Source organism: Paenibacillus sp. FSL H3-0286, assembly GCF_045040705.1.
GTDB lineage: Bacteria > Bacillota > Bacilli > Paenibacillales > Paenibacillaceae > Paenibacillus_AQ > Paenibacillus_AQ odorifer.
This window is the reverse complement of sequence record NZ_CP150285.1, coordinates 692059-749729: the sequence shown is the minus strand read 5'-3', so window position 1 is coordinate 749729 and position 57671 is coordinate 692059. Positions and strand designations below refer to the sequence as shown.

Below are 57671 nucleotides of genomic sequence, written 5' to 3'. Positions count from 1 at the left end.
GTTTAACAATCCCCTACACATGATGTCAACTCAAACACGAACATTGGTAAAATCACCATAATAAACGTTCGCTTTTGGGCGGATTTGAATTCTCAATAACCTTATATTTTGTGAAGAAAGACTTCTTTCCGTACACTCCTAACTCTAATGCTCTATGATGTTTAAGCTCCAGAATACGACCTGTACTTCCTTAAATTGAAAAAAAGGAACGCTATCAGCGTCCCTTTGAACTCTATATTATTTTACAACCAGCACTGGAATACGAGCGCTTTGTACTACATTATGGCTGACACTGCCCAGAACAAATTCACGTATACCGCCAAGCCCGCGGCTGCCGATAACTATGATGTCTATAGCATTTTCCTTAGCATATTTCAAAATCACTTCCGCAGGAGATCCTTGTAAAAGCTCAACCTCAGCATTCAGGCCTTCAGCCTCAAGACGTCCCTTCACTTCTTCTGTAGTCTGCACCGCCAAATCATAATATTCTTTATTTACTGAAGCTGGTAGTGGTGCAAGAGCTTCTCCGATAAAAAATCTTGGGAATTCAAATGCGTGTACGACATGCAATATAGAACCTGGTGTGACTTTAGCGAGTTCAATTGCGCGCTCCAATGCTTGATTAGAAGCCTTTGAACCGTCATAGGCTAGCAAAATTTTAGAGAATAACATGTACGCCACCTCTTTTTCTAGTTTGTAATCCTAAAGACTATTATCTTAAAAAATAGCTGTACAAAAAGATATTCAGCAGCAGCAGAAGCGGAATTCCGATCCTGAAGGATGTATGACGCGTCTTGTGGCGCTTACGGTACATGGCAATCAGCACACCTAGTGCACCGCCCATGGCTGCCAGCAGAAAAAGTGTTTTCTCAGGTACACGTTCCCGCCTTTTGCGGGCTTTGTTCTTGTCCTCGGACATCACTACATACCCGATAATATTAATTACCACAAACCACAACATTACAACCTTGACCATTCTCCCGGGCTCCTCCTCCTTGCTTCCTATCTCTATTATATTCCCCTTTTGCACAAAAAACCAATCATCCTTACACGCTCTGCCAAGTCTGTTAAGTTTCTTTTAGCTGCTTCTGCTTCGTATCCTTCATCCATACCCAGGATAAAATTGTAGCCAACACCGCCGCAATTCCACCTAACCAGAATCCTCCGGTCAAGCCATATACAGAGCTCATCCAACCTGCTACGAATGGCCCTGCTGACATCCCTATCGCATAAACGGCCTGATAGAAACCCATAGCTGTAGCCCGTTTAAAAGGATCTATTTCTGATACGGATTTACTCAACAGCAGCGGAAAAATAAGTCCCTGCATAAAACCATTCCCCACCTGAGTCAGACAAAGCGCCGCTAACGTCGGCATAGAAGGAATGAGCAGCGTAAACAGTGCGCTTCCCGCAAAGCCTAGCATAAGCTTCCCTCTATCACCCAGCAGCCCTCCAAACAGACGTGAGCCGTAGAGCGTAGCGATGGCATGCGGAATCATAAAAGCGAGTGTTAGCCAGCCCAAGCTTTCTTTGCTTGCTCCGATATTCAGCGCCTGGTTCGGAGTATATCCGAACATCGTTATAAATAGCACACAGTGTGCCAGCACAGACAACAGTGATACTCTTACCAGCAAAGGTTCCTTTACGACACCAGCCAGCTCCTTGATCTGTATGGCATTTTGCCGTTTTTCCTGCTTTTGTTCCGGTAACCGAAGCGCAAGTATTAGTGCCGCAATAGCTACAATTCCCCCAATCAGGAAGGGGGCATTCCATCCCCAATGCTCTACCATATAGCCGCTGATCATCATGCTGGTCAATTGGGCGATTACTGTAGTGAATTGCAGCATGCCCATCGCTTTTCCAGCTTCCTCTTTTGGAAAATATCCTGCGAACATTACAGAGTACACAACCCATGCCGATGCTGCTATCCCGGATACCGCACGTGCTGCCAACGCCCAACCCGGCTGTGCTCCCCACATAAAAAGAAAACAGCTGACTCCACTCGCAATTAATCCCAGATAGATAAACGGCCGCCGCCTATTTAAATAATCTGAACCGATGCCAATGGGTATACGGAATAGGATCTGCATTAACCCATATATCCCAAGCACCATGCCCACCATAAAATACGATGCTCCCAAATGCTCAACATATGGTGAAAGCACCGGCACATAAATATAAGAAGAGAACCAAAACATAAATACAATAACCAAAAAGAAAAACCTGCTGCTTCCTTGCCCCTGTGGGCGATCTGCCGCTTTCAACGGATTCGCCTGCTGCTCAGCTGCCACCTAATCACCTGCTCCACTCATTTGCTTACCATTCTAATTCAAAGCCTATCCGTAGACCACATAAACTTACTAGGATAGAAAAAAGACTGCTGAGCACACTCAGCAGCCTTCATTATTCTAATCATTCGTTTTAATTGAAGCTAACCATCCGATGATTCCTACTACTTATCCTTCTTTTGTCCTTCAAGCGCTGCTTTCAGCAGTTCCCCAAGGTTAGAACCAATGCTTTCCTGCTTGCTGTATTGCTGCACCAGCTTTTGCTGTTCACGTTTATTAACATGCTTGTGATCCTTATTTAAGGTCTCTGTGATTCCACAGCCTAGACATTGTACGAACATGCCTGCTTTACCCTCTTTAAGCTCCATTTTCTTATGGCACTGTGGGCAGCGGCGATTCGATAGTCTTTTCTCACCTGCACGGGTGTAACCACAGTTATCTGCAGGACACACCAGCAGCTTCCCTCGTTTGCTCTTCTTCTCGAGTAGTCTTGTACCGCATTCCGGACAATGACTGTTAGAGACATTATGCGGCTTATATTCTGCTCCGCTAGTTTTCACACCTGTTACCAATTCCTGTGCCATACCGCGGATACCTTGTAAAAAGAGCTCCGGTTTGCCTTGACCACGCGCTATTTTCTCCAGCTCAGCTTCCCAACGTGCGGTTAGATCCGGGGTTCGTAGCTGAGTGGATACCAGCTCGATTAACTGCTTACCTTTTCCTGTCGGATGCAGGAGATTACCTTGCCGCTCAATTGTATCGGAGCTTACCAGCTTCTCAATAATATCCGCGCGTGTAGCCGGGGTTCCGAGGCCGTGCTTCTCCATTTGCGTCAACAGCGAAGCTTCATTATAACGCTTCGGTGGCTGTGTTCGGCCAGCACGCACCATACAGCGGCCAATCGTGACAGTAGCCCCTTCGCGCAGCTCAGGCAGCTTTACACTGCCCGCTGCCGGCTCGTCCGCAGATTCCTCCTCGTCATCACTACTCATATCCCCGCCGTATACTTCGCGCCAGCCGGCATCTTTTACTGTCGTCCCTTTGACATGGAAGCTTTCGCCTTCCACATTGACGGTTACAGCTACCGCATCATAACGAGCTGGCGGATAGAACAAGCTTATAAAACGCCGCACAATCAGATCATACAACTTACGTTCCTCAGTACTCAGACCATTTAACAATACGGTCTGTTCTGTAGGAATAATAGCGTGGTGATCACTGACTTTACTATCATCCACGATTCGCTTCGTAATCGGCAGCTGCTTGCGCAGCAATGGACGTGCTAACGCTGCATATGGACCGACCGCAACACTATCCAGTCTTTCCTTGAGTGTGCCCGTCATATCTGAAGTTAAGTAACGACTGTCCGTACGCGGGTATGTGACAAGTTTATGCTGCTCATATAACCGCTGCAGCACACTGGAGGTCTGCTTCGCGGAGAAGCCGAACTTCCGGTTCGCATCACGCTGCAGTTCAGTCAGATCATAAGCCAGTGGATGAGGTTCACTTTTCTCACTCTTCTGTACCTTAATAATACGGCCGCTGCGTCCTGTAAGCTTATCCTTTAAGCTGGCTGTCTTATCCTTTTCGAATATTCGACCATCACCGTTACTGGCCCGCCATGCCGCTTGGAAATCCCCAAAATCAGCAGTCAGCGTCTCAAAATCGACGGAACGGAAACCCGTAATCTCCTGTTCACGATCCATGATCATCCCTAATGTCGGCGTTTGTACCCGTCCTGCTGAGAGCGGCGAACCGAACTTACAGGTCAAAGCTCTTGTGACATTCAGTCCAATCATCCAATCCGCCTCTGCGCGGCAACGTGCAGATTCATACAACCGATCAAATTCCCGGCCCGGACGGAGTTTTGCAAATCCCTCTTTAATTGCCTTATCAGTCTGCGAGGATATCCATAACCGCCGGAATGGCTTTTTCCACCCTGCCATATTCATAATCCAACGAGCCAGCAGCTCCCCTTCACGGGCAGCATCTGTAGCAACAATAAGCTCCTCAATGTCCTGACGCTTCATTAGGTGCTGGACAGCTTTATATTGCTGGTTGGTCTCCCGCAGCACCTTCAGCTTGGTCTTCTCTGGCAAAATCGGCAGATCCTCCAAGGCCCAAGTTGCAAACTTTTTATTATAATCCTCTGGCTCTGCCAGGCCGACCAAATGACCCAGCGCCCAGGTAACCACATATTTTGGACCTTCAATATAACTCTTCTGTTTATTATTGCATCCCATGACCCGTGCAATCTCGCGTGCAACAGACGGCTTTTCCGCCAATACTAGTGTCTTCATAATGCTCCCCTTTCCACATCAAATTTCATTATAGCATTAAATGAATGTTAGCAAATATCGTCAGGCTTTACCGTATGCCTCTGTTATACACTAGATCATATCTGATACCCGAAAGGAGTCATAGTCAATGAATGAACAAGAAAGCTATAATATATTATCTATAGGATCGGTTAGAGGTACAGCACATAATTTGCGGCTTGAAATCAACCCGGAATTCAGACCAGCGCTTAAAGGTTTATCTCAGTTTAGTCATTGCCAAGTGCTTTGGTGGCTGCATGAGTTTGCAGAGGATCATTTCCGGCAGACTACACAGATTCAGCCTCCTTATGATGCGACCTTAACTGGAGTATTCGCTTCCCGTTCCCCTATTCGCCCTAATCCGATTGGGCTAAGTGTAGCAGCAATCCTGTCTGTCGATGTAGACTCTGGAATAGTAGAGGTGGCCGGGCTTGATGCCTATCCGGGCACACCGGTTCTCGACATCAAAGCCTATTTTCCTAGTGCAGATCGCGTAATGGAAGTGACTGTTCCCGATTGGGCTGCTGTTTGGGGCGACTGGACAGCAAATCATTGAAGTAATCGTGCTAGACACCATTTCTATTAACTGTTATGGGAGGACATCTCTTGAACAATCGCCAACTAATCATTCAAGCCTTAGATCTCATTGAGGATCGCTTAACCACGTTTCTTCCTGTAGCTGTCCTCTCCAAAGAAATGGGATACTCCCTTTATCATTTCACCCGTCTATTTCAAGCAGTCACTGGGATAGCACCCGGCGACTATATAGCCAGACGCAAAATCACTGAAGCAGCCTTAGACATTCATCGAATGCCAGAACGTTCACTCCAGGACATCTCATTAGACTATAACTTTAGTAACTATGAGACCTTTACCCGTGCTTTCAAAAGAATGCTGCACACGACTCCCTCTCTTGTTCGAAAAAGACTTACTGAAACGAAACTCCCTTTGCTCCCTAGACTATATGAACAGGATCTACTTCAAGTCCTTTCTGATAGTGATCTCTCCCCCCAGCTCGTTGATTTCGGAGAAATTATACTTCAAGGACCCGTAGTTAAAGTAGACCTAGATTTCTCCGTCATTTCTGATACTTGGCCTTTGCTTTTCAATAAGGTAGCCACTATATCGGATAGAATACAGCCTGAAAAATATTATCAGCTTGGCTTCTGGCCAGATGACTATGAGAGTAATGGGTTTTCGATCATGTGTGCCTGCGAGCTTAGTCCTATAAAAGCAGACCACAATCAGACTTTCCCCCTTCAGATCTTACCACCCATACGTTATCTGAAATTCATCCATAAAGGCCGCTCTTGTGATATCCCTTCTACCTATAAATATATCTACGGAATCTGGCTGCCGAAAACAGAATACAGGATGTCCATTCCATTTGAATTGGAATATTATGGTGAATTGTACCTTGGACCAGATAACGAAAACTCGGTGAGTGAAATCTACATTCCATTAGAATTTTTACAAGAAGAGACTACGTTGTCGTCTTTTATAGATGACAACCGTTACTCTTAGAAATATAAAGATATTATAGTTTTGCAGCTTATAAATTCTCATTTTTTAACAAAAAGCCCGTATCTGCTATGCAGACACGGGCTTTTTTTGCTTATGGGATTAATAGTTACTTTTGCTCCACCTGAATCGTTTGTTCAAGCTCCGGATAATAATGTTTAACTGGTTTTCCTTCTTCATCCCTTAATGCTTTATGATTTTCATCAATGGAGTAAGTAAACGGCTTAACTGTAATTGTCTTTGGTGTTTGCGCGAACGGTATGAAATCTTTGTCTACCAAAGGATAGACTATAGCTGGCAAGTTAAATGAACCACCCGATGAGAACGCATTACCTAGTTCATCAACGATTTCATAGAACATTTCAGAGGTTGTGTATCCATCCTTTTCTTTCACAGTTGGCGCTTTACCTTCTTCGCTGAGCTGTAATCTGCTTGTGGCTGGAGTTAATTCCAGCTTGGTAATCGTATAACTGAATTCTTCTGCCTCTTTTGTTTGGTTCAGATCAAGCTTGATAATTCCTTCCGTTACTTTTTTCACCGGCACCTTGATTACAAAAGGCTCTGCAATTTGTGTAACCGGCACACTGATGCTTAATTCAAATTCATCCCCCAAAGCCTCTATATTATTTAGATTTCTGTAATCGTATAAAATAGCATTCTTTTTTCCCTCAACATCACCAAAAGATGACATTTGGCTCTCCAGTTTTTTCCCATTCGGCAATTTCACTTCTGCTGAACCCAACAACCCTTTTTCGGACTGGTTCATTGTCACTTTCGCATGTTGTTCTGTTAGCGATGGATCGAACTCAATCGGTTCAATAATCATCTCAGCCATCATCTTATCATTATCAATGCCTTCCCGTTCAATCGCAAAAGCCAACCGCGAGCCGTCATAATAGGCATCGGTAACCTTTAAGGTCACTCCATCATGGGTAACGCTTTGGTTAGGGGCAGTAGATAATCCTTTTTCCTCAGCAGCATTTAGACCTTTATCGTCAATCCCCTTAAAAATACTTCCTACAACAGGAATCTGCTTCAATGTTTCAGCCATGACCGGGGATACAAATCCGCTACCGATTATCCCCGCACCCAACACTGCTGCTGCCGAGGCAGCCACCAATGATTTTTTCAGAAACTTATTTCCATTCTTTCTTGACGCTCGTTTTTCCATTCCCTCGTCTCCTATTCGCTTCATAATTGAATCGCTGAAACTGTCTACCGGCATTTCATGATTTTGGAATGTTTGACGAATGTGCTCCATCTTCTGACTTTCAGTTCGATCTTGCCATTTCTCCATGAGGGCTGCCTCCTTCATTCATTCTTTGCCGGACTAACTTTTTGCGTAGACGTTCAAATTTCTTGCGTAAAGTAGCTGAATTACAATCCATAATCTGACCCATTTCTTCAAAGCTGTACTGCTCAACCACCTTAAGAATCAGGAGATTGCTCTCTTCGGCTGTCAGGTCATCCATAAATAACTTCTGCAATGGCTCCTCATCGTTAGGATTATAATAGGCTTTGGGCTGCTGCTCTTTATATAGCGACAACAGACGGTTTCTTCGCTTGCGTTTGCGAACCTGATCCAGACAATGATGATAGGCCACTTTATACAGCCATGCACTAAAAGAGACTCGTTTCTCATAACGTTTGAGTTCCTGATACACTTTTACAAATATATCTTGCACAGCATCCTCTGCTTCTTCATGACTTCTCAAAATATAATAGCAATACGTATAAATCTTTCTTTCATAGGCTTGTATTATAGTTCTATAGGCTTCGCGGTTACCCGCAAGAACCTGATCGATAGCCTCTTCAATTATTGTTTGATTCACTTGGACCCCGGGGCTGCGACGTTCCAAAGAATCACCTCCTTGTTATTGACTACAACTATATAACGAATGTGATCCCTTTAATTGTGACAGGCTCGAAATAAATTTTCCAAATATGTTATAAACATCATCCGTTTTCAATAAAAAAAGCGATTGCCCCGATTGATGTTCGGAGAAATCGCTTCTATAATAATATTCCATATTTATAAATTACTTACTTATTCGTACTAATGGACACCTTTTAACGCTATACATGCTTCAAAATACACAGTATCACTATTCTGACCGCGTACAAATATACCATCATCCGTTACAGCTGAACGTAAAATAGTCAGTTCATCCCCAACCTTAGCTTCTTGTAGATAAGTAATCCGGAAGCGTGTGAACTCTGCATTATCCCATTCCGCTAAAGTGAGCGCATCACAACATAAATCCCCGTATCGGGCATTATTCAAATGTCCGTTGCTGTCAAGCCCACTATATCTTACCTGATACCGATAAGCTTCTTCCATAGTAATATCAGAAGGGATCGTTACCTTAACAGGCATATCGCCTACTGAATCGCCATTATAGTGCTTAACCTGAACTGGAAGGGCATTCGGTCTAAGTATCTTTCTCTTCTCAATATCTACTAAAGCCCATATGGATCGTGCTGTGGCGATTTCTATATGATCTCCATCGAAAATACGATAATCCCGTTGCCACAGTGCCCCTTTAGTGCCTTTACTCCAGGTATGTACGCTAAGCACATCATTCGGGCGGGGAATACGCTTAAAATCAAGATCTAACGTGATCATCATCCAGCCCATTCCTGCATTCAGAATTTCTTCCACACTTATCCCCAAATTACCCACTGCGAAGTCTGCCGCACATTGCATGATATCCAGAATAAAGGATAACTTACCCTGCGAACGATAATCCGTGTCGCTCGCATGTACAGAAAAATCTTCTATCCACACAAGATTGCTACTGTTGTCCATTGTTTATCCTCCTGCCATGCAAAATATCCTTGCATTTACTTGAAGTATCCACATATACCACTGCTCTATCCACATAAATTGGGGACTACTTTCATTTTTGAATATATTTTATTATTTCATCCACATGTTAGTAACTTTTATAATTTCGTTAATTCCCCATAACTTATCCACATTTTTAAAATTAAGTGGTAAAGGGAACAAAAAAGCCATTGTTGATAAATCAACAATGGCTTCGTGTGCTTGGCAACGTCCTACTCTCCCAGGACCCTTCGGTCCAAGTACCATCGGCGCTGGAGGACTTAACGGTCGTGTTCGGGATGGGTACGTGTGGAACCCCTCCGCTATCGCCACCAAACATGCGTCTGTGAAACAGACGCTGCCGCGTGAAATTCGGTTCATCACCAGAAGTGACAATGAATTTCTAAGCGTATTTCAGGCTTGATGCCTGAAAACTGAATCCGAAACGAATCTGCATTCTACGTATAGGATAAGCCCTCGACCGATTAGTATTGGTCAGCTCCATGCATTGCTGCACTTCCACCTCCAACCTATCTACCTCGTCGTCTTCAAGGGGTCTTACTAATTGGGAAATCTCATCTTGAGGGGGGCTTCACGCTTAGATGCTTTCAGCGCTTATCCCGTCCGTACGTAGCTACCCAGCCATGCTCCTGGCGGAACAACTGGTGCACCAGCGGTACGTCCATCCCGGTCCTCTCGTACTAAGGACAGCTCCTCTCAAATTTCCTGCGCCCACGACAGATAGGGACCGAACTGTCTCACGACGTTCTGAACCCAGCTCGCGTACCGCTTTAATGGGCGAACAGCCCAACCCTTGGGACCTACTTCAGCCCCAGGATGCGATGAGCCGACATCGAGGTGCCAAACCTCCCCGTCGATGTGGACTCTTGGGGGAGATAAGCCTGTTATCCCCAGGGTAGCTTTTATCCGTTGAGCGATGGCCCTTCCATGCGGTACCACCGGATCACTAAGTCCGACTTTCGTCCCTGCTCGACTTGTAGGTCTCGCAGTCAAGCTCCCTTATGCCTTTGCACTCTGCGAATGATTTCCAACCATTCTGAGGGAACCTTGGAACGCCTCCGTTACTCTTTAGGAGGCGACCGCCCCAGTCAAACTGCCCGCCTGACACGGTCCCCGTACCCGGTAAGGGCACTAGGTTAGAACCTAGATACGATCAGGGTGGTATCCCAACGGCGCCTCCACCGAAGCTTGCGCTCCGATTTCTACGGCTCCCACCTATCCTGTACAGATCGTACCCAAATTCAATATCAAGCTGCAGTAAAGCTCCATGGGGTCTTTCCGTCTTGTCGCGGGTAACCTGCATCTTCACAGGTATTAAAATTTCACCGGATCTCTCGTTGAGACAGCGCCCAAGTCGTTACGCCATTCGTGCGGGTCAGAATTTACCTGACAAGGAATTTCGCTACCTTAGGACCGTTATAGTTACGGCCGCCGTTTACTGGGGCTTCGGTTCATAGCTTCGGGTTACCCCTAACCACTCCCCTTAACCTTCCAGCACCGGGCAGGCGTCAGCCCGTATACTTCGCCTTGCGGCTTCGCACAGACCTGTGTTTTTGCTAAACAGTCGCTTGGGCCTTTTCACTGCGGCCCCCTCGTGCTATTCACACTACCGGGGCACCCCTTCTCCCGAAGTTACGGGGTCATTTTGCCGAGTTCCTTAACGAGAGTTCTTCCGCGCGCCTTAGAATTCTCTTCTCGCCTACCTGTGTCGGTTTGCGGTACGGGCACCTTCTCCTGGCTAGAGGCTTTTCTTGGCAGTGTGAGATCATGACCTTCGCTACTACAATTTTCGCTCCCCATCACAGCCCAGCCTTAACGATGTGCGGATTTGCCTACACATCAGCCTCACTGCTTAGACGGACATCCATCAGTCCGCGTCACTACCCTCCTGCGTCACCCCATCGCTCATAGCGGATTACGGTGGTACAGTAATTTCAAACTGTTGTCCTTCGACTACGCCTTTCGGCCTCGCCTTAGGTCCCGACTTACCCTGAGCGGACGAGCCTTCCTCAGGAAACCTTGGGCTTTCGGCGGATCAGATTCTCACTGATCTTTTCGTTACTCATACCGGCATTCTCACTTGTGTAGTGTCCAGCGCTCTTTTCAGTACACCTTCAACCCCTACACAACGCTCCCCTACCCCAGATACATACGTATCTAGCCATAGCTTCGGTGGTGTGTTTAGCCCCGTTACATTTTCGGCGCAGAGTCACTCGACCAGTGAGCTATTACGCACTCTTTCAATGGTGGCTGCTTCTAAGCCAACATCCTGGTTGTCTGTGCAACTCCACATCCTTTCCCACTTAACACACACTTGGGGACCTTAGCTGATGGTCTGGGCTGTTTCCCTTTTGACAATGGATCTTAGCACTCACTGTCTGACTCCCGGCAATAAGTATATGGCATTCGGAGTTTGACTGAGCTTGGTAATCCTTGCGGACCCCGCACCCAATCAGTGCTCTACCTCCACTACTCTTATACCGAGGCTAGCCCTAAAGCTATTTCGGGGAGAACCAGCTATCTCCGAGTTCGATTGGAATTTCTCCGCTACCCCCACCTCATCCCCGCACTTTTCAACGTACGTGGGTTCGGGCCTCCAGTGCGTGTTACCGCACCTTCACCCTGGACAGGGGTAGATCACACGGTTTCGGGTCTACGTCCACATACTAATTCGCCCTATTCAGACTCGCTTTCGCTGCGGCTCCACCTTCTCGGCTTAACCTTGCATGTTAAACGTAACTCGCCGGTTCATTCTACAAAAGGCACGCCATCACCCATTAATAGGGCTCTGACTTTTTGTAAGCACACGGTTTCAGGTTCTATTTCACTCCCCTTCCGGGGTGCTTTTCACCTTTCCCTCACGGTACTGTTTCACTATCGGTCGCCAGGTAGTATTTAGCCTTAGCAGATGGTCCTGCTGGATTCATACGGGGTTTCACGTGCCCCGCACTACTCGGGATCCGTCTCGGAGAGAATACAGTTTAGGTTACAGGGCTTTTACCTCTATCGCGGGCCTTTCCAGACCTCTTCACCTACCATATTCCTTTGTAACTCCATGTGAGACGTCCCACAACCCCTAAGAGCAAGCTCTTAGGTTTAGGCTGTTCCGCGTTCGCTCGCCGCTACTGACGGAATCACTATTGTTTTCTCTTCCTCAGGGTACTTAGATGTTTCAGTTCCCCTGGTCTGCCTCTACATTTCCTATGTATTCAGAAATGAGTAACTGCGAATTACCACAGCTGGGTTTCCCCATTCGGACACCCCCGGATCAAAGCTTGCTTACAGCTCCCCGAGGCAGTTTCGTTGTTCGCCACGTCCTTCGTCGGCTCCTGGCGCCTAGGCATCCTCCGTGTGCTCTTATTAGCTTAACCTTGATTCTTCCGCAGGAAAATATCATACGATGACATTCTCTTTGGAATCATCTCACTAATAACATTTACTTGTTTGCACAAGTTGCTAAAAGATGTTCTAAAACGCAAATTCGTTTCGGTATCCAGTTTTCAAGGATCAAGTCTTACTTGAGAGCTTAAACTCTCAAAACTGAGCAACGAGTGAGTAACAGGCCTAAACCTGAGTTTTGGAAGCTTAGCTTCCGATTTGAATGTTCTCATTGCAGAGAACGATTCTCCATAGAAAGGAGGTGATCCAGCCGCACCTTCCGATACGGCTACCTTGTTACGACTTCACCCCAATCATCTACCCCACCTTCGGCGGCTGGCTCCCTTGCGGGTTACCCCACCGACTTCGGGTGTTGTAAACTCTCGTGGTGTGACGGGCGGTGTGTACAAGACCCGGGAACGTATTCACCGCGGCATGCTGATCCGCGATTACTAGCAATTCCGACTTCATGCAGGCGAGTTGCAGCCTGCAATCCGAACTGAGACCGGCTTTGATGGGATTGGCTCCACCTCGCGGCTTCGCTTCCCGTTGTACCGGCCATTGTAGTACGTGTGTAGCCCAGGTCATAAGGGGCATGATGATTTGACGTCATCCCCACCTTCCTCCGGTTTGTCACCGGCAGTCACTCTAGAGTGCCCAGCATTACCTGCTGGCAACTAAAGTTAAGGGTTGCGCTCGTTGCGGGACTTAACCCAACATCTCACGACACGAGCTGACGACAACCATGCACCACCTGTCTCCTCTGTCCCGAAGGCCGCTGCTATCTCTAGCAGATTCAGAGGGATGTCAAGACCTGGTAAGGTTCTTCGCGTTGCTTCGAATTAAACCACATACTCCACTGCTTGTGCGGGTCCCCGTCAATTCCTTTGAGTTTCAGTCTTGCGACCGTACTCCCCAGGCGGAGTGCTTACTGTGTTAACTTCGGCACCAAGGGTATCGAAACCCCTAACACCTAGCACTCATCGTTTACGGCGTGGACTACCAGGGTATCTAATCCTGTTTGCTCCCCACGCTTTCGCGCCTCAGCGTCAGTTACAGCCCAGAAAGTCGCCTTCGCCACTGGTGTTCCTCCACATATCTACGCATTTCACCGCTACACGTGGAATTCCACTTTCCTCTTCTGTACTCAAGCCACCCAGTTTCCAGTGCGACCTCAGGTTGAGCCCAAGGTTTAAACACCAGACTTAAATAGCCGCCTGCGCGCGCTTTACGCCCAATAATTCCGGACAACGCTTGCCCCCTACGTATTACCGCGGCTGCTGGCACGTAGTTAGCCGGGGCTTTCTTCTCAGGTACCGTCACTCCGGTAGCAGTTACTCTACCGGACGTTCTTCCCTGGCAACAGAGCTTTACGATCCGAAAACCTTCATCACTCACGCGGCGTTGCTCCGTCAGGCTTTCGCCCATTGCGGAAGATTCCCTACTGCTGCCTCCCGTAGGAGTCTGGGCCGTGTCTCAGTCCCAGTGTGGCCGTTCACCCTCTCAGGTCGGCTACGCATCGTCGCCTTGGTGGGCCGTTACCCCACCAACTAGCTAATGCGCCGCAGGCCCATCCCTCAGTGACAGATTGCTCCGTCTTTCATTCTTCTCTCAGGAGAAAAAAGAAATTATCCGGTATTAGCTACCGTTTCCGGTAGTTATCCCAGTCTGAAGGGCAGGTTGCCTACGTGTTACTCACCCGTCCGCCGCTAAGTCACTTTGAAAGCAAGCTTTCAAAGTGACTCCGCTCGACTTGCATGTATTAGGCACGCCGCCAGCGTTCGTCCTGAGCCAGGATCAAACTCTCCAATTAGTATTGAAAAGAGCGATATGCTCATTTTGAAACATCTGACGAGAAAATTAATTCTCTAATTTTGGATTTCACTTGCGTGATTTCCTACTCACTCGTTGTTCAGTTTTCAAAGATCAAGTTCTCGTTGGCGCCGTTTAATGTCTCAGCAGCAACTCTTATAATATATCATGTTGTTTTCAGAAATGCAAGCTTTATTTTTCGAAGCTTTTTATCAGCCTCGTCTATATCGCCTGTACGCTGTCTAACAACGCTTACCTATAATACCCCAACTATTAATAGAAAAGCAACCCCTAATATAAAAATAAACAACTGGCTTAATAATTAAGCCAGTTGTTTATTTAATAGAGTTATGTTTCTAGGGACGAACTTAATAGTATTTTGCCGCAGTATATTTGCTTGAGGCTTTAATTAAATCGGTTTTCTTATCACTCTTTGCAAGTCCTGCATCCACTGTAGTATCAATGGTAACCCACTTCCCATTAAGCAACACTTCGTTCCATGCATGATATTGCGTAACGTAGCTTGTATTCCCCATTACCAACTTAGCAGGAACATCTACACTCCGCAGCATTGCGGCAAAAAGAGAAGCGTAATCATAGCAAATCCCTTTTTTAGTAGTCAATGTCTTATCGATGCTTGGAATATAATCAGTAGTTACACTATTAGCAAGAGAGTAATCATATTGTACATTCGCAACTACATAGTTATAGATCGCTTTAACTTTCTCTTCGTCTGTTGTTTTGCCTTGTACTAATTGTTTAGCTTTGACAATCGCTTTATCAGAAGAACTCCATTTCACATTCTGTACGGAGCCCAAATATACGGAATTCGAGTCACTCATGGTTACGTCTACTACTTCGGAATATAATGCTTTGTATTTATTGCCGGTTGTGTTCTCCAGAACAGAAACCTTATACGTCCCATTTCCTTGTTGCAAAGGGAAGTCCTCAGCTTGTCCAGAAGCATACAAGTTATATGTATAGCTGCTGTTATCTTTGGTGATCATGAGTTTGATTCTTTTATCTTTCGGAATATCATAGTTAATACCAATAACACCTTGAGCCACTTTGGATGTAATCAACCAGCTGGCATCTGCACTTGCAGCTTGAGCTGTACTTACCGGAACTGAAGTCATTAGGACGAACAACGCCACCAGCATAAAATAAACCTTTTTCACGGATAAAACTCCTTTCGGTAGCTGGCTGCCATCCTTTCGGGAAGGCCCTTTAGCTTTGCGTCCCTACCTTTCGATAGGTTTGCCGTTATCGTATAAGCTCTATCTGTTCTAGCTTTACTAGATATAATTGATAGAATCCATTTGAAACAAACAAAAAAAGCCTCTTCATTCGGTAGCTGGCTGCCATCCTTTCGGGAAAAGGCCCTTTAGCTTTGCGTCCCTACCTTTCGGAAGGTTTGCCGTTATCGTGTTTAGCTTTCATAGTATAATACTATCATATTTATAGTTGTGAACAAGACCTAATTTACTAGATTACCCATTATTTTATAAATATCTCCCGGTATTTGTGTTTTCTTGTCATTCACTATTCTCCTTTTGTTAATTTGGCATGAACAATCAGCCGATGCGTTGGATTCACTAGCGGATCACATGTAATCAGAGTAAGAATCTTATCCTTGTCATTCCCGTCAAGAACGGAGACATCACTCGGATCTACAACAGAAATATCGTATACCTCATAGTTAAACACCTGATCACTAGTCTTTACCGTGATAACATCCCCCACAACAACCTCATTCAATCTGTTAAACAAACGCCCCGTAGTTCTAGCCCGATGCGCCGCGATTGCAGCATTCCCGATCTCTCCAAGGGGTGCCGTTTCTTTCATATGGGCTGCAGCATGTTTCATATTAGCTTTTGTAGCCCCTTCTAATACAGGCAGCTTCAAATCAATCTTATCGATTTCAATTAGTGCGATTACTTTGCCACCGACTTCAATCTCCGGTTCAGGCTTTTCTGTCTCTTGGGGTTGGGGCTGTGCCTGGGCATCCAGAACCGATTCCTCTGCTAACAGCTGAGTAACTTCAGCATACCTGCTCTTTAGATCTGGCTGGGGAGTACTATCGGCAGTGCTTAGTTCAGCCGTTTCTAATAACTTCTCCTGCTGCCTGTCGTTGTACCACTCGTTAGCTGTCGGATATAACATGATAAGTATCCCAGCCAGTATGAGTAGATAGGAGAATTTACGCAATGTTATTCACCTCCGTATATTGTTTCTATGGTTATATACAAATCAAGCAGAAACAGCTACTTGCCTTTAAGCATAGCAACTCCTTCTGCCTGAAATTAATGTTTAAAATACCCATTTACGACTTCCAAAGAAATTGATGATCACCGTGATAAAGGTAACCAGCACCTTGGAGATCAAGACTTGAATACCTAGTTTGTCTGTCAACAGATGCATTAACAACAGTGATATTCCGAGCACTACCAGATTCAGCACGATAAACTTGACCAGCTGTACGCGGTCGAAGCCTTCTTTATTCCCCCGGTTGCGATCACGAAAGGTAACTTTTTTATTCAAAATAAAGCTATTCGCCGTGCCTGCACTATAGGAGATCACCTGCGCCAATGCGTATACCATCCCTAGTGAATTCAACAATGTGAAAATCACAAAATCAATAAGCGTATTGAGCAAACCTACGGCATTAAATTTGAGGAACTGTATGAATGCAGCGCGCAAGTTCTTATCTGACATCATTGTGGTCCTTCCGGCGGTCCAGTTGTTCTTCGTTCTGGTAGCCTTTAGTCTCACTAACAATATATAGCGGTCTATCTTTAGACTCGTCATAAATCCGTCCGATATACTCCCCAATCACACCCAACAGCATCAGAACAATACCGTTAAAGAGCAGATTGACACCTACAATGGAAGCCCAGCCCGGAACCGTCCAGGAGGTGAAAAATATCCTTTGGAACAAGACGAAAAATAAATAGAGAAAGCTAGAAAATGAAAGAAAGAATCCAATATACGTAGCAATCTTAAGCGGCTTATGTGAAAAAGAGGTGATGCCATCTAACGCAAAACGAATCATTTTCTTCAGCGGATATTTGGTTTCTCCGGCAAAACGTTCTTCCCGTTCATATTCCACCATAGTCTGCTTGAAGCCAACCCAGCTCACCAAACCTCTGACATAGCGGTTCTTTTCTTTAAGTCCCCGCAGGACATCACATACCTTACGGTCAATAAGACGGAAATCGCCTGTATCCGTAGGAATATCTACACTTGTCATACTGCTGAGCAGGCGGTAAAAAAGCTTCGCGGTGACCTTTTTGAACATCGTTTCTCCGTGGCGCTTCAGACGTTTCGCATATACAACGTCGTAGCCCTCTTTCCACTTCTCGATCATTTGCAGAATGACCTCCGGAGGATCCTGAAGATCAGCGTCAATAACAACAACCGCTTGACCTTCGGCATAGTCCATGCCAGCTGTAATCGCTACCTGATGTCCGAAATTACGCGAGAAGTCAATCAGCTTGACATGCTCGTCTCGTTCACAGATCTCCCGAATCATCTGGGCGGAACGATCACGACTGCCGTCATTGACAAAGACCAGCTCATAAGTATCGCCGCACTCGTCCATTACTTTTTTCAAACGTTCATAAGTATGGCTAATTACTTGCTCCTCATTGAACATGGGTACAATCACACTATATCTGGCTTTCACCTTTATTCCTCCTACAAGCTTTTTGGAGCGTTACATCCATCTACACTTCATAATAACGCTGCATGCATAAACTTATTTTATAGATTTTTATTAAATCCTAGAAAACCCAAGTTGGGAACCAACGCAGCATATCTTTCACGTAATCTCCACTGACCTGCATCCCTGACAGTACCGGGTAGAAAGCAATAAAGAGCAGCAAAGCAACAGCTACATAGACATACTGTACGTAACGGGCCTCAGGGAATTTACTATCCAGCAACTTCATTATATATACAATACCAAGAATCATAAATGGCACCATAGCAAAATAATGGTAAATAAATGTTTCTCTTGGGACAAGCATCCACGGAACATATTGCGAGAAGAAGGCGATCCAGATCATGTAGAGGTTCTTATCTTTACGTTTCAGCGTAATCCACAGCGTTGCCAACATCGCAAAAATACCCGTCCACCAGATAAGCGGATTCCCCATAGTCACTATACTGCTGACCTGACCTTCCGGCAAACCTTCACCGCCGCTAAAGAACCAGACCGGTCTCTTCATAAACGGCCATTGCCACCATGAGGAAGCAAAAGGATGTGTAGCTACAAGCTGGCTGTGGTAGTTGTACATATTCTTTTGGGAATCAATCAAACCTTTTATAGTGAAGCCCTCTGCTGATGCAGATAACCCCGGCACAAAAGATAAGCTATAAATAATTACTGGAATAATTACAAAGAACCCGATACAACTAGCCAACGTAATAATAGTCTTTTTCCAAAAAGAATCTACTGCTTCACGACAGGTGCCCAGCAATTCCTTGTCTTTAATCTTCCCCTCTGCCAGCAGGCGTCCGGAGGCTTGGTATTCTCTGTAGCGTTCAAAAAGGGAGATAGCCAGCATAATGGCCAGCCCTGCTCCTCCATAGAGCACAATCCATTTCGAAGCTACGCCGATTCCGAAGAATAAGCCAGACCAGAATAACGGAATTAATGTTTTTCTTAAAGGCTGCTTGTAGAAATTCATTGTGTAATACCGCTGCATAAAATAGAACATCAACATAATGAAGAATACTCCGTATACGTCAATCGTGGAGATTCTTGTCTGTGTGAAATGCATGAAATCCAGCGCAAACAATCCTGCCGCGAGGGCGGCGTATTTGCTTTTCTTAAACAAACGCAGCGCCATTACATATATAAGAGGTAACATGGCAACTCCGAACAAGGTTCCGATAATACGCCAGCCGAATGGATTGACTCCGAACAGCTCCATACCTATGGCAATCAAAAGCTTGCCAAGCGGTGGATGCGTATTCTCGTAAGGCACTATCCCGTGTGTATATTCATAAGCTGTTCGCGCATGATAGATCTCGTCAAAATAAGTGCTATTCATAAAGTTAGAATATTCCGGAATGAGCGCCTGCTCGTCAAAAAGATTGGCCGCTGCTCCTCTTTTAGGTACTGCGTTAGCATCCGGTGTCACACCGGCAATAGGAAGGGGGATTCTTTCTCCCCCCTGCTCATAAAAGGCCATTTCGTTCAAAGTGAACCCTGGAGAGGTAACTGTTAACTTCACATATCTCGCTGTAACGTTCAGGGGTTGGCTTTTCCAGATGAAGACATTCCCGACATCCTCACTGACATCCATCGGACTGCTCCAGACCTCAGGATTGTCGCTGAATTCCAGCTTGAACTTACCCGTTCCCACGCCACCAAAGATATTGACCCGTTCCAATGGTTTACTCTGCCCCAAATCTACATAGAAGCTTTCACCACTGGCAGCAGGCTCCCATAAGGTCTCTGGAGATTTAGTAGAGCCAAGATTATATAAAGCAAGCGCTGCGTAAACGGCCGTGATAGCTATTATGCATATCCAATCTATACGCTTAAACTTCATCGTTAAATCGCCCTCCCTTCTGATGCGGTTTAATTTGCCCGACAACTCTCAAATCTTCTTCATACTGTTCTTCCGGTGTAATTGGCGCTGGAAGAGGTTTTATTCCCTTGCGGACATACACATCGTATCCGATATTCAGCATATAAAGCAGCAATGCTAGATTAGCTATAGCAGTCACTAATACGATTCCGTCTGCACCCGGGCTAACATCTGCATTCAGGTGGGATAAGGTGTACGCCACATTGATGTATTGCGTTAAGCTGAATCCGAGAAATAGCGATAAAAAGCGGCGGTCCCGACTTTCTATATAAGTAAACAAACAAAGAATAAGAGCAGGGAACATATAACGTTCATGCATTTTGGTGCCAAGCACAAAGACCACTACTATAAGCACCATCCCGATAAAATAGGATTTGGTCAGATCCAAGCGATCCTTTTTAAAGGAATAAAATGCCGCAACAGCTACAGCCACTAAAATAAATATGAAGCCCCATACACGGTATGGAATGCCAAGCCAGGTTAGATCAAGGGATGACCACATCGGATCAGTCAGTGCATACAGATTAAATGCATTCACTGAAGAATACGGATAGGAAGATAACGTACTCTTGTAAAGATCAATAATCCCTACCAGACCTCCGTTATTCCAGAAAAACGGTGCCGCAAGCAATCCGAAGATCCCTAATCCATACAAAGCTCCGAATCCAAGCTGCTTCCAAGCGCGGTGATGATAAAAAGCAAACAACAATACCGGCGTGAATATCAACGCTTGCGGTTTAATTAGCGTCGCTAAGGCAAACAAAATTGCGGAGCGGACAAACTTTTTGTTCGCAGCGCCATGGATACTGAGCAGCAGGAAGATCAAAAAGAATGAATCTGCTTGTCCCCAAGCCGCTGAATTAATAAGTACCGCTGGATTAAACAGAAACAACAACATTAAGCCGAAAGCTATTCCTGTGCCGAGTTTTTTGCGTGACATTTGATAAATGAAGTAGCCGAGTACCAAATCAGAAAGGATCGCAGGGAGCTTGAAGAGCAAATTCTCTCCACCTGAGCCCTGAGTGAATCCTAAAACGCCACGAATGGCGCTAAGCACGTACAATATGTACAAATAGCCAGGAGGATAATCGGCAAAATAACCTTCTTCATAAAATTTGCCTGGGCCTAAATCCACCATACGCTGTCCCCAAGAAATAAAGGTATTCATATCATTCTGATATCCTTGCGCGGTAAGACCAATCCACACTCTCAGGATAAAAGCAATTCCGATGGCAATGCTCAGCCATTTGGAATAAATATTCTCAGGCTGCTTCATAAGCTTCTCACTACGGAATGCCTTAGTATAAAGCACTGCAAAAAACACGCTAAACAGCGCTGAAATCAGCAACATCTTAGTTGGAGATACTTTATGTGGAGTGTCTGCCTTTTTGTCGCCGGCATCTGGACTAACCGCTGAACTATCCAGCGAAATGACGTTAGCCCCTTCAGGAGCCGCGTCTAATTTTTCTACAGCAAAATCATCAAAATAAGCCTTACCTTGAATCAAGCTAGAGTAGCCGCCCAGACTTGCGCCTATGCCAAATGACTTCTGCTCCGGTCCTGTCTGGCCGATATATTCAAGATACTGCCATTCACCTGCCGTATCAGTTACGCTGGGATACCCCCCGCCTACTCCAACGGCAAGAATGTTGGCGCCCATTCCCTCCCCTGCTGTACTTACTACTTTGATCCATCCAGAGATTTTATAATAACTATTCGGCGTAGCCTCAATCGTCTGCACCCATTTCGAATGATTGGGCTCGATATTCTCAATGACTGCCGCCTTGCTGCCGGAATGAACTTCCTCCGATTGGATTGAAAGTAGGCCTGAATTATCTCCTGAAATCCACATATCCTTAGTCCAGTTAGAAGGCGCATCATCTCCCCCCTCCTCAAAGCCAGGGTTCTGCAATAGATTCCCCTCTGCATAAATGCTTGTTACAGGAAGCACAAACAATAACAGCATCAATACAGTCATTACGGCCGCACGTGTACTCTTGATCATCGTCCCAACCTCACCTCGTCCTATATTCATCTTAGTCCAGCCAAAAGCATATCCCTTCTGAAAAACAACTCCCGAATTAGTGTATTTCACCGTTGCTAAGAAATCATTTGGATTGATTTTCTCATAAAAGAGCATATAAATATAGGGTATGTTAACCTTATCTGGATCGCAGACCCTTCCATCCACAATATTCCATTCCATAGGATCGCTCTAAGCTTCAAGGCTCTTATATAGACTCTTATATAGAATAGAAGAATCGCAGTGGCTAAAGCAAATACCGGAGCAAAAAAACAGGCCATTCTATCAGCATAAAGCGAGAGAACTAACAAAATGGTAAGACCATAGGACCACCTAGGGGTTTGAAGTATTTTCAGTACAAAATCAACAGAGATCAGGATCAAGGAGGGAACAAATTGGACTCTAACGCCAAGGCTGCCTCGTCCTGAACATCACCTCTTCAACAATATAATCTAAATCATAGATGATGAAAAGCTAGAAACATAGACTAGCCTGAATGGTTAAGTGCCAACAAAAATATAAAAAAAGGGCCCCCTCAGTTATGAAGGAGCCGTTGAATGCACATCTGTATGCTATATATGAGTTAGCCCGCACTACCAAGAAATACATAACGGAGAATAATCAGAATAGCAAGTACCCACATCATCCAGTGAATATCGTATTTTTTCTTGCCAGCAAGGTTAGCTACACAAGCAAGGATTACATAAGTTACGATACCAAAGGAAATACCATTAGCAATATTATAAGTGAAAGGCATGATTACTAGAGTAAGGAACGCTGGAATCGCAACAACCATATCTTGAAAATCAATTTCGCGAATCGATTGTGCCATGAGCACACCTACGACAATCAATGCTGCGGCTGTAGCAGATCCAGGGATCAGAGCCACTATTGGTGCAAGGAATAACGCAAGCAAGAAGCACACACCCGTTGTTACAGCTGTAAGACCTGTACGTCCACCTTCAGCAACACCTGCCGCGCTTTCTACAAAAGCAGTAGTAGTGGAAGTACCCAATGCCGCACCACCAGCTACAGCGATGGCATCGACAAACATTGCATTACCTACACGTTTGTTACCTTCTTCAGGGTTGTCCATAATACCAGCGCGTTGAGCAGTACCTACAAGTGTACCAAATGTATCGAACAATTCTACAAAAGTGAATGTTGCGATTGCTGAAACAATACCGGTGTGCAGGATTCCATCCCAGTCAAATTCGAAAAAGTTCAATTGCGTCAGGTCAGGCACCCAAGGGGTTGTCGGACTGGACAAAGAGCCAAAATCAACTACACCCATCAGTATACCCGCGAGGGTTGTACCCAAGATACCGAATAAAATCGCACCTTTAACTTGCAGTACCATCAGGATGGAAATAAGAAGCAATCCGATAATTACCAATTGTACATCAGTGTTCTCTAGGCTACCCATATGAATAATTGTTTCAAAGGATAGGACATCTGTGAATGTATTGGCGGAAATATCTTTACCAGCTTCGACACCAATCGTCATCAAACCACTGTTCTTAAGCCCAAGGATTGTAATGAACATCCCGATACCTACGGTAATGGCATGCTTCAAGCTGTCAGGAATGGCTGTCAGTAAGATCTGCCGCACTCGGGTAACCGTAAGCAGGATGAAGATCAAACCGGAAATAAATACTGCGGTCAGACCCATTTGCCAAGTGAATGGATGTTCTGAGGTTGCAGAAGACAAAATTACGGAAGCAAAGTATGCATTAAGTCCCATACCTGGTGCCAATGCTACTGGAAAGTTTATAAACACGCCCATTGCAATGGTGAAAATACCTGCTGCCAGCGCAGTCGCTAGAAATACAGAGTACCAGCCCATATCGATGCGGCCAAATGCTGTTAATGTGCTCGGATTAACCGACAGGATGTAAGCCATAGCCATGAACGTAGTCAAGCCGGCCATTATCTCTGTACGTACTGTAGTGCCGTTCTCTTTCAACTTGAAAAACCGATTCAAATTGTTCTCCCCCTAAGGTATGTTGTGGCTGACAGCAACAAAAAGCCGGTATCTGATCGACACCGGCTCGAAAAAAAGAGTAGCACCCATGACTATAGCCCTAGATTCAGGACAATACGGGTTGCTCAGCTCTTCTTAATCGTAGCCAGGTCATTACGGTGACCTCGTAGAAACTTCCAGGCCTATTCCCGGAAATATACGAAAGAATTATGTTGTTGTGCTTTATCATTTTAGGTGGACATCACATAAGTTGTCAATGAAAAAAGCGAACATTTTCGACTTTATTTTTTCTATTGTTCGTAATTCATACAATTTTATCTTTAACTTCAACCCCAAAATCCTTTAAATCATGCAGCTTATTAACTATCAAAAGCCTTATCAAATGGGTATTTTTCCCTATAAAACAATTTCGATGTTCCCTGGCTTATTGCCCTTTGGAATACTGATAGCTATGCCAAGAATTAGCAAAATGCCCTATAGCTAAACAAATCACTGCAATACCCAACCAGAAAGATCTGCCCCATATAGCCGCAAATCCAAATGCACAAACAGGGAGAACTGCCATGGGAATCGGAAGAAACAATAATGGAGCCCATAATAATCTGAATTGCTGTCCCTTAACCATATAACGAATCCATAAACCGTAATAAATCGTGATAAACACAAAGATAAGTGCAGCCCAGATCCCGAATTCTACATTTTCAAAGTTATCCTTTGAAATCGCAAGAATGGCTATACACCCCAACTGCCCTACTCTCTCCAAAAGGGTGTAGACGATGCCGGCATCTTTTAAACCGCTGGGAACATGATCGGGCGGAAACTTAATCATCAGTAAACTTGGGGCAAGAATAACCATAGCTATTAGTGTTCCAATAAGTGAGAATCCCATTCTAATGGCTCCTGTAAGTATATTTTTCCCAGTTTATCACATTCTCTAAAGTTGCTATATAGGGTCCGTCACAAGCTTCACGGTTAATAAAAAAACCTGCAGTCCCTTAATAAATAAGGAGCTGCAGGTTTCTTATTGTTATATGCTATTCCCACTCAATGGTTGCAGGTGGTTTCGAAGTAATGTCATACACTACGCGGTTTACATTCTCAACTTCGTTGACAATACGTACAGAGATTTTCTCAAGAACATCCCATGGGATACGTGCCCAGTCAGCGGTCATGCCATCGATGGAAGTTACTGCACGAACACCTACTGTGTAGGAATACGTACGAGCATCACCCATAACTCCGACACTCTTCATGTTAGGCAGGGCAGTGAAGTATTGCCAAATTTCACGGTCTAATCCCGCTTTAGCAATTTCTTCTTGCAGAATGTAGTCAGAATCACGAACGATGGTAAGCTTGTCCTCTGTTACTTCACCCAAGACACGAATAGCAAGACCTGGACCTGGGAAAGGCTGACGCCATACGATCGCACGTGGCATGCCAAGCTCTTCACCGAGTTTACGAACTTCGTCCTTAAACAAGGTGTTTAGCGGCTCGATCAAGCTGAATTTCATATCTTCTGGCAGGCCGCCCACATTGTGGTGGGATTTAATGGTTTGCGCTGTAGCTGTTCCACTCTCAACGATATCCGTATAAAGCGTACCTTGTGCAAGGAATGAAAAATCTCCGAGCTTAGCTGACTCTTCGTCGAAGCAGTAGATAAACTCGTTACCAATGATTTTACGTTTTTGCTCAGGGTCTTCAACACCTGCAAGTTTGCTCATGAAGCGATCGCGTGCATCGATTTTCACTACATGAATATCGAATTTGCCTACGAAAGTCTCCATAACGCTTTCTGCTTCACCTTTACGCAGAAGGCCGTGGTCAATAAACATACAGGTCAATTGATCTCCGATTGCACGGTGGATAAGCATAGCCACAACGGAAGAATCCACTCCGCCACTAAGAGCGCAGAGTACTTTTTTATCTCCGACTTGATTGCGAATATCTTGAACGGCTTCATCGATAAACGATTCCATTGTCCATTTGCCGTCGCAACCACAAACTTGGTATAAGAAGTTCGAGATCATCTCGTTACCTTGAACGGAGTGACGTACTTCTGGGTGGAATTGCACAGCGAACAGTTTGCGCTCCGCGTTGCTCATTGCTGCAATTGGAGCACTTTCTGTACCTGCATCCAGCTTGAAGCCTGTTGGAAGCTCAACTACATGGTCACCGTGGCTCATCCATACAGTCTGGCGGTTCTCCAATCCTGCAACTAAAGCAGTTCCTTCTGCAAAGTCAACATCAGCTTTACCATATTCCCGTTTAGCCGAACGTTCTACTTTACCATCAAGCTGATGAGCCATCAGCTGCATACCATAACAAATACCGAAGATCGGCACTCCTAGATCATAAATAGCCGGATCTACGTGTGGTGCATCTTCAGCGTATACACTGCTAGGTCCGCCGGAGAAGACAATTCCTTTAGGCGAAAGTGCTTTAATCTTGTCAACTGGCGTATTGTACGGCAAAAGTTCGCTGTATACTCCCAGGTCCCGAATTCTGCGCGCGATAAGTTGGTTGTATTGTCCCCCAAAATCGAGAACGACGATAATTTCATTTGGCTTGTTCATTACGTGCCTCCCTTGATTATTGGATTCATTATACTCATGGTTAATTCTCATCGTCAAGGAAAGGAGGACACGCCTCTCATAATCAGAGAGTGATAAAACTTCATGCAGAACCTTCCTTGCTATGGCATAAATTAGATAGCGGATCTAAGCGTTCTTAGCCGTTTATGTTAAACGGAAGGTAATGAGCAGACATTCGCGAATAAACGCGGCCGCATCAGAAGCCGCAGGTTCGCCGCCAAGGGCGGGAGCGGAGTCTACGGGATTGTCGCGGGCAGAGATCACGGCTGTGGAGGCCGAAGCTGGCGCGTACGCCAGGGTCTCCCACTGGCGGACAAACTGCCGGACGGCTACGTCTAGTCCGGCATCGTAAATCCGCAGGGAGTCCACATACTCCCTGCCAGTAACGCCGGGCGGCGGCGGTCCAAACCGCTCCGCCAGCCCGTGCCAAGCCAGAGAGGCCGCGCGCAGCTGCCTCTCCCGGCTCAAGCTGCTGCCGCGACGCGCGGCCAGCAGCAGAGCCAGGCTGCGCCGCCAGCGCCAAGCGGCGGCGGGAAGCAGCGCCGCGGCAGCGAGCGGCGCTGAAAAGGGCCCGCCCGCCAGCGGCAGGGCGGGCAGTTCCGCGCTGCGCGTTGCTTGCGGTGCGACTGCTGCGGCAGCAGGCCGTGCCGGCGCAGGGAAGCCAGCCGCAAGCGCAGGACCCGGCGTCGGATCGAAAGGAACCCAACCTGCGCCGGCAAAATAAACCTCTACCCAAGCATGCGCATCCCCTTGGGTGACTAAATACTTCGCCGGCATGGCTTCCTCCTGCTGGGTTCCAGGTCCGTAGCCTTGAACATACCGCGCTGGAATACCTGTGCTTCGCAGCAATACGGTCATCGCTGTGGCAAAATGCACACAGTAACCCTGTTTGGTCTCAAACAGGAAATGATCCACAAAATCAGCCCCAGCTGGCGGAACCATGGTATCCAGCGTGTAAGAATACCCGTTTTGCAAATAATCCCGAATGGCGGTTGCGGAATCATATCGGTTGCCCGAGGAAGCTGTGAGCTTCTCTGCCAGAGCTTTCACTCGCTCAGGTAATAAATCAGGCAGCTGCAAGTATTTATTCTTTATTTCTTGTGGATCAGCGTCACCCAAACCGCGCAGCAGTACTGGATTACTCTCGGGAAGTATAGAATCAACTATATACTCAGTGATCCGAGTTGACCCCACCGAATCTGGCAGACGAAAGGTATCCCTGTCCTTATTCGCCAGAACATAACCAAGCTGGCTGCCATTGGATAGTTGAACTGTCTCAACATCCGTTATGGTACCCGCATTGAATACAGGAATTCCACCGGAAGAGGGAATAGCAAATTGTATCCGCTGTTGCAAAGTCCGCCCCCCATTAGTAGTGGTTACCGTCGCCGGAATCTGAGGCAGGCTGGACAAGTTAAGCGGAGTAAACTCCTCACCCCCTCTGATCCAACGGCGACCGTCATAATAGGCAATGCTCTCCCCGCGCCAATAGGTACGCTGACTGGTCAACGCTGTGAAGACTGGCTCGGTATTGCGTGATAATGGAGCACCCAGTTCTCCATCATTTGTACTATACCCTGTTGTTCCTGCAGGTATAGCCTCATTATCTTCCGGCATATGGCCCGAAGCCCATTCCTGCAGCTTTTCAAAGGTTGACTGGAGTGTAGTTTGGTTAGGCGGTCGTACTTCATATACCTGCCCACCAAACCATGCTGTCATCATGACGAATATAGCAGCCGCTAATGCCAAAACTCCCCATCGGGCATACGGCAGGTGAATGCTGCCCACCCGTTCCCGCAGACGGAGCAAACCACTCATTGCTTGCATCCATACAATAAGCCCGACTGATATTACAACATCCGTTGTCGTATTAACGCCAAAGCCAATATCCAGAACTAATAGATAAATGAGGGTCACCGCCGTAAACAGCAGCGTGCTTCCTCTGAAAAGTGCAAGCTGCTGCACCGAAGATACCAGCAGCCCCCAGCCAACAATCAAAATCAAAAGTCTGCTGATCTCGCTTAGCTGAGAGACATGCCCGGAAAAGAGCAAAATCAGATCATTTGGAATTTCTACTGCATAAATGCCCAGCCATCCTGTCCCTACGCCCTCGCTGCATAGATATAGCCAAGCTGTGCCGATCATCAAACATTGGATACTTAGCAATAGCCACCCGGGAATCTGAAGGATTCCCCACATCAACAGCACGGCAGCAGAAATCATCAGAATCTGCAGCAATCTAGCAGTATCTTCCAATGAAGTCGTTCTATATAAAGGGAGCAGCCATTCTAAAAACAGCCCCAAAATAGCCAAAGAGAACAGCATGCGATAATACAGAGGTATCTTTCTCTGTTTACCGGCATGACTGTTCTCCAGTTTTTCCAAATGGAGCTGCTTTGGTTCCTTCCCACTGTGCTCATTCATAGAGAAGCTTGTGTCACCCGGTATCCGCTTACCGTAGCGTTGGTTTTCCGGATGATTCATGGTACTCTACCTCCCTGAGCCTGTAAGCTGGCAATGCATCATCCAGACAAAACATCCGTGCTCCCAGACGACCCAGACTATCCCCGACCGTTCCCCGCACAGGCTGGCGGATCTCCTGCAGCATTACCTCAGCAGGCAGCGGAGCTGGCTGATCCCAAGCATAATAGAGCTCAACTTTTACACCTTGCACTAAGAATTTAGCGATAACCTTAGCGGATTGTTCCTCTAATCTTCCGGTCACTATAGCAACGGTCATTCCCGGAATCCAGCCTCTAGAAGCATCCTCCAACAGCTCGGACAGGGTTCTTGTTCCATTCGGAGAAATATCAGTTAGAATATCCAGCACTCTCCCTGGGATTTTACCCAGTCCTTCATGCCTAGCCATTCCTTCCGGCCAGCCTCCGCTAAATAACTGGACATAAGCACCTGACTGCTCAGCAAAGAGCATCAGCCCCATCGCCGTTGACACCGCCTTCTCAAATACCGGAGGCTGCTCCTCCCGACTGCCACGAGGTGTAAGTGCATTGGCTGGAATCTCATAGCTTTTGGGATCATTAGCCAACACGATACAGCTCATTCTTGCCTTTTCACGCTCTGGAACTTTGCTCTGCAGATTTCCTAGCCGGGCGCTGTTCTTCCAATGAATTCGGCTAAGCGGATCACCGGGCTCATATTCCCGCGATTCCATGGTCTCATCATTGCTGCTTCTTCCCCTTCTGGAATAGAGCGAATTACCGCTAATAAAGCCGCTATCCGGGACTGCTCCGCCATAATATAGGGGGGCTGGCAGCACTTTAACGCTATGCTCTTCAGCAGGCTCAGATCGGCCTGTGAACCAGCCGGGCAAATCTCCCCAAGTTACTCTACAGCCCTGCAAATGATGATGTCCCCGCGGCATATTCTCAAGAAGGTAGGTGTATTCAAAAGAGCGTCTGAATCCCGGAAACAGTAGCTTGTGATGTCCTCTATCCCTCCAAAAATCAGCGATAGTCAGCCATGGCAGTGGAAGCCGGGCAGAGAAATTCACCCGTACCTTCACAAGCAGTGTACTTCCAGCTATCGGTTTTACTGGAGTGATTGTCCGTTCAATCTTTATCGCCCGTGGACCTGAAAGTTGAACAATCAGTCCGCCAACCATGATAACGCCTACAGCGATCAGCAGAAATAAGAGTGATGCGCCTCCGCGCCATGCATATAAAACACCTATAATTCCAGCCACAGTCAGCATCCGCAGCCATTCAGCCAACGCACTACGGCTACGCGGATAGCTTCTAACTCTTTCAGTCTTGTTATTTAATTTGTGTTCTACTTTTTTTGAAGAGGACAATGGAACGAACACCCTTCCTTTGGGTCTAGACTTGTTCCCAGCTGAGGAACTTATTACTATCTATTCTTCCCATGAAAAAGGGTGCCCAGACATTGTTTTTTTCTTTTAAAAAAACTGCCTGAGCGCTAAATCTCAGAAGGCTATTACCCGGCGCTCACCTTCCGTCACGCTTATATTTAAAGGAGGATGATCGGCTGTCTCCAGCAGCTCACGCAGCGATACCCAGATAGAACCGCCAATCATCTCCACACTGGCACCGTTTATCTTTTGAACATGATCAGGAAGATTTAACAGGAGTTCCTTGTTCGCCACATCCGCGATGATATCTTTGCCGTTCCAGGCAATCTTCCCACTGCGACTGCCCGCATCCCAATTAATCTGCCCTCCCAGCCGTTCGATCACAGCGCGAAGTGGCACCATATATTTCCCTTTTTGCAGAGCATATTCACCTGGCGCCAGCTTCGTCTCCAGCTTTCCAACCTCCAGCACCAAAGGTTTGCCGGGCGCAAACAGCTCTGCATTCGGTATGATATTTGAGGTGATCCAAGCTTCCGAAGGTTTCACTCTGCCCAAGCTATTTGCTTTTGAGGAGACTCTGAATTGTACAGGCTCCACCGTCTCATCTAAAAGGCCAAAGCTGTACCCAGCAGCCTTATAACGCGCAATAATATCAGGCAGTGCTTTAACACTCTCCTGATGGCCGCCGCCATCATGCAGCAGCAGAATAACCCGAGAGGACTTCAGATCTGCAGTTGACTCTTTTAAGATTTCTGACGCCGGTACCCCTTTGCGTTTAGAATCCCCGCTGTCCACCGTCCAATCCGTAACGATATAACCGGCTTGCTTCAACAAATTGAAGTAGGTATTATCAAAGTGATCAAAGGTTCCGCCCGGGGCGCGGATAAGTTGTGGGCGAACCCCTGTAATGCCCCGAACAATTTCTTCGGTCTTTTTAATCTGGCTCCAAAATTCAGTGAATCCACTATATAAATCATGGTAATTATGATTATAGGTATGATTGCCAATAGCATGTCCTTGTTCCCATATGGCATTAATTAGCTCTGGATGGCTTTTCGCTTGATTACCAAGGACAAAAAAGGTCGCCTTCACACCTTGCTGCTGTAAAATTTTTAGAACGTTGAAGGTATTGTCACTCGGTCCGTCGTCAAATGTAATATAGACCGTTTTTGAAGCTTTCTTTGCGGCCGTAATTGCTGAATATGTTGTCGACACCTTGGATACTTGTGCCGTACTGGAATTCAATTTAACTTCTGGAGAAGCAGTCACAATGGACTCTGCTTTAGGAGGCAATTCTTGCATCGCCACTAACGGGAGATTATTCTTAACAGAGACAGACTCCGCGCTTGCGGAATGTAATGAACGATTCATCCAAGAATCTACACTCTCCCCTGCGTTCCATCCCAGCATTACGATGACGATTACAACCATAACAAGCAATCCGCTTATCAAGTTTCGGCGGCCGTGAGTGTTTTTGTTACCTTTCATCTTCTCTACCTCCAGCATTCTATTGGCTCAAAAGCCATTTGGTAGATTGTATGAAGACAAGCTTCAAAATAGAATAAGGCAACTGCCCCTTGGAGAGTGAGAATCTTATGGAAATGCTGAACTTTATACAAGAATTATTCAGCAAATATGGATATAGCGTATTGTTTTTTGGATTGCTGCTCGAATTCGTTGCCTTGCCGTTTCCCGGAGAAACTACCATGGCTTTTGCAGGTTTTCTTTCCTATACGGGAAGACTTGATTTCATAACGTTGATTCTAGTGGCGTTTGCTGGGACCACAGCCGGGATGACCCTCACCTATTTTGTCGGCTTAAAAGCCGGAATGCCCTTCATCCAGCGATACGGAAAGTGGTTGCTGTTCTCCCCTGCCAAGCTGGATAAAACGCAAAAATGGTTCGAGAAATACGGCAGTATCCTTATTTCCATCGGATATTTTATTCCAGGCGTTCGTCACTTTACCGGCTATTTTGCTGGTATAGTTGCGCTGCCCTTCCGTAAATTCGCCCTCTACGCTTATAGTGGAGCGTTATTCTGGGTAGTGCTGTTTCTTGGCATAGGACGGGTATTTGGTCCGCAGTGGATGGGTATTTTCCATTTATTCGAGTTATATGCACTATGGATTATCTCTGGCGGTGTAGCTATAGCTGCCCTTGTAATCCTGTATCGCTACCGCAAAAAGATAAGCATCCGCCTGTTCCCGCGCAAAGCTGCCATTAAGCTACAGACTCAGGTTAAAAAAACTTCCAAGGGACGGTGAAGCCACCGCCCTTTTTAAGTACGTTTTTTCTTGCTGCGTACCCCCGCGTATCCTGCGAGTAAAAGCGCAACTATGGCAAATCCCGCTCCCCCAGCAAACCCTACCATTCTTGGTTCTACCCCTTCTAATAGCCACCCGGCGAACAGCATAGATAATCCCAGCAGCGTATTTCCTACTGCAGACAGGAGTCCAAACACAAAGGGCTGCATAGCAGATGGGGTTTCCTGCATAACGAGCGTATCCAGACAGGCATTCCCCGTCCCCCCGGCAAATGACAGCAGGATGTATAACATAAATGCTACCGCAAAATGATTGCTGACACTGATGCCCATCAATAATACTCCTTCTAGTAAAAGCCCTCCGATGGCTACAATCAGCAGCCCCTTTTTTAAATAACGTGAGGTAAAAAAACTAAGGCTAAGACCGATGCCAAGCGCCGCATAAAATGCCCCCACTCCAATATCCCCCGCGTGAAATACCTGTATCGCATAGACACTGATCAGTACATTATCCAGACCATTTAGCAACGGCACCAACAGCTCATAACCGAAAATGACCTGCAACGTTAAGCTTCCGCCAATTACCATTCTCAGAGCACGCAGCCGACCGTATTGTGCTTCTTTATCTGATTTTTCTAAGTCCCCCTCAGGAGAATATGTAGCCTTCTTAGCCACCGTCACCATTTCCGTATGTTGTGGAAAATCGATACCGTAAATTAACATCGCTGCGATTAAAAAAGACACTGCATTCATAATGAACGCTGCCTCCGGACCAAACCACATCGACACCACCCCTCCACTGAACGCTCCAAGGATCAGCACGCAGCCGCTCATTAACTGCTCTAGTCCGTTGACGGCCAGCAGAGAATCTTTGGTGACGAGCAAGGGGATAGTGGACCTACGAACAGGGCTGTAAATGGCTTCGCCCGCTGCCAGCAAAAAACTTGCCATATATAACAACCACAGCTTCTCCTCCCCATCCACCCATAAAAAGGCTAAGGCTACTGGGACCCTCAGCATATCTGTAGCTATCATGATATATTTGCGTGGAATTTTGCTGCTAAGTATGCCTCCAAGCGGGGCCAGAAATAAATAAGGAAACAGTCTCACACCTAACGAAATCCCTACCGCCATGCCTGATCCCGTCAACTGCAGAACCAGCGCCAGTACTGCAACGCTAGTAAAACGATCACCAATTCCATTGATCAAGCCGGCTGTGAACAATCGTGAATATCCCTTATGACTCCTAAACATCGCAACAGCTGAGTGATTATTCATAAAATAAACCTCATTTCATCTATTTATACATATATCTAATTAGATATTAATCGAATCATTAATTTATGACAATGCTTTATTTTCAAGGATTTGCTAAGATGAAATACAGCATTACTTCACGGAAATCTCCGGGAAAGAAGGAATTGTCTTTTGAAAATAGATCGATTGCTCTCTATCGTTATCCTGCTAATGAACCGCCGCCTAATTCAGGCGAAGGAGCTAGCCGATATGTTCGAGGTATCTGTGCGCACGATTTATCGTGATATTGAAAGCATTAATGGGGCCGGAATTCCTATCGTTACCTATCAGGGAGCGAACGGTGGGATCGGGCTTATGGAAGGATACCGGCTGGACCGCAATGTTTTGACGGATCGTGAGCTGGCGGATATTTTCACGGCTCTGCAGAGCGTCTCGTCTTATGGAGGAAATGAACATACTCTGCTCATGGAAAAAATCAGCAGCGTAATCCCGCCCTCCCAATCCGCCGCCTTCCGCAGCAAAACAACTCAGCTCATCATCGACTTCTCCCCATGGGGTCTTCAACGTATTCTGGAAGAAAAGCTTGCCACTCTAAAAGAAGCACTTGAGGAAAGCGTGACCGTAAACTTTGATTATGTGGATGCTGCGGGTCAGACAAGCCAGCGTTCGGTAGAGCCCTATACTTTAGTGCTAAAGGGGCAAGCATGGTACTTATATGGATTTTGTCTCAATCGTCAGGATTTCCGTCTATTTAAGCTGTTGCGCATGAAAGAGCTCGTTAAGAATACCCAAGTTTTTATTGCAAAAGATGTGGATGCAAGCGAGCTGCCTTGGAGCAACGAGTATCAGAGATCAACCGTAACAACAGCAACACCCATCGTTTTGCAGTTTAAAGCTGAAAGCAAACATCTAGCGGAAGAGCGGTTTGATTCTACCGAGCTACTGCCCGACGGTAATGGAGGTTACAAGGTTACCATCAACTATCCTGAGGATGGATGGCTGTATGGTTTCCTGCTAAGCTTCGGGATGCATGTAGAAATCTTAGAGCCACCGCATATTCGGCAAAAGCTGGGGCAGCTTGCAGCAGGCATAGCAGCAAAATATACAACCTAACAATAAACCTGACGGAATGTCGTCAGGTTTATTGTTCTATACTGAACTTAAAGCGGGCGCTCGAGAGCTTGCATACCTTTAAAGGAGTGTTAAATATGGGACATGAACATGTAGAGCAAGGAGATCTTAAAATTTGTCAAAGCTGTGGGATGCCAATGCCTACGGCGGAATTGCTTGGAACGGACCAGAATGGCAACAAGATCGAAGATTACTGCGTGTACTGCTATGAGAATGGCGCATTCAAACAGCCTAACATCTCGTTGCAAGAAATGGCTGACATTTGTACAGGCTATATGGTCGAAGAAGGAATGGACGAGAATGTTGCCCGTAAACTTCTCGCGGAGCAGCTGCCACATCTGAAACGCTGGAGTGATCCTGCAGCTGTGTCTCCAGCTAACTAATAGCATCACAACAAAAGAAGCGCCCTACGGAACCATAACAGTTCGTAGGACGCTCCTTTTTCCATTCTTTGTTAACCCAGTTTTTTTATTGATTGTCCTGCTGTGGCTGCACTTCTTCCGTCTTCAGGAAGTCTGGCTGCGGTGAAGTCTTTTTAATAAAGAAAGCCAATACCAAAGCAACTACAGTGATCCAGGTAGCAATGTTAAAGGCATGCGTAACCCCGCTAATTGTAGCCTCTTGCGTAAGCTTAAGCATCGCTGCTTTATCGTTTAACGAAACCGTTCCGCTCATAAGCGTATCAGTGATTGTGCTCTTCGTCTTATTGGTCATTAGACTGACGAACAACGCCATTCCCAGCGCGCCTCCGACCGTCCGCAACGTATTCGACATTGCTGTACCATGCGAGCTTAAACGCTGTGGAAGCTGGTTAAGTCCAGCCGTTACAATCGGCATCGATAACATCGACATGCCTAACATCCGAACCGTGTAAGTAATAATCATATGCGTATACGTCGTACTGTCTGTAAGCTGGCTGAATTGCCAGGTCGTAATTACTGTAATAATCAGGCCTACCACAGACAGCCATCTTGCCCCGATTTTATCAAATATAATCCCCGTAATTGGAGACATAATTCCCATTAGAATGGCTCCCGGCAACAGCATAAGACCGGACTCCATTGGCGTAAAGCCACGGATCGTCTGCAAATAAATCGGCAGCAAAATCATACCCGAATATAAAGCCATCGTAATGATGATATTGATTAATGTCGTGAGTGAATACATATTGTATCTGAAAATCCGGAACTCAAGCAGTGGTGTCTCAGCCTTAAGCTCTCTCCATACGAATAAAGCCAGTGCAATCACACCCACAATGAGGCAGGTAATGACTGTTGCACTTCCCCAACCATCGGTTCCAGCATCACTGAAGCCGTACAACAATCCCCCAAAACCAATGGTAGACAGGATAACACCCGTTTTATCCAGCTTCGGAGAAGTTGTTTGCCCTACATTTTGCATTGTTTTCATACCTAGCAAGGTAGAAAGAATAGCCAGCGGAAGAACGATAAAGAACAATACGCGCCAAGAATAGTTCTGAACTACCCACCCTGACAACGTTGGACCTACAGCTGGAGCAAAAATCATGGCTACCGCCATTAGCCCCATCGCTTTTCCCCGCTCTTCAATTGGGAAGATGCGAAGAAACACAATATTCATTAACGGCATCAAAATCCCTGCGCCAACCGCCTGAATGACTCTGCCGACCATGATCATTTCAAAGCCTGTTCCGATTCCACAGACAAGTGTACCTAACGAAAAAAGTGACATCGCGGTGATGAATAGCTGGCGGGTCGTAAACTTTTCCACCAGAAACGCACTAATCGGTATCAGCACACCGTTCACGAGCATAAATCCCGTTGTTAGCCACTGTGCCGTATTCGTTGCGATTTTTAGATCGTCCATTATGCTCGGCAATGCCACATTAAGAAGTGTTTGGTTCAAAAGTGCGACAAATGCACCTATTAAGAGCGCTGCAATAATCGGTCCTCTACGTATTCCCTTAGTTGCCGCTGCAGCGTTACCTGTAATTGTACTCATAAATTCTGTTTGTCTCTCCCCTGCTCTAAGATCTGAATGATTTCCGTATGAATCCTAAGTAATTCGCCTGCATCCTCGGCAGGTATATTGGATAGTGGAAGTAAGTGTCTTCTGAGCGATTGCTTACTTCTTTCCCTGATTTCTCTGCCCTTTTCAGTAATCGCCAAGTTGTATATACGCCGATCTACCTCAGAGCGCTGTCTTGTGATCAAATCGGCTTTCACCATCCGGTCCACTACACCGCTCGCTGCACTGTTCCCCAAATGTAATAGCTCGGCAAGATCTGTAATGCCAATATCGGGATTTGCGGATATTTTGCGGAGAACCATCAACTGTGTTGGTGTGATGGCCAGCTCTTCGGCATCCTTCCACAGCAGCTGCTGGAATGCATGGCTAATCCGGCGAAAAGAGGAGAAAATATCATCTAATTGCTGCTCCTTATCTTCCAAATCTTTACCTCCAAAGAATTAATTAGTTAGACCATCTAATAGTTCGCATGCGTACTATTTTACACCTTAACTAAATTTCGGTCAATATTTTGCTGTAACTTTCTGAAAGGTAATTTTATATTGCAGGAAAAACATGAAAATCATACATAAGTGCACAAAGCATAAAAAAAGCGAACCAAGGTAGATCCTTGGCCCGCTTTTTCGTCTGAACAATGCTCAGGTTAAGCTGTATGAACTTTCAGGTAAAGTCTGCTGCTGAGGCTTATCCTGCAGTTTTAAATTAGATGGCTTAGTCTCTTCCTGGCTGCTGGCAATTGACATCATCAGCTTAATCCGATTCGCTTGGTTGACTACGCTAACTCCAGCATCATAGTCAATCGCCACGATATTTGCACCCGGATATAATTCCTTAAGACCTTTAATCATCCCACGCCCGGTGATATGGTTGGGCAGGCACGCGAACGGTTGAATACAGGCGATGTTGTTCACACCATTATCCAACAAATCCATCATTTCTGCGGTTAAAAACCAGCCCTCACCCATCTGATTCCCTACGGACACCAGTCGGCTGGCCTTCTCGGCAAGACCATAAATATTCTCCCGTCCTTTAGCCAGCCCCGCATCCTCAAGGGCAACCTTAATCGGCTTACGGTAAATTTCCAGATAAGAGATCAGCATGGGATTGATATAGCCGAGCCGTTTGCTTTTGCCGAATTGCTCAGCTTTGTAGATCGGATTATATACACAATAGAAAATGAAATCCAGGAAATCCGGCATTACCGCTTCCCCGCCCTCTGCCTCGATCATCTCTATAATGCGGTTATTGGCATCCGGATGGAATTTGATCAGGATCTCACCGACAATGCCTACTCTTGGTTTAGTAACACCTGTAACGGGCAGCTTGCAGAACTCTGCAACAATCTCACGAATCAGGCGTTTGTATTCTCGGAATGAAAAGTTGGATAAGCTTGCCTTGCAACGCTCCATCCCTTTGCGGAATAGAATTTCAGCACTTCCTGGAACAACCTCATGCGGCCTAAAGTGATTTAACATCCGCATCATAAGATCACCGTAACAAGCGGCAGCTATCAACCGATTCGCCAGCTTAAGACTGATACGGAAACCCGGCTGATTCTCCATCCCCGAAGCATTGAGTGAAATCACCGGAATTTGTTCAAGGTCTGAATCCTTTAAGGCTTTGCGCAGCAAAGAAATATAATTCGTAGCCCGGCAGCCGCCACCCGTCTGTGACATAATCACAGCAGTACGATCCGGATCGTATTCCCCACTTTTCAGCGCCGACAGAATCTGGCCAATCGTCACAATTGCCGGATAACACGCATCATTATTAACGTATCTCAGACCTTCTTCTGTCTCTTCAGGTCCAGTAGTCTCAAGTATCTTCAGACGGTATCCGGCATCGCGAAACACCTGCTCAAACAATTCAAAATGAATAGGCGACATCTGTGGGGCAAGGATGGTATAGGTCTCTTTCATTTCCTTTGTAAATAACACATTAGCCTGCACTTTTGGCGGCTTTTGCGGCACTACCTTACCTTTTTCACGCTCACGCATTGCCGCCAGCAATGAACGAAGCCGAATACGCGCTGCACCAAGATTGCTGATCTCATCGATTTTGATCAATGTATATACCTTGTTATGTCTTTCCATAATATCCTGTACGGCATCACAAGTGATCGCATCGATCCCACAGCCGAAGGAAGTCAATTGAACAAGCTCCAGATCCGAGCGGACTGCAGCAAGGCGGGCTGCACGGTACATCCGGGCATGGTAGGTCCACTGATTAACAACAGCCACATCCCCTTCGCTGTGGTCCAGATGGCAGACAGAATCTTCTGTCAGCACGGCGAGTCCCATCCCGGTTATCATATCCGCTATCCCGTGATTAATCTCAGGATCGGCATGATAAGGGTGCCCACAGAGCAGGATTCCTTTGGTTCCAGTATCAGCTAGGTACACAAGGGTCTCTTCCCCTTTGGTACGCACATCACCTTTGGCGTTATCAGCCTCTGTAAGTCCCGCTTGCACCGCGGACGCAATCTCTTCTCGCGGAATGCTGGTAAATGTCTTCACCAGCCCTTTGGTCAGCGCAGAAATATCATCGAAGGTCAGGAATGGACTGACAAGCTTGATTCCATTGTCCTTTAACCCATCCATATTGTTGCGAATGACTTCGGGATAAGAGGCGACTACTGGACAATTGAAGTGGTTATCCGCAGCTTCATCTTCTTTTTTCTCATACACCACCGCTGGATAAAAAATAAAATCGACACCTTTACCGATCAGGCTTTGCACATGTCCATGGGCCATTTTCGCAGGATAACATATCGATTCTGAAGGAATCGTATCCATGCCGCTTTCGAAAAGCTTCTTGCTTGATTTAGGGGAGAGAATCACCCGATAGCCCAGTTTGGTGAAAAAAGTGTGCCAGAACGGGTAATTCTCAAACATATTCATGGTACGCGGAATCCCGACGGTCCCCCGCCATGCCCCTGTTTCCGGTAAACTCTCGTACTCAAAAAACCGTTCATATTTATACTGCATCAGATTCGGCAGGACATTTTTCTCTTTTTTGACTCCTGCGCCGCGTTCGCAGCGATTGCCGGTCACATAAAAGCTCTTATCCGGAAAACGACTGATCGTCAGCGCACAGTTATTCCCACAGCGGCCACAGCGGCCTGAGGAGACCTCATATTTAAAGCTGGCAAGCTCCTCTGCTCCAAGCAGCGTACTGGATCCGTTAACCCCTGCTTGCTCACGCGCAATCAGTGCACAGCCGTAAGCTCCCATAACGCCAGCTATATCCGGTCTAACCACCGTTCGCCCCGTCAAGGACTCAAAGGCGCGCAATACAGCTTCATTATAGAAGGTACCGCCCTGAACGATGATATTTCGCCCTAAGTCCTCCGGATTGCGGATTTTAATTACCTTTTGCAGAGCATTCTTGATCACAGAGTAGGCAAGACCCGCCGATAAATCCGCTAATGATGCGCCCTCCTTCTGAACCTGCTTGACCTTAGAGTTCATGAACACCGTGCAGCGCGAGCCCAAATTAACAGGCTGAGTCGCTTCGAGTGCAGTTTTGGCAAATTCCTCGATCCCAAGTCCGAGGGCAGAGGCAAAGCTCTCCAGAAAAGAGCCACAACCGGCTGAACAAGCTTCATTGAGCATAAGGCTGTCGATAGCACCGCCACGGATTTTGATGCACTTCATGTCCTGCCCACCGATATCCAGTATGAAATCTACTTCTGGCATGAACTTGGAAGCTGCCTTGTAGTGTGCAACAGTCTCTACTTCTCCGCCATCTGTCCGCAGAGCGGCCTTGATTAACCCCTCACCGTACCCTGTCACATATGATCCTGCGATATGGCAGCCTTCAGGCAGAACCCGGTAGATCTCCTTCAGTGCATCGTTGACCGAATGCAGCGGGTTGCCTTTGTTGCTGCCATAAAAGGTATAGAGAATTTCGTCAGCCGAACCGGTTAACACGAGTTTAGTTGTGGTTGAGCCGGCATCAATTCCTAGATAACAAGGTCCACGATATAAGGCTAAATCTGATCTCGCTGCAGAGGCTTTGCCGTGACGAAGCCGAAATTCTGCAAGCTCAGCGGCATTCTCAAAAAGCGGAGGCAATTCAGCATCCGCAGCTCGATCCGCAGTAAAATCAACCGCCGCAATTCGCGTGATCCAGCTTGAAAGTGGCAATACGACTGGATCAGCTTCGGAGAGCGCAGCTCCAATCGCCACGAAATACTGTGAGCGTTCCGGGAACAGGATATCCTCCTCCGCCAGCTCCAGCGTTTCCGCAAAACGCTGCCGCAAGGCAGGCAGGAAGGTCAGCGGGCCGCCAAGAAAAGCCACCCGTCCTCGAATCGGACGTCCACAAGCAAGACCGCTAATCGTCTGATTAACGATACTCTGAAAGATCGAAGCCGCCACATCCTCCCGGCGCGCTCCTTCATTAAGCAGCGGCTGTACATCGCTTTTGGCAAATACACCACAGCGTGAAGCTATAGGATAGATTCGCTCATGCTTCTCCGCCAAAACATTTAAGCCTGCCGGATCGGTCTGCAGCAGCGCTGCCATCTGATCGATGAACGCTCCCGTTCCGCCCGCGCAGGCTGTATTCATACGCTGCTCAATGCCGCCCCGAAGATATATTATCTTAGCGTCCTCTCCACCCAGTTCAATCGCCGTGTCACATTCCGGAATCAGCGCACTGATCGCCTTCGTGCAGGCTATCACCTCCTGAATAAAGGGAACTCCACCTAATTTGGATAAAGACAAACCCGAGGAACCGCTTACAGTAAGCCTAGCTCCCCTCTCTGGGAATCTGTCGCGTACATCAGACAGAAGAGAGAGGGCCGCTTTTTTAATATCGCTATAATGTCTTACATAGTCCTGATAAACAATGATGTCCCGCTCTATGACAACTAATTTAGCAGTAGTTGATCCGATATCAAGCCCAATATGCAGCATTATCACTCCACCACCTCTTCTTGCTCCAAATTTGAAGCAATTATGAGGAAACTATATCATGACAACACCTTATATAAGCTGTTAAAAATGTAATTGACATCTATAAAAAGTAATTAGTAAAATTTATGATTCGCTTATTCCTGCTATCGTGTTTGCGACATGCCCTTTTACCCGTACCTTCCGCCATTCTTCCACTAATATCCCCTGCTCATCAATCAGAAAAGTAGATCGCACAATTCCCATAAATTCTTTGCCGTAAAGTTTCTTGAGCTGCCATACGCCGAACATTTCACTTACCTTATGATCCTCATCAGACAGCAGTGGAAAGGGCAAACTATGCTTCTCTGTAAATTTAGCGTGTGATGCCAAAGAGTCCGGACTAATGCCCAGAACAACCGCACCCACCGCCGTGATTTGATCAAAAGCATCACGAAATTCGCAGGCCTCCTGCGTGCAGGCTGGTGTCATATTTTTAGGGTAAAAATATAAGATGACCTTTCGGCCCAAGAAATCACTCAAACTAACCTCATGCCCATTGGAAGAGGGAAGGGTGAAATTGGGTACTTTTTGTCCAATAGCTACTTCGATCAAGATATATCCACTCCTTCTTAAGATTGGGGAATTATTCCTAAATTGCACGTATCCCCAAAAGAAATTATAATGTAGTCAACGTGAATGCGAAAGGAAGAACGAGAAATGCCACCTAGAAAGAAAAGGCACGCCAAGACTGGTAAGTCAAAAAAGAAACCGCTGCTTTGGACGCTGGCCATTATACTCCTCCTTATTATCGGTGGGGCCATTTTCTACATTACAACCATTTACAATGAGCTTGGTAGCATGTCGAATACTGAAGATTCACCTTTTCAAAATGCAGAGACCGTTGATGTCGATACCCCTGAGCCTCCTAAGTGGGAAGGTACAGAGCCTGTTAATATCCTATTAATGGGTGTAGATGCCCGAGGTGTGAAGAAAGGGGAAATCCCCCGTTCAGATACAATGCTCGTCGCTTCTCTTGACCCTGTGAAGAAGAAAATCAGTGTATTTTCAATACTGAGAGATACGTACGTTCCGATTCCAGATCATGGCGAGAAACGTATTAATACAGCGATTATTTATGGACCTAATACTGCGATGCAGACCGTCAGCGATCTGCTCGGTATCCCAATTCAATATTATGTCTACACGGACTTCCAAGGATTCATCAAGCTGGTTGATGCCGTTGGGGGTGTGGATTATGAAGTTGAAAAAGATATGGTCTACAAAACCGTTGCAGACGGTCCGGAATATGATATTGATCTAAAAAAAGGATATCAGCATCTTGACGGCAACATGGCGTTACAATATGTTCGCTTTCGGCATGACGCTACCTCCGATTTCACTCGAACCGAGCGCCAACGCGGTTTTCTCAAGGCTGTGGCTGATAAGTTGATCAGCACCACCTCCATTGTCAAGCTGCCAAATATCCTGTCGCAGGTTACGCCTTATATTGAAACCAATATGTCAGTTAATGATATGTGGAAGCTGGCAAGCGTAGGGTATAATAGCAGTATGGGTGGCAGTGAGCAAATTCCGCCAATGGATCTGCTCACTGAGGAGACTACAAGTGACGGATCACAGGTTATCGGAATTCGTAGCGAAAAGAAGCTAAAAGAATTTATACAGGATACCATAAATGGTCCTGAGCCAACACCAACCCCTACATCGGAGAACACCTCCAATAGCAGTTCTGCCGGGACCAATTAAGGGCCTGACAAGCAAAGTTCACATGTACACAAAGCTGTGACTTGGTATAATACGGGCGGACAACGGAAAACACCGTTGTTCGCCCGTTCCCTTGAGCACCAACAATCGAAAGGATGATCACATTATGAATCGTTCCACATCTGAACAACTTTATCACGAAGCCCTCCAGCATATCGTTGGGGGTGTAAATAGCCCTTCCCGCTCCTTCAAAGCCGTTGGCGGCGGAGCACCTGTATTTATGAAACGCGCCAGTGGATCTCACTTCTGGGATGAAGACGGCAATGAATATATCGATTATCTCCAAGCCTATGGACCGATCATTACCGGCCATGCCCACCCTCATATTACCAAAGCAATTACGACAGCAGCAGAAAATGGTGTTCTTTACGGAACCCCAACCCAGCTCGAAATTAAACTTGCTAAAATGCTAAAAGAAGCCATTCCATCTATGGATAAAGTACGTTTCGTCAATTCCGGAACCGAAGCGGTTATGACAACGATTCGTGTAGCCCGTGCCTATACAAAACGCAGTAAAATCGTAAAATTCGCCGGCTGTTACCACGGCCACTCCGATCTGGTGCTCGTAGCAGCAGGATCCGGACCTTCTACACTTGGCATTCCAGACAGTGCCGGTGTTCCAAGTAGTATCGCCCAGGAAGTAATCACCGTTCCTTTTAATGATCTGGATAGCCTAAAAGAGGCGCTGGAGAAATGGGGCGAAGATGTCGCTGCTGTTATGGTTGAACCGATTGTGGGGAATTTCGGCATGGTGATGCCTAAGCCTGGTTTCCTCGAAGGACTTTGCAAGCTGGCTCACGATAATGGCTCCCTTGTTATTTATGACGAAGTCATTACTGCCTTCCGCTTCCATTATGGTTCTACACAAACCTATGCAGGGCTAGAGAATCATGAGGACATTACTCCTGACCTTACTGCACTTGGCAAAATCATCGGTGGCGGCCTGCCTATCGGCGCTTACGGCGGCCGCAAGCATGTTATGGAACAGGTAGCTCCACTTGGACCGGCATATCAAGCCGGCACAATGGCGGGCAATCCTGCGTCTATCTCTGCAGGGATTGCTTGTTTAGAGGTTCTGAGTGCAGAGGGTGTATACGAAGAAATGGATCGGCTTGCAATCCGCCTCGCCGATGGACTTCAAGCATCTGCAGACCGTCATGGCATTCCACTGACAATCAACCGCATCCGTGGTTCGTTTTCCACTCATTTCTGTAATCATCCGGTTACGAATTATGACGAGGCTCAGGATACAGACGGCGAATTGTTCGCCAGCTTCTTCCGGCATATGCTGAACCGTGGCATTAACCTTGCCCCTTCGAAATACGAAGCTTGGTTCCTGACCACAGCACATACTGATGCAGATATTGATGCTACACTTGTCGCAGCTGAAGAATCCTTCCGCGCTATGGCGGCTGAGAAATAAGATTGTTTTGAAACGGCAGTGCTTCATAAGCTAAAAAAAGCTGAATAGATTAAGGAGCTGTCCCAGTCCCATAAACCGCAAATGTTAAAAGAGCAGCGATTCTCCTATATTGGAGGATCGCTGCTCTGCATTTTTACTCATCCACGGCCTGCCTCTGTAGCTTGTGGCAAGCTTAAGCCAGCTTATCTCAAGCGTCAATTTCTCTAGGGTACGTAACAGGTATCGCCAGACATTCCCGGAGTTTAGTACAAGGGTTAGGGAGCTTGAATAGATAATCAGGGAAATCCTCCCTATAATTTAGCTAATTTAGTGGAAAACAAGGAACTTACCCCGTTTTTTAGGGAGAAAATCCCTAATTCTGTTCATTTACAGAGAATATAGGTTATTTTCAGGGAGTTTTTCCCTAATGGCTCTGTAGCTCACACCGCAAAAAGCTCAAATACACACCGTATATAGTTCTAGGGGTTAAAGAAAGAATCGTTTTGTAAGAGTGTGAGCGATAGTGACCACCTTTATCTATGGATTTCATCCGCTAACAGCGTTTGGAAGTCCAAATATTCTACTGCTCTCATGTAAAATCCACCTGCTTGTCCAACGTAATCTCAGTCATTAACGGTCTTAACATTTGCTCGCTCCCAGGTACCAGTGAAAACTCTACACCCTCCAGATGCTCCGGCAGCGTGGGGGCGACCAAGAATTGCATTTGTGTATGCGCTCCACCTCCATGACCACCATGCGGCTGCACTTCATATTCATTCTCACCCGCCACTTCAAGCGTTAAAGCCGTTCGAAGATGAATATGTCCTACAGCTTCTTTTAAATATTTGATTTCCACAGTAACTATGCTGAAGGCTTCATACTGCATAGCATGCGTAAGTATATACTCGCATTCTTCAACGACCGTCCGCTTCACAATCGGAAGCACTCCCAGCAATAAACCAGGCTCTTCCCAATATTGTCTTCTGGGTACAGTTTCATTCATAAGGTGCAAATGCTGCACAATCTGAGTAGTATTCATCTCGAATCTAGTTGCCCATTCCTCAAGTAGCTTACTATCAGGGGATAATCGTTTCTTGCCTGTTATAGCTTTACGTTCCTGAATCAGACTCAAAATCTGCTCATCAATCTTTTTAACCTCATCATTATATTCGTTGGCGAATCCTCTAATTGGCATTCTGCTCCAGTTCATTTAACGCCCTCCTCTTATTACTAATTTAAATCCATTAATTGTAAGGGTACATCCTTTCGATTGATTTGTAAAATATTTGAAATATCATAATCTTGCCGATAGGTAAAAAAAAAAGCGACCATCAGCTTTACGCTGTAAGGTCGCCCGCTTTTTAATTCAGAGTTACTCTCCTACTCATATAAGTTCCGGATCTCCACGCCCTGAGGCAGCTTAAACGGATTCTCCTTGTTAATTCGGTCATAGAACATAATCCCATCGAGATGGTCTATTTCATGCTGGATGATGATAGCTTGGTAGCCCTTAAATTTAAGGACAACCTCCTTGCCCTCCAGATCATAACCCTTCACCTTCACGGTTTCATACCGAGGTACAAAGCCATGCACGGGACGATCAACGGACAGACAGCCCTCGCTTTCTGGTAAGTACACCATAGACAAGGAGTGGCTTATGATCTTAGGGTTAACCCAAGCATGCTCTACAGCCCGCCCTCTCTCGTCTGTAAGATACATCGCGAACATACGCTTCTCCAGTCCGATTTGATTCGCCGACAGACCTACGCCAGAGCGCAGCTTATATTCTTCGGAAATCTCCGGGTCCTGACTGTTCTTCAGAAATTGAAGCATACATTGCAAAGCCTCACGATCTTCCGCCTGTAATGGAAGCTCCACTGGTTGTGCTACGGTACGAAGTACGGGATGACCCTCCCGCACTATATCATCCATGGTGATGATATATTCAGCATTATATTTTGAACTAGACAATATTCCATCCACCTTTTCCTTACGGGCTTAATTTAATTTCTTATGATGTATAGTATGCAGCTTTATGGATTTATGAAAGCAGTTCGCAGTTTGCTGCTGTAATTAACATCGAATCCAAGTCCTGTCGCCAAAGCGGCAAGGGGTAAGTAGGTTTTGTCCTCCTTGCCTACCTTTTGCAGAAAAGCTGGAGTATCAATAGCCACGTTCTCTCCATTCACCTTAATAAATTTCGAGCCAATGGTGATCACAACGGTTCTTCCACCATACACGATGGTAGCGCTGGAGGTTTTGTTATCCCACTTCCCGCTTGCGCCCACGGCATTTAGAATATCTTTTAGCGCCAAAAAGTTCTGCCCATTTTTAAGGATAGGCTTATTGGGTGTATTCAACTCCACGCCCTTCACTACAATCGACATCGGTACCGATGCAGTAGCCATTGTAGCTACAGTAGGAACGCGATACTCTCCCCATTGTAACTCCGCAAAGACCTTAGCAATAGTCTCGTATCCAAGCTGCGTCGGGTGAAAATCAGTTTGCCCTGCTCCAATAATATGTGTCAGCGAGCCTTCTACCCCGGCAAACTTAGCCGCAACATGAGCTACAAGCACCTTCGCTCCCTCTTGGTTCACGCTTGCAGCTACACTATCCGCTGCTTCCGTAAATTTGCCCGCTGCCGTCATTAATCTGTTGTACATTTGACCAAGCGCAACCTTAGGGGCAGGCTGATATTGATCGGCCAGTATAATCGTCGTTTGCGGACTTACCGCACGAATATTCTCCAGCACTGCCTTCACATTTGTTTGATAATCCGCTAGCCGCTGGTCCAGCTGTGTTTGGAAATCCGCATCCGTCAGCTCCTTGAACTGCAAGAACAGACTGCTTACATCATTCCCACCAATCGTAATGGTAATCAGATCAGCTTCCTTAAGCTCTGCTGCGATCTGCGGAGTTAGCTTCACGAACTGCTCTATTCGTGGATCTGGGAGACCTGCCTGAACTCCTTCAGCAGTAATCACTGAACCATCCTTGATCGCTCCTGTGTAATTACGTAATCCGGCCGTAGTCAGCCCTAGAATACCATAATTAGTAAGTTCACTTCTGCCATGATACCAGCCCTGCTCAAGCAATCTCTCCGCATAGCCGTATGGCTTAGTATTCACGTCCGTCATTCCTGGCTCGTAGCCAGCAGTAATGGAATCACCTAGAGCTACGATGCGAAAGACATCTTGCCCAGAGTCTTGTATTGCAGTCGTGTCAGCCGCATTTGCCGTGCCTGCTCCTACGCTAATCAGCGCAGATAACAAAAGCAGGCTGCTTATGCCAGCTGCCCAAATTTTTTTCCAATTGCCTAGCATCGTATCCCTCCCAAATTGTTCTAATTCCATTCTACCATCCCAGGATAGCAACGCAAAAGAGCGGCCTCCTATATTCAGGAAACCGCCCTCGCAAATCACTGGCTATTATTGGTCTGAATCTTCATCTGACTCTAACTTCTGCCCTGCACGCTCCAGATATTTATCATAACGGTCATCCAGCTCATATCCAATCTTACGATAACGTAATGTTTCTTCCACAATAGGATCGAGCGTAGTCTGAATACGAATTTCATATTTAGGTGAGATTTCCCGGATTTCCTTAGCCGTACGATCGCCTTGTTCCATCTCACCATCTACCAACATTTCGCTCAGCTTGCGTTCCAAATCATCCTTCTCACTCATGCTGTATCGTCCTCCCTAAAGCTTATATCCTGTTGCTTCAGCATTCTTCAGTGACGAAACCAAATATTCGTGAATGTGGCCATTACTTGCTACTACATGGCGTGTACCAATATCATATGAACGTCCTAGGGTATCCGTAATCTTGCCTCCTGATTCAAGTACAAGCAGTACTCCTGCTGCACAGTCCCAAGGGCTTAAGCCCACTTCCCAATAGCCATCTACACGGCCTGCCGCCACATAAGCTAAATGTAGAGCAGCCGCGCCTCCGGCACGAATACCACGAATCTGCGGAAGAATACTTTGCAGTCCTGCCATATTCACAGGTTGTGCAAACTCACGATCCGGCGGAAAGCCCATAGCAATCAGGCTGTCCCCAAAATCAGTCTCCGTAGAGACCGAGGTAGGAACACCGTGCATGTAAGCTCCCTTTCCTTTTTCAGCGACGAACATTTCATCACGAGTCGGATCATAAATAACGCCTACAGTTAGTTCACCGCGAATCACCAATGCTATGGAGACACAGTAAAAAGGAAATCCGTGTACGAAATTAGTCGTACCATCTACAGGATCTACAATCCACAAATATTCATGCTCACGAGCTTCTTCCAATGCAGCGGTAGCCGCTGCTGCTCCCGGGGAAACCCCTTCTTCCCCGAGAATGGCATGGTCGGGAAAATGTGTCAGGATCAGCCTGCGAATCATTTGCTCAACGCCTTTATCAACTTCCGTAACCAGATCTTGTGCTGAAGTTTTTGTATTCAGCTCCTTCACGAGACCCTGTCTGCTCTTTATCCATTCTCCTGCTTTGGCAGCCGCATTAATGGCCACCGCCGTATGTCCCTTGCTTGTTACTACATAGGGTTCACGTTCATTCTTACCCTCTGGATTTAAAGGACTCATATCTTCACTCCACTTTCTTGAACATAATCGCCAATGGCTTTAATTCTAAAGCAATCCTATTCACAATACCGTGCAATACGTCAAAACGTTCCCCAAGTTCCCAAAGTTCCGCCAAAAGAGGACCCAATTCTCACCTGCGAGCATAAATGCCCCAGGTCCATATAAAGACGATAAGCGATTAAAGTTTCATTCAACGTACCCTATTTCAAGTTACATATCAAGTCATGATAGGACCCGTATTCGGGACCTATCTCCTTATTTTCATTGTTTAAGGTTCAATATTCACGCTTGCCCCATTTAATAAGGAAATTCCGTTACCGGCCTCAGCCAGCTCCTTCATAGCCTCCATCAATCCAAATAACGCGCCATCTTTTAGTTTCGCCTCAATCATAACATCGACAGCAGGCGTATCTGCGGCAATACGTTTCAGAAAAGCCAGCAAAGGCGCAGGTTCCACGCCATCCGCATGGCTGCGCGGATCAGACGGGCTGCGCGGACTGGATACATGAATCTTAGGCGGCAAAAGCTCTCCAGAAGGAACGTCCTTCTGTGCTAGCTCGCTTCGCCATGTCTGCAAAATGTCAGGCCACAGCTCCCAAGGGAGCTCTCCTTCATTATTCACCCATTGGTGGTGAATATCCAGCACCATCGGTAATCCTACGCTCTGACTGACTGCCAGTGTCTCCGGAGCTGTAAATGTCTTATCGTCATTCTCCAGCGTTATACGCTCCTGCAGCGCTGCCGGCAGCGCGCGGAAATGCTCCTCGAATCGCTTCGCCGCTACAGGCTTGTCCCCATAAGCTCCGCCAATATGGATATTGTTCTTCGCCATGGCAGGAAGCCCCATAGCAACCAGCATGTCCACATGGTACTGCAAATCCCGTACGGAGTTTATCAGCACCTCCGGACGGGGTGTACTAAGTACTGTAAAGTGATCTGGATGAAAAGAAACACGCAGCCCGTGCTTTTTCACATATTGGCCCACTTCCGCAAATTCCTCGGCGAGCGCCGCAAACGGATTCCAGTCCTGCAAATCCGGATGCGTCGCCAGAGGAATGATTTTGGAAGTGAGACGGTACACCATGATCTCCGAAGCCACATTATGCTTCATCAACCGCAGCGTATTATGCAGATTCATTCTAGCGATGTTCTCCAAACGCCGAAGTGCCGCTTCACGGTCATCCAGCTTCTTAAAAGAGGCCATCGTCATTGTCTTAGATGGGGAGCAGTCTTTGATAACGGTGGACATCGCTACATATCCGAAGCGGACAATCATCCCTGTGCTCCAAAAAACATTTCCTCAGCCAAAGCTGTCTGCACTCTGGACTCTTCTTCATTCAGCTTACGCACAAGCTCCATCTCGACCGCGGTAACCTCATGCCCTTGAAAATTAATCTCTGCAATCGAGGCTGAAATTTTGACAATGGCTACAGCTACGTTCTCAGGGGTGTAAGCAATAACCTTTTGGCCCGTCGGATACACACGAAAGCCTTGCTTCACCATTTTGGTGCGCCCATATTCCAGCAGCTCGTACAGCTCTTGTTCACTCTTGAATTTGCAGACGGAGTTGAATTCTGTTTGAAAACCCATGTTTCTTCTCTCCTTCCAGTCGGGATATTCCCGCTATAGCTTCTATTACTCGTTGTCGTACTTAAGGCCTTGTTTAAAATTATAGCGCTCCAAGGCTAACTCAATCATTCGGTCTAACAGAGCTCTATAAGATACACCCGTCTCACGCCACAATAGCGGATACATGCTGTAAGGAGTGAAACCAGGCATCGTGTTCACTTCGTTAATTAGAATTTTACCATCCGATTTTCGCAAGAAGAAGTCTGCCCGGGTAATTCCACTGCCCTCAATCGCTCGAAAAGCAACTATCGCGGACTCCCGCAAACGATCGGCCACTTCAGAATCCACTGGTGCAGGAATCATCATTTGCGATTTGCCGTCCGTATATTTGGCTGCGTAATCATAATATTCACCAGAAGAAACGATTTCACCCGGAACAGAGGCTTCTGGTTCATCATTTCCAAGCACGCCAACCTCTACCTCACGCGCATCCACAAACTCCTCAATAATAACTTTGGTATCATAGCGGAAAGCAAAATCAATGGCTTTTACAAGACTATCCTTATCGGCAGCCTTAGAAATACCTACACTTGAGCCTAGATTGGCAGGCTTCACGAATACCGGATACCCCAGTTTATCCTCTACACCAACAATCAACTCATGACGTTTTCTTTTCCAAGCGCTGATGTTGAAATAACAAAACTCGCATTGATCCAGACCGGCATCAGCGAACAGCTTCTTCATGACCACCTTATCCATACCTGCCGAAGAGGCAAGAACACCAGCACCGATGTAAGGAATATTCGCCATTTCGAACAACCCTTGAATCGTTCCGTCCTCACCATACGTGCCGTGCAGCAGCGGGAACATTACGTCCACTGTTTGGTCAGCACCGGATAATCCACTAAATACCACGTTCAGGGCTGTGCCCATATCTTCGGTCGCTTCTGCAAGCTTGAGCTGCTCCACTTGGCTGTAAGGCGCTGATAACTTCTCTCCAACCTTCCACAATCCCTGTTTTGAAATGTAAAAAGGTATAATCTCATATTTATCATAATCAAATGAGTTCATCACGGCAAAAGCCGTCTGTAGCGATACCTCATGTTCTCCTGATTTGCCCCCGTACACCAGCCCTACGGTTAGTTTTGCGTTCCCCATTCCCTTAACCTCTTTCTGTACTATAAGTAGTCGTTAATATGAAAAAAACGGTATTTCGTTTGATCAGTCCATGCGTAGGAATCACGATAATCCCAATACCGATGACGGCTGCTAACGGTACGTGCATTCACAAGCGGCATGCCTCCTGCATCAAAAGCTGTGACGATTGTGCTGTGCTGATACTGCCCGTTGCCATCCCAGTCATATTGAATGATATCGCCCAGCATCAATTGCTCCGGCCGCTCCATGACTTCCGCACGCAAGCCACTGCTCCGACTTCCGCTCAAATAGCGTTGCAGACTGTCTGATACAGCCCAGCTATAGCTCCACCATTCTTGTTTGCCTTGGTAACCTTTGTACCACCAGCCCGTTTCTCTTTTACCAGTATAGTTGATAGGTGCTCCCCCTGCAAAGAGACATTGGGAGACATAATTTGTGCAATCCACCTCGAAGGTTTCGAACTCCGGATTGCCGTCTTTCCACCAGCGGTCGGCATACGCCACAGCTTCTTCACGGTTATAACGAACCTCTCTTGAACCTGCAATTTCTCCGAGGACATTCCGGTTTAGCAGGGGCTGTGATGGCAGCGGTGCCGGCAAAGCCTCTCCCCATTTGGATAGTCTGCCCGATAGCTCTACCTCTGCCCGATGAACCGTATTTCTTTCAGGGACACTTCGTTCCACACCAGCAATCTCCCAGCCCCCACCGTCCCGTACAAAGGTCAGCCGCTCCAGCTCGATAATATCCTCGCGGTGGTTAACACCGCCTTTTTCATAATAAAGCGCACTATGCAGTGTAACCTCTGCTACTACCTCAGTCGGAGTCTGCCGGACGGTCCGCAAAGTCTTAACCCCTGTCTCTCCGCGCAAAGGAGTTATCCCACGTTCTTTATACCACTCCGCAAGACGTCTTGAACGCTCCCCTTGTTCTACCAGAAAACGCGGATCCTTAACGGATACGGAAACGGTATGCGATGATGACTTAGGCTCCACCCTGGCCTTATTCACTTGATCAACATATACATAAAGACTTTGCTTCCACTGTTGTTCCATTATACTCGCGCCCCTTCTTTCCCTTTTAACTGCTGTTCTATGTATATGAAAGGAAACAGGCCGCTATACAGATCGGTTGAATAGTTAAGGATGTTTCAGGCAAAAACTCTAACCCCAAGTCCGACATCTCAATCCAACATCGACAACGAGGACCCTATCACCTAATGACTGAGGAAGAGAAATTCAGTGTGTATTTCGCCTAATAATTAAGTAAAACCAAGGATTCCGGTGAATTCTTTCGTATTATCTCCTTTAAATGGCTCTTTTTGAGGTAAAAAGAATATCCCGAAACGATACAATGTAACAATGGAAGGGTAGCTTGGCATTTTCTCAGGCATAATTCGGGCTTTAGATGTAGGAAAAAAAACTTTACTCCCCACTTTGTAACCGTTATAATTAAGCTAGAAGCAATTTGAAATTGGGTTTCATTAGACGAAACAAGGAGGCGCATATATGCCAAGCAAGGATCATTTTTCATTGGCTCGGACCCTGGAATCAGGCGGCAAATCTTATCGCTATTATGATCTGAAGTCCCTTGAGGAACAAGGATTGGGCTCTATTTCTTCCCTGCCTTTTTCGATCAAAGTCCTACTAGAGGCTGCTGTACGTCAGTTTGACGGACGGGCAATTACTGAAGAACATGTGAAACAACTGGCCGATTGGTCAGGTGACATTGACCGTAATAAAGAAATTCCATTTATCCCTGCTCGTATCGTGCTTCAGGATTTCACCGGAGTTCCGGTAGTCGTGGATCTCGCAGCTATGCGTGATACTGTAAAAAAAGCCGGAGGAGATCCTAAACAGATCAATCCGCTTGTCCCGGTTGACCTTGTAATTGACCACTCTGTCATGGTTGATGCTTTCGGTACAGCAGACGCCTTGGAATACAATATGAACGTTGAGTTCGAACGCAACGAGGAGCGTTACCGTTTCCTTCGTTGGGCACAGACAGCTTTTAACAACTTCCGTGCAGTTCCACCAGCAACAGGTATCGTGCACCAGGTAAATCTAGAGTATTTAGCTTCCGTTGCCACTACTAAAACTATCGATGGTGAAACTGTCGTTTATCCAGATTCCCTTGTAGGAACGGATTCCCATACCACGATGATCAATGGTCTGGGTGTTGTGGGCTGGGGTGTAGGCGGTATTGAGGCTGAAGCAGGAATGCTTGGACAACCGCTCTATTTTGTTACACCTGATGTAGTGGGCTTCAAGCTTACAGGCAGCCTTATCGAAGGAGCTACAGCAACGGATTTGGCACTGACAGTAACTGAAATGTTGCGTAAAAAGGGTGTAGTCGGCAAATTCGTCGAATTCTACGGACCTGGCCTTGCTAACATCAGTCTGGCTGACCGGGCAACTGTTGCCAACATGGCGCCAGAATACGGAGCAACTATCGGTTTCTTCCCTGTAGATGACGAGACACTCGCTTATCTTCGCAGCACGGGCCGTCCGGATGATCTGGTGGCGTTGGTTGAATCTTATTACAAAGCACAAGGGATGTTCCGTACCTCGGATACGCCAGACCCTGAGTTCAGCGATGTGATTGAGCTTGACTTAGCTTCTGTCGTTCCTAGCTTGGCTGGACCAAAACGTCCACAAGACCGGATCGAACTTACGCATATGAAGGAAAATTTCGAAGGTATTATCCGTACACCTGTAGACAAAGGCGGTTATGGTCTCAGCGATGAGAAAATCGCTCAAGTCGTAGAAGTACAGCACAAAAATGATACTACCAGCAAGCTCAGCACAGGCGCAGTCGTAATCGCAGCTATTACTAGCTGTACGAATACTTCCAACCCTAGCGTTATGCTTGGAGCAGGTCTTTTGGCGAAAAAAGCTGTGGAACGTGGTCTGACCAAACCAGCTTACGTTAAGAGCAGCTTGACACCAGGATCCTTGGTGGTTACTGAATACCTGCAAAAAGCAGACTTGCTGAAACCACTCGAAGCATTGGGCTTCTACTTGGCTGGTTATGGCTGTGCCACTTGTATCGGTAACTCCGGTCCATTGCCTGAAGAAGTTAGTCAAGCCATTACTGACAATGACATGACCGTAGCCGCAGTCATCTCCGGTAACCGGAACTTTGAAGGCCGCGTACATGCTCAGGTAAAAGCAAACTACTTGGCTTCACCACCGCTCGTAGTTGCTTACGCACTGGCTGGTACAGTAAATATCGATTTGCAAACTGAGCCACTTGGATTTGATCCGCAAGGTGAGCCAGTATTCCTGAAAGATATCTGGCCAACCACTGCTGAAATTCGTGAAGCCATTGGTCTCTCCCTTAGTCCGGAGATGTTCCGTAGCAAATACGAAAATGTATTCACCGCTAACGAACGTTGGAATTCGATTCCTGTTCCGCAAGGCGAGCTGTATGAGTGGGATGATAATTCCACGTACATCCAGAATCCGCCATTCTTCGAACATCTGGCAGACGGTCTGGGAGACATTAAGGATATCAAAGATGCACGCGTTCTAGCGCTGCTTGCTGATTCCGTGACAACCGACCATATCTCACCAGCGGGTAATATCTCTACCTCTGGTCCTGCTGGCGAATATTTGCGCGATCATGGTGTAGAACGTGCAGACTTCAACTCCTACGGCTCACGCCGCGGAAACCACGAAGTCATGATGCGCGGTACGTTCGCTAACATTCGGATTCGTAACGCAGTAGCTCCTGGTACAGAAGGCGGCGTTACTACCTTCTTGCCAAGCGACGAGGTTATGTCCATCTATGATGCTTCCATGCTCTATCAGGATGCTGGACAAAATCTGATCGTCATCGCTGGTAAGGAGTATGGAACAGGAAGCTCACGTGACTGGGCGGCTAAGGGTACGCTTCTGCTTGGCGTTAAAGCAGTTATCGCTGAGAGCTTTGAGCGGATTCACCGCAGCAATCTGGTCGGTATGGGTGTACTCCCACTTCAATTCCAAGAAGGCCACGGCTGGAGCAGCTTGGGACTGACCGGACGCGAGACCTTCAACATTACTGGTCTCGATAACAACGTGGCACCAAGTCAAGAGCTAACTGTCACGGCTACCCGTGAAGACGGCACACAATTCGATTTCCCTGTCATTGCAAGACTCGACAGCACAGTCGATATTGATTACTATCGCAATGGCGGTATCCTGCAGACTGTTCTTCGCCAGATGCTGGCAGATGCTACAGACTCTTCCGCGGTGTCGGTAGAATAGATTTAAAGTAACTTAAAAAGGGACTGTTTCACGGCCATGAGTGGCTGTGAGCAGTCCCTTTTTCATGGGGTGGTTCCAGCAGCCAATTTGTGGCGGGTGGGGTGCCACTGTCTGTTGTCTTTGGGATCTTCACCATTGCTGCGTGAGGCTCAGGGGACATTTAGGATTCCGCGCGCCTCAGGGGACGCCTAGGATTCCATGCTATCGGACTCAGATGACTCTATTCGCTCGATTATCCGACTTTTGGCGCGCGATCGGACTCAGATGACTCTAAATGAACAAATTTACGAATTTTGGCGTGCGATCGGACTCCATAGTCGCTATTGGCATAAAAAACACGCTGAATGAGCCCATTTTTGCTTAATAGCTGCACTGGAGTCCGAAACTACGACAAAATGGCTTTAAATTCGCAAATAGCGTCCCTTGAGTCCGAACGCCTCAGGGAACCCTAGGATTCCGCGCTATCGGACTCAGATGACCCTATACGCTCTATTATCCAACTTTTGGCGTGCGATCGGACTCCATAGTCGCTATTGGCATAAAAAACATACTAAAGATTCCCGTTTTGGTCGAATAGCTGCATTGGGGTCCGAAGCTACGACAAAATGGCTGTCAATTCGCAAATAGTGTCCCCTGAGTCCGCACGTCTCAGGGGACACTTAGGATTCCGCGCTATCGGACTCAGATGACCCTATACGCTCTATTATCCGACTTTTGGCGTGCGATCGGACTCCATAGTCGCTATTGGCATGAAAAACACGCTGAATGAGCCCATTTTTGCTTAATAGCTGCACTGGAGTCCGAAACTCTGCCCAAAAGGCTTTAAATGGGCAAATAGCGTCTTCTGAGTCCGGAAGCCTCAGGGGACGCTTAGGATTCCGCGCTATCGGACTCAGATGACCCTATACACTCTATTATCCGACTTATGGCGTGCGATCGGACTCCATAGTCGCTATTGACATGAAAAACACGCTACAGGAGCCCATTTTTTCCGAATAGCTGCACTGGGGTCCGAAACTCTGCCAAAAAGGCTTTAAATGGGCAAATAGCGTCTTCTGAGTCCGGAAGCCTCAGGGAATATCTAAATAACAACCCGAGATTACTTGTGTACGAGTTATGAGATACGTGGGTTCGTGGGTTCGTGGGTTCGTGGGTTCGTGGGTTCGTGGGTTC

The 57671-nt window shown here is 46.6% G+C and carries 42 protein-coding genes, 3 rRNA genes and 4 riboswitches (2 of these 49 only partly in view); of the genes, 9 read left to right on the top strand and 36 right to left on the bottom strand.

The features are described 5' to 3' along the window. A riboswitch (purine riboswitch) is annotated at nt 1-4 on the bottom strand (it extends 98 nt beyond the left edge of the window). A 233-nt stretch (nt 5-237) separates the two neighbouring features. From MHB37_RS03265 to MHB37_RS03250, 4 genes are all read right to left on the bottom strand, one after another. Continuing rightward, nucleotides 238-672 (bottom strand): universal stress protein, encoded by a 435-nt coding sequence (locus tag MHB37_RS03265; RefSeq protein WP_036680923.1) that lies wholly within the window; start codon nt 670-672, stop codon nt 238-240. Between the two features lie 40 nt (nt 673-712). Continuing rightward, on the bottom strand, nt 713-976 hold the full coding sequence (locus MHB37_RS03260) for a DUF1294 domain-containing protein (protein ID WP_036680925.1): 264 nt from the start codon (nt 974-976) through the stop codon (nt 713-715). A gap of 91 nt (nt 977-1067) precedes the next feature. Beyond that, on the bottom strand, nt 1068-2291 hold the full coding sequence (locus tag MHB37_RS03255) for an MFS transporter (protein WP_081393633.1): 1224 nt from the start codon (nt 2289-2291) through the stop codon (nt 1068-1070). 161 nt (nt 2292-2452) lie between these two features. Further along, nucleotides 2453-4588 carry a DNA topoisomerase III gene (locus MHB37_RS03250; RefSeq protein WP_405168919.1) on the bottom strand — a complete coding sequence of 712 codons (2136 nt, stop codon included), beginning with the start codon at nt 4586-4588 and terminating at the stop codon, nt 2453-2455. 127 nt (nt 4589-4715) lie between these two features. Between MHB37_RS03250 and tsaA the strand changes: the two genes are divergently transcribed. Together tsaA and MHB37_RS03240 are read left to right on the top strand one after the other, a co-directional pair. Beyond that, on the top strand, nt 4716-5162 hold the full coding sequence (tsaA, locus tag MHB37_RS03245; RefSeq protein WP_076148050.1) for a tRNA (N6-threonylcarbamoyladenosine(37)-N6)-methyltransferase TrmO: 447 nt from the start codon (nt 4716-4718) through the stop codon (nt 5160-5162). Between the two features lie 50 nt (nt 5163-5212). Continuing rightward, on the top strand, nt 5213-6130 hold the full coding sequence (locus tag MHB37_RS03240) for an AraC family transcriptional regulator (protein ID WP_076195118.1): 918 nt from the start codon (nt 5213-5215) through the stop codon (nt 6128-6130). A gap of 106 nt (nt 6131-6236) precedes the next feature. On the opposite strand, the gene MHB37_RS03235 is transcribed toward MHB37_RS03240, so the two are convergent. From MHB37_RS03235 to MHB37_RS03150, 18 genes are all read right to left on the bottom strand, one after another. After that, on the bottom strand, nt 6237-7424 hold the full coding sequence (locus tag MHB37_RS03235) for a DUF4179 domain-containing protein (RefSeq protein WP_405168918.1): 1188 nt from the start codon (nt 7422-7424) through the stop codon (nt 6237-6239). Next, nucleotides 7399-7986: an RNA polymerase sigma factor gene (locus MHB37_RS03230; RefSeq protein ID WP_340393300.1), complete on the bottom strand. Its 588-nt coding sequence runs from the start codon at nt 7984-7986 to the stop codon at nt 7399-7401. The genes MHB37_RS03235 and MHB37_RS03230 overlap by 26 nt, the downstream gene beginning before the upstream one ends. A gap of 197 nt (nt 7987-8183) precedes the next feature. After that, complete coding sequence (locus MHB37_RS03225; protein ID WP_405168917.1) at nt 8184-8936, bottom strand: acyl-[acyl-carrier-protein] thioesterase; 753 nt, start codon at nt 8934-8936, stop codon at nt 8184-8186. Nucleotides 8937-9174: 238 nt separating this feature from the next. Continuing rightward, a 5S ribosomal RNA gene (gene rrf, locus MHB37_RS03220) occupies nt 9175-9291 on the bottom strand. 128 nt (nt 9292-9419) lie between these two features. Continuing rightward, a 23S ribosomal RNA gene (locus MHB37_RS03215) occupies nt 9420-12346 on the bottom strand. Between the two features lie 262 nt (nt 12347-12608). After that, nucleotides 12609-14166, bottom strand: a 16S ribosomal RNA gene (locus tag MHB37_RS03210). The 16S, 23S and 5S rRNA genes sit together here, the layout of an rRNA operon. A gap of 367 nt (nt 14167-14533) precedes the next feature. Next, nucleotides 14534-15343: a transglutaminase family protein gene (locus tag MHB37_RS03205; RefSeq protein ID WP_038568647.1), complete on the bottom strand. Its 810-nt coding sequence runs from the start codon at nt 15341-15343 to the stop codon at nt 14534-14536. Between the two features lie 13 nt (nt 15344-15356). Next, a riboswitch (cyclic di-GMP riboswitch) is annotated at nt 15357-15437 on the bottom strand. A gap of 74 nt (nt 15438-15511) precedes the next feature. Next, nucleotides 15512-15594, bottom strand: a riboswitch (cyclic di-GMP riboswitch). A 113-nt stretch (nt 15595-15707) separates the two neighbouring features. Further along, complete coding sequence (locus MHB37_RS03200) at nt 15708-16373, bottom strand: class D sortase (protein WP_248549048.1); 666 nt, start codon at nt 16371-16373, stop codon at nt 15708-15710. A gap of 102 nt (nt 16374-16475) precedes the next feature. Further along, nucleotides 16476-16883 carry a GtrA family protein gene (locus tag MHB37_RS03195; protein ID WP_076130538.1) on the bottom strand — a complete coding sequence of 136 codons (408 nt, stop codon included), beginning with the start codon at nt 16881-16883 and terminating at the stop codon, nt 16476-16478. Further along, entirely contained in the window at nt 16870-17850 is a 981-nt protein-coding gene (locus MHB37_RS03190; protein WP_036679898.1) for a glycosyltransferase family 2 protein, read from the bottom strand. The genes MHB37_RS03195 and MHB37_RS03190 overlap by 14 nt, the downstream gene beginning before the upstream one ends. Nucleotides 17851-17947: 97 nt before the next feature. Then, entirely contained in the window at nt 17948-19726 is a 1779-nt protein-coding gene (locus MHB37_RS03185; protein ID WP_076195064.1) for a phospholipid carrier-dependent glycosyltransferase, read from the bottom strand. Further along, complete coding sequence (locus MHB37_RS03180) at nt 19716-21971, bottom strand: glycosyltransferase 87 family protein (protein ID WP_076195066.1); 2256 nt, start codon at nt 21969-21971, stop codon at nt 19716-19718. Before MHB37_RS03180 ends, MHB37_RS03185 begins: the two co-directional genes overlap by 11 nt. A 400-nt stretch (nt 21972-22371) precedes the next feature. Then, entirely contained in the window at nt 22372-23772 is a 1401-nt protein-coding gene (locus tag MHB37_RS03175; RefSeq protein WP_036679893.1) for an NCS2 family permease, read from the bottom strand. Nucleotides 23773-23894: 122 nt separating this feature from the next. After that, nucleotides 23895-23994: riboswitch (purine riboswitch) on the bottom strand. Between the two features lie 202 nt (nt 23995-24196). Continuing rightward, nucleotides 24197-24661, bottom strand: coding sequence for a hypothetical protein (locus MHB37_RS03170; protein ID WP_076106071.1), 465 nt, complete (start codon nt 24659-24661; stop codon nt 24197-24199). 145 nt (nt 24662-24806) lie between these two features. Then, nucleotides 24807-26345 (bottom strand): glutamine-hydrolyzing GMP synthase, encoded by a 1539-nt coding sequence (gene guaA, locus MHB37_RS03165; RefSeq protein WP_036679874.1) that lies wholly within the window; start codon nt 26343-26345, stop codon nt 24807-24809. Between the two features lie 162 nt (nt 26346-26507). Then, nucleotides 26508-28847: a transglutaminase domain-containing protein gene (locus MHB37_RS03160; RefSeq protein WP_405168916.1), complete on the bottom strand. Its 2340-nt coding sequence runs from the start codon at nt 28845-28847 to the stop codon at nt 26508-26510. Next, entirely contained in the window at nt 28816-30174 is a 1359-nt protein-coding gene (locus tag MHB37_RS03155) for a DUF58 domain-containing protein (RefSeq protein WP_312151174.1), read from the bottom strand. Before MHB37_RS03155 ends, MHB37_RS03160 begins: the two co-directional genes overlap by 32 nt. Before the next feature lie 132 nt (nt 30175-30306). Next, nucleotides 30307-31680: a polysaccharide deacetylase gene (locus tag MHB37_RS03150; protein WP_076307385.1), complete on the bottom strand. Its 1374-nt coding sequence runs from the start codon at nt 31678-31680 to the stop codon at nt 30307-30309. Nucleotides 31681-31787: 107 nt separating this feature from the next. On the opposite strand from MHB37_RS03150, the gene MHB37_RS03145 reads away from it, so the two are divergent. After that, complete coding sequence (locus tag MHB37_RS03145; protein WP_076106058.1) at nt 31788-32456, top strand: DedA family protein; 669 nt, start codon at nt 31788-31790, stop codon at nt 32454-32456. A gap of 14 nt (nt 32457-32470) precedes the next feature. On the opposite strand, the gene MHB37_RS03140 is transcribed toward MHB37_RS03145, so the two are convergent. Then, a complete protein-coding gene (locus tag MHB37_RS03140) occupies nt 32471-33733 on the bottom strand; it encodes an MFS transporter (protein WP_405168915.1) in 1263 nt (420 codons plus the stop codon). A 150-nt stretch (nt 33734-33883) separates the two neighbouring features. On the opposite strand from MHB37_RS03140, the gene MHB37_RS03135 reads away from it, so the two are divergent. Together MHB37_RS03135 and MHB37_RS03130 are read left to right on the top strand one after the other, a co-directional pair. Beyond that, complete coding sequence (locus MHB37_RS03135) at nt 33884-34825, top strand: YafY family protein (protein WP_076130530.1); 942 nt, start codon at nt 33884-33886, stop codon at nt 34823-34825. Nucleotides 34826-34920: 95 nt separating this feature from the next. Next, on the top strand, nt 34921-35226 hold the full coding sequence (locus MHB37_RS03130; RefSeq protein ID WP_076282483.1) for a zinc ribbon domain-containing protein: 306 nt from the start codon (nt 34921-34923) through the stop codon (nt 35224-35226). 85 nt (nt 35227-35311) lie between these two features. Here MHB37_RS03130 and MHB37_RS03125 read toward each other — a convergent pair whose 3' ends face one another. The 4 genes from MHB37_RS03125 to bcp form a co-directional block, all read right to left on the bottom strand. Further along, nucleotides 35312-36823, bottom strand: coding sequence for a DHA2 family efflux MFS transporter permease subunit (locus MHB37_RS03125; protein ID WP_076106051.1), 1512 nt, complete (start codon nt 36821-36823; stop codon nt 35312-35314). Then, nucleotides 36820-37272, bottom strand: a complete 453-nt coding sequence (locus MHB37_RS03120; protein ID WP_340977540.1) for a MarR family transcriptional regulator — start codon at nt 37270-37272, stop codon at nt 36820-36822. Before MHB37_RS03120 ends, MHB37_RS03125 begins: the two co-directional genes overlap by 4 nt. A gap of 216 nt (nt 37273-37488) precedes the next feature. Further along, nucleotides 37489-41772 (bottom strand): acyl-CoA dehydratase activase-related protein, encoded by a 4284-nt coding sequence (locus tag MHB37_RS03115; protein WP_405169578.1) that lies wholly within the window; start codon nt 41770-41772, stop codon nt 37489-37491. A gap of 123 nt (nt 41773-41895) precedes the next feature. Next, nucleotides 41896-42363: a thioredoxin-dependent thiol peroxidase gene (gene bcp, locus MHB37_RS03110; RefSeq protein ID WP_076186308.1), complete on the bottom strand. Its 468-nt coding sequence runs from the start codon at nt 42361-42363 to the stop codon at nt 41896-41898. Between the two features lie 105 nt (nt 42364-42468). Here bcp and MHB37_RS03105 point away from each other — a divergent pair, with 105 nt between their 5' ends. Together MHB37_RS03105 and MHB37_RS03100 are read left to right on the top strand one after the other, a co-directional pair. Then, on the top strand, nt 42469-43515 hold the full coding sequence (locus tag MHB37_RS03105; protein WP_076303429.1) for an LCP family protein: 1047 nt from the start codon (nt 42469-42471) through the stop codon (nt 43513-43515). 124 nt (nt 43516-43639) lie between these two features. After that, nucleotides 43640-44956 (top strand): glutamate-1-semialdehyde 2,1-aminomutase, encoded by a 1317-nt coding sequence (locus MHB37_RS03100; RefSeq protein ID WP_339189422.1) that lies wholly within the window; start codon nt 43640-43642, stop codon nt 44954-44956. 568 nt (nt 44957-45524) lie between these two features. On the opposite strand, the gene MHB37_RS03095 is transcribed toward MHB37_RS03100, so the two are convergent. The 9 genes from MHB37_RS03095 to MHB37_RS03055 form a co-directional block, all read right to left on the bottom strand. Continuing rightward, nucleotides 45525-46145, bottom strand: a complete 621-nt coding sequence (locus tag MHB37_RS03095) for a hypothetical protein (RefSeq protein WP_076220196.1) — start codon at nt 46143-46145, stop codon at nt 45525-45527. 170 nt (nt 46146-46315) lie between these two features. Beyond that, the gene (gene def, locus MHB37_RS03090) at nt 46316-46867 is read right to left on the bottom strand and encodes a peptide deformylase (RefSeq protein ID WP_036679906.1); all 552 of its coding nucleotides are present in this window, start codon (nt 46865-46867) and stop codon (nt 46316-46318) included. A gap of 101 nt (nt 46868-46968) precedes the next feature. After that, entirely contained in the window at nt 46969-48261 is a 1293-nt protein-coding gene (locus MHB37_RS03085) for a stalk domain-containing protein (protein ID WP_280753250.1), read from the bottom strand. 105 nt (nt 48262-48366) lie between these two features. Beyond that, nucleotides 48367-48624, bottom strand: coding sequence for a hypothetical protein (locus tag MHB37_RS03080; protein ID WP_076303431.1), 258 nt, complete (start codon nt 48622-48624; stop codon nt 48367-48369). A 15-nt stretch (nt 48625-48639) separates the two neighbouring features. Beyond that, nucleotides 48640-49524, bottom strand: a complete 885-nt coding sequence (locus tag MHB37_RS03075; protein ID WP_036679857.1) for an inositol monophosphatase family protein — start codon at nt 49522-49524, stop codon at nt 48640-48642. A gap of 268 nt (nt 49525-49792) precedes the next feature. Next, on the bottom strand, nt 49793-50800 hold the full coding sequence (gene uvsE / locus MHB37_RS03070) for a UV DNA damage repair endonuclease UvsE (protein WP_405168914.1): 1008 nt from the start codon (nt 50798-50800) through the stop codon (nt 49793-49795). Further along, a complete protein-coding gene (locus MHB37_RS03065) occupies nt 50797-51114 on the bottom strand; it encodes a hypothetical protein (RefSeq protein WP_036679853.1) in 318 nt (105 codons plus the stop codon). The genes uvsE and MHB37_RS03065 overlap by 4 nt, the downstream gene beginning before the upstream one ends. Nucleotides 51115-51159: 45 nt before the next feature. Next, nucleotides 51160-52251: a D-alanine--D-alanine ligase gene (locus tag MHB37_RS03060; protein WP_076130522.1), complete on the bottom strand. Its 1092-nt coding sequence runs from the start codon at nt 52249-52251 to the stop codon at nt 51160-51162. Nucleotides 52252-52271: 20 nt separating this feature from the next. Beyond that, on the bottom strand, nt 52272-53303 hold the full coding sequence (locus MHB37_RS03055; protein ID WP_080742388.1) for an amidase domain-containing protein: 1032 nt from the start codon (nt 53301-53303) through the stop codon (nt 52272-52274). A 453-nt stretch (nt 53304-53756) separates the two neighbouring features. Here MHB37_RS03055 and acnA point away from each other — a divergent pair, with 453 nt between their 5' ends. Together acnA and MHB37_RS03045 are read left to right on the top strand one after the other, a co-directional pair. Beyond that, nucleotides 53757-56498 carry an aconitate hydratase AcnA gene (acnA, locus tag MHB37_RS03050; RefSeq protein ID WP_038568617.1) on the top strand — a complete coding sequence of 914 codons (2742 nt, stop codon included), beginning with the start codon at nt 53757-53759 and terminating at the stop codon, nt 56496-56498. Between the two features lie 1133 nt (nt 56499-57631). After that, on the top strand, nt 57632-57671 hold the 5' end (the start) of the coding sequence (locus MHB37_RS03045; protein ID WP_405168913.1) for a hypothetical protein. It continues 212 nt past the right edge of the window; 40 of the gene's 252 nt are visible here — the first part of the coding sequence; the start codon lies at nt 57632-57634; the stop codon falls past the right edge of the window.

Bases quoted from the DNA above. Each gene is read 5' to 3' on its own strand.
- MHB37_RS03265 (WP_036680923.1), bottom strand. From the start codon at position 672: ATGTTATTCTCTAAAATTTTGCTAGCCTATGACGGTTCAAAGGCTTCT.
- MHB37_RS03260 (WP_036680925.1), bottom strand. From the start codon at position 976: ATGGTCAAGGTTGTAATGTTGTGGTTTGTGGTAATTAATATTATCGGG.
- MHB37_RS03250 (WP_405168919.1), bottom strand. From the start codon at position 4,588: ATGAAGACACTAGTATTGGCGGAAAAGCCGTCTGTTGCACGCGAGATT.
- tsaA (WP_076148050.1), top strand. From the start codon at position 4,716: ATGAATGAACAAGAAAGCTATAATATATTATCTATAGGATCGGTTAGA.
- MHB37_RS03235 (WP_405168918.1), bottom strand. From the start codon at position 7,424: ATGGAGAAATGGCAAGATCGAACTGAAAGTCAGAAGATGGAGCACATT.
- MHB37_RS03225 (WP_405168917.1), bottom strand. From the start codon at position 8,936: ATGGACAACAGTAGCAATCTTGTGTGGATAGAAGATTTTTCTGTACAT.
- MHB37_RS03195 (WP_076130538.1), bottom strand. From the start codon at position 16,883: ATGATGTCAGATAAGAACTTGCGCGCTGCATTCATACAGTTCCTCAAA.
- MHB37_RS03185 (WP_076195064.1), bottom strand. From the start codon at position 19,726: ATGAAGTTTAAGCGTATAGATTGGATATGCATAATAGCTATCACGGCC.
- MHB37_RS03180 (WP_076195066.1), bottom strand. From the start codon at position 21,971: ATGGAATGGAATATTGTGGATGGAAGGGTCTGCGATCCAGATAAGGTT.
- MHB37_RS03170 (WP_076106071.1), bottom strand. From the start codon at position 24,661: ATGGGATTCTCACTTATTGGAACACTAATAGCTATGGTTATTCTTGCC.
- guaA (WP_036679874.1), bottom strand. From the start codon at position 26,345: ATGAACAAGCCAAATGAAATTATCGTCGTTCTCGATTTTGGGGGACAA.
- MHB37_RS03160 (WP_405168916.1), bottom strand. From the start codon at position 28,847: ATGAATCATCCGGAAAACCAACGCTACGGTAAGCGGATACCGGGTGAC.
- MHB37_RS03150 (WP_076307385.1), bottom strand. From the start codon at position 31,680: ATGAAAGGTAACAAAAACACTCACGGCCGCCGAAACTTGATAAGCGGA.
- MHB37_RS03145 (WP_076106058.1), top strand. From the start codon at position 31,788: ATGGAAATGCTGAACTTTATACAAGAATTATTCAGCAAATATGGATAT.
- MHB37_RS03140 (WP_405168915.1), bottom strand. From the start codon at position 33,733: ATGAATAATCACTCAGCTGTTGCGATGTTTAGGAGTCATAAGGGATAT.
- MHB37_RS03130 (WP_076282483.1), top strand. From the start codon at position 34,921: ATGGGACATGAACATGTAGAGCAAGGAGATCTTAAAATTTGTCAAAGC.
- MHB37_RS03125 (WP_076106051.1), bottom strand. From the start codon at position 36,823: ATGAGTACAATTACAGGTAACGCTGCAGCGGCAACTAAGGGAATACGT.
- MHB37_RS03115 (WP_405169578.1), bottom strand. From the start codon at position 41,772: ATGCTGCATATTGGGCTTGATATCGGATCAACTACTGCTAAATTAGTT.
- MHB37_RS03105 (WP_076303429.1), top strand. From the start codon at position 42,469: ATGCCACCTAGAAAGAAAAGGCACGCCAAGACTGGTAAGTCAAAAAAG.
- MHB37_RS03100 (WP_339189422.1), top strand. From the start codon at position 43,640: ATGAATCGTTCCACATCTGAACAACTTTATCACGAAGCCCTCCAGCAT.
- MHB37_RS03095 (WP_076220196.1), bottom strand. From the start codon at position 46,145: ATGAACTGGAGCAGAATGCCAATTAGAGGATTCGCCAACGAATATAAT.
- def (WP_036679906.1), bottom strand. From the start codon at position 46,867: ATGGATGATATAGTGCGGGAGGGTCATCCCGTACTTCGTACCGTAGCA.
- MHB37_RS03085 (WP_280753250.1), bottom strand. From the start codon at position 48,261: ATGCTAGGCAATTGGAAAAAAATTTGGGCAGCTGGCATAAGCAGCCTG.
- MHB37_RS03080 (WP_076303431.1), bottom strand. From the start codon at position 48,624: ATGAGTGAGAAGGATGATTTGGAACGCAAGCTGAGCGAAATGTTGGTA.
- MHB37_RS03075 (WP_036679857.1), bottom strand. From the start codon at position 49,524: ATGAGTCCTTTAAATCCAGAGGGTAAGAATGAACGTGAACCCTATGTA.
- uvsE (WP_405168914.1), bottom strand. From the start codon at position 50,800: ATGATTGTCCGCTTCGGATATGTAGCGATGTCCACCGTTATCAAAGAC.
- MHB37_RS03065 (WP_036679853.1), bottom strand. From the start codon at position 51,114: ATGGGTTTTCAAACAGAATTCAACTCCGTCTGCAAATTCAAGAGTGAA.
- MHB37_RS03060 (WP_076130522.1), bottom strand. From the start codon at position 52,251: ATGGGGAACGCAAAACTAACCGTAGGGCTGGTGTACGGGGGCAAATCA.
- MHB37_RS03055 (WP_080742388.1), bottom strand. From the start codon at position 53,303: ATGGAACAACAGTGGAAGCAAAGTCTTTATGTATATGTTGATCAAGTG.
- acnA (WP_038568617.1), top strand. From the start codon at position 53,757: ATGCCAAGCAAGGATCATTTTTCATTGGCTCGGACCCTGGAATCAGGC.